This is a genomic window from Pseudoalteromonas sp. J2K-J979, from assembly GCF_058169715.2.
The window spans coordinates 1263529-1321199 of sequence record NZ_CM200281.1; the positions used below are offsets into that span (position 1 = coordinate 1263529).

A 57671-nucleotide genomic window follows, 5' to 3' on the forward strand; every position below is an offset into this window, starting at 1 on the left:
TTGATTGAGGCGGTTCCGTGATTGGTGAAATGGACAGTGTTGATGGCCGCTTAACTGACGTTGACACGAGTGTTTATCACTGGCTATGAGGTGCCAAACCGCATCAGGGATGGTGTCGGCCCAACTATCGCGATCACCAGCCCATTGGTTTTTTTGGTAAGCCGTTTGTAATTGCAGTAGGCATTTTTTTTCCATATCTGATAGCGGGGTTGAACTAAGGGGAATGAACTCAAGCTGTTGCGGTGACTCCTCGAGTGCCATAGCCAGTTTTTGCGCGCATATATACCGGTTGCGACCTTTTACTAAATCAAATTTAAAGTCGAGGCCTGAGTGTTTGGCAAAAAAAGGTAATTCTTTTTCAATTAATTGTTCTTGCAGTGCTACTGTTGCGGTGGAGATGACTAATTTCTTGTTTTTACTAAATGTATAGGGAAGTGCCCCTAAACAGTATGCAAGCGATTTACCGGTTCCAGTTCCAGCTTCCATAACGCAAATTCGCTGAGTTTTGTGGTATTCGCCACTCAGGGTTTTAGCAATTTCAGCAACCAGGTAATTTTGACCTTTTCGTGGTTTGTAGTCACAGAGGTTGTCGGCCACTTGTTGATGTATGTGACGTATGGTTTTTTTTAGCGCATCAGAAAGCATCAAACAAGCCTAAAATAAGGAAAAGAAATGAGTCAAACACTCTGTTTGACCACAGATTAAAAAACGCATTTTAGAGTGTCAGGAAAGTGCGTACAATAAAAAACATTCACAAACTTATATTCGTGTAGCCAATTGAGCGTGAGCGTGTCAACTTCTAACTATGAATACTTCAGTGGGTTTGTTCTCACTAAGCAACAATTTAAAACTCGAGAAGGGTTTGCTCTGTGTTATTGGCTTGCGACCGAGCACGGGCCTGTCCGCGCCATTGTTGATCAACAAGAAGCGGTGTTTTTTATTTTAGCGTCGGACTTACCTCAGGTGATAAATGTTTTGTCTGAGCGGGGCATCAGGCCAAGAACACAGATCTTGTCATTAAAAACATTCCAACAGCAGGTTGTGGCTGCGTTGTATTTTCGTTCATTAACTGACTTTTATGATACAAAAAAATATTTAACGGCGAATCATATTCGTATTTTGGAAGGAGATATTCGCCACAGTGAACGTTTTTTAATGGAACGCTTTATTCGTGGTTCAGTAAAGGCGGGAGGGGAACTAAAACGAGGTCAATTCTTTTCGACTTTAACGCATACTAAAATGAAGTCTTGTGATTATCTTCCTGTGCTGAAAATGGTATCTCTTGATATTGAATGCAGTGGTAAAGGAATTTTATATTCTGTAGGCCTTTTTGGTAAAGACATTGCCAAAGTGATTATGGTTGGGGAGTCACAAACTGATACTCAAGAAATTATTTGGGTCAAAGATGAAACTCAGCTTTTATCTGAACTTGAACTTTGTATTAGTGAGTACGATCCGGACGTCATTATTGGTTGGAATGTGATTGATTTTGATTTTACTTTATTGGTTCGTCGCGCTGAGCAATTAGGGTTGGAGCTACGACTTGGCCGTGGTGCACAAAAAGTTCAACTAAAAGACTCGAAAGTAGCCAAGTTATTGGTACCGGGTCGCGTTGTACTGGATGGGATTGACACCCTAAAAAATGCCACTTACCAATTTTCGACTTTTAGTTTAGCGAATGTTGCTCACCAATTGCTTGGTGAAAAAAAACTAATTGATTCTGATGACCAATTATCTGAGATTGAGTGGCAATTTAAACATGATAAGTTGGCACTAGCCGCATACAACTTAAAAGACTGTCAACTTGTTTGGAACATTTTTGAACAAGAAAAACTGCTCGAATTTGCATTACTACGCACACAGTTAACAGGTTTAGATATCGAGCGACAAGGAGGCTCAGTTGCGGCTTTTGTAAATTTGTATTTACCTTTGATGCACCGCAGTGGTTATGTAGCGCCCAATCTTGGCGATCAAGATGTGAATTTTTCAAGTCCAGGGGGGTATGTGATGAACTCCGAGCCAGGTTTATATAAAAATGTGATTGTTTTAGACTTTAAAAGTTTGTATCCCTCGATTATCCGTACCTTTTTGATCGATCCTATTGGCTTGATTGAAGGCTTGAACGATCCTAATGAAGCGGTACCAGGTTATCACGATGCATTATTTTCGCGTACAAAACATCATTTACCTCAGTTGATCGACCACTTATGGCAAGCGCGCGATGAAGCTAAAGCGGAAAAAAATCAAATGCGCTCTCAAGCGATAAAAATCATCATGAATAGCTTTTACGGTGTGTTGGGCTCATCAGGATGCCGTTTTTATGATCCAAGGCTTGCGAGCTCGATTACAATGAGAGGCCATGACATTATGCTTAAAACGCGCGCAGAAATAGAGCGGCTTGGGTTTCGTGTGATCTATGGCGATACTGACTCTACTTTCGTTGCATTGCAGGATGACTATGATGCTCAAACTTGTCAACAAACAGGCAGCAAAATTGAGAAACATATCAATAATTTTTGGCAAAATTATTGTGAAAAACAATATGGTTTAACCAGCTATTTAGAGATTGAATTTGAAACTCTTTACAGTCCATTCTTTATGCCCACCATCCGGGGCAGTATAACAGGGTCAAAAAAGCGTTATGTTGGACAAGTAAAAGGGAGGGGCGGCAATCATTTGGTGTTCAAAGGCATGGAAACCGTTCGCAGTGATTGGACTGAGTTGGCCCGTGTATTTCAGTCAGAACTTTTTGAACGGATATTTGCGAGTGAATCGGTAGAAGAGTATATAAAACAGATAATTACTTCCTTAATGGCGGGGAAGTTGAATCATCTTTTGGTGTACCGAAAGCGCCTTGGCCAAAATTTAAGTGAATATGTTAAAAATATCCCACCACACGCACAAGCGGCACAAAAATTTCAGCTCGATAATCCGGATAAACGCTTCCAACGTGGCCAGTGGATACAATACATAATATCGAAAAATGGCCCTGTTATGGTGTCTGAAAAGCCGGTTATCCCTGATCTAGAACATTACCTTGAAAAGCAGCTTAGGCCGATTGCTGAATCAATATTACCAACCATAAACTTAACTTTTGAGCGTTTTTTAAGCGGTCAAGAGGAAATGTTCTAAAAATAATAAATATTTTTTGTAATAGATTGGTTACAGAGGTTGTTAGAAGTGAAATTCAACTGAAAGTTTTTCTTATTCAATTAGTTAAGGTTTTTTTTAATGGTCGGTGATGATGTATATATATGTGTCATTGTGTGTCTGTTTTGAAATATGTGCTGCTAAACTGTTAATTCTTTATAAACATTTGTTGACCGATGTTTCCCCTTATGTTTAATATTTGCCTCGGATAATGAGCTTGACTCGAAAATCGTTAATTAGTTCACATTAATTAACAAAAAAAATTAAATCGCACCAAAGAGTGTGGTCCAGGGAGAAATCTAAATGTTAAATAATAAAATCTCAAAAGCTGTTCGCCTAGCGATTGCTTTTGGTGCTGCGTCAACAGCAGCATTCACATCGAACGTTTTTGCAGCTGAAGAAGGTGCAGAAGCAGTAGAGCGAATTGAAGTAACAGGTTCACGTATTAAACGTACAGATATGGAATCAGCTTCTCCTGTTACAGTGATTACTGCAGAGCAAATGAAAGCTCAAGGTATCCAAGATGTTGGTCAATTCTTACAAAGCAGTGCTGTAATGTCTGGTTCTCCAGCAATGACTACAACAAATAATGGTGGTTCTGGTGCAACTTCAGTTGAACTTCGTGGTTTAGGTTCTGCTCGTACTCTAGTACTTGTTAATGGTCGTCGTCCAGTAAGCAGTGATTTCCAAACAATTCCTAGCTCAATGGTTAAACGTATCGAAGTACTTAAAGATGGTGCTTCTGCTACATACGGTGCTGATGCGGTAGCGGGTGTTGTTAACATCATTACTCGTAAAGATTTCGAAGGTGTTGAATTAACACTTCAGACTAAAGGTTCATTTGATGTAAGCACAAATGACGAAACTGGTTTCAGCCTTGTTTTAGGTAAAGCGTTTGATAAAGGCCACTTAGTAGTCGGTCTTGATTATGTTGATCAATCAGCTGTTTACCAAGGTGATACACCGATCGACTTCATGAACTACCCTTGGCAGGTTTGGGGTTCAGATGCTGAAGAGTCTTTCTGGAAGAATGGTTTAATTGGTACAGGTGATAATGCGAATGTTATTGAAGTAGGTTCAGGTTCAGTTCCTTGTGGTAACTTCTATTTGCAACACGGTCCAAGCCAAACAAATGGTAAGTGTGATGGTGGCATTGCAGCACCTGGCGACATGCGCGATTTCGTAGGTGGCGGTCCAAACAATGATACTTATAACTACGCACCAGTTAACTATCTTCAAACACCTTATGAAAAATTAAACATTTTCATTGAAGGTTCAATGGAAATTAATGATTCAACTCGTGCTTACACTGAAACACGCATCAATAAGCGTACTTCTCGTCAAGAGCTAGCAGCTGTTCCTTATGATACACGTTTTGATCCGGGTTACTCTGGTACTTATGGCAAAACAAATGCAGACGGCACACCAGTATTAGATGATGAAGGTAACCAGGTAATGGTTGCTTTTAACGGTGTATCAAAAGATAACTTCTATAACCCGTTTGGTGAAGATGTGCTCCGTTCACGTCGTCGTATGTTAGAAGGTGGTCGTAGCTTTGAGCAAGACATTGTTGGTTTCCAACAAGTTATCGGTTTCGAAGGCGAAATCAATGATAATTGGTACTACGATGTAAACTACAACTACGGTTATACTCAAAATACATCGACAGACTTCGGTCAATTGTTTGGTCCTAACCTTGCTAAAGCAATGGGTCCATCTTTCAAAGATGCAAATGGTAACATCGTATGTGGTACTGCAGCAGCACCAATTGCTGACTGTGTATCTATGAACGTATTCGGCGGACCGGGCTCTGTTACTCAAGAGATGCTTGACTATGTAACTGCACCGCTTGTAGATGCAAGTAACTATACAGTTCAAACGTTAACTGCTTTTGTTGGTGGTGATGTGTTTGAATTACCAGCAGGTATCGTATCTGGTGGTTTTGGTTTCGAATATCGTAAAGAAGAAGCTGAAGCGCAAGTTGACTCTGGTAAATTCATGAGCGCGGTTACAGGTAATAAATCGAAAGGCACTAATGGTGACTTTGATGTAACAAGTTTATTCACTGAGTTCCGTATTCCTTTACTTGCTGATGCTCCAATGGCTGAGTCCTTAGACCTTAAAGTTGGTTTACGATACGACGATTTCAGCGCATTCGGTGATTCAACAACTTATCAATTAGGTGCAGAGTGGAAAGTTATTGATGAATTACTAGTGCGTAGTACTTACGGTACTGTATTCCGTGCACCAGGTATTGGTTCTTTATATGGTCCAGAGTCTGATTCATTCCCTTCAGCAACAGATCCATGTAGCACAGCAAACTGGGGTAGTTTAACTTCTGCACAACAAGGTTACTGCCAAGCTGACGGTGTACCTGCAGGTGGTTCTAACAACTTAGACGGTCAGCAGTTAGCACGTGTAGGTGGTAACCCAGACCTTAAACCTGAAGAAGGTGATACATTCACAGTAGGTTTTGCTTATTCTCCAGAGTTTGCTGAAGGCCTAGGTATTACTGTTGATTACTGGGCAATTGAGATCGAAAAAGTAATCGATGGTGTAGGTGCATTTGATTCACTTAAAGGGTGTTACTTAGGCGGAATCGAGTCTCTTTGTGATAACGTTGAGCGTACAAATGGTGAAATCTCACGTTTAAGTGCTAAAGCCAGCAACTTAAGTCGCATGACAGCTAAAGGTATTGACTTTGAAGCTAACTACTCAATGGAAGCATTAGGTGGTGATTGGAGATTCAACCTTTCTTGGACTCACTTCTTAGAGCGCGAGAATCAAATCTATAACTCTGAGTCGTTTGAATTCGAAATGAAAGATCTTAACGGTTTATTCGAAAACGATACAAACTACGCTACAGATAAAGCAAACTTTAATGCTAGTTACTCTATGGATGATTTAACAATTTCATACGGTGCTAACTATATTGGTGCGCTTGAGTACACTGAGTTATTATACTGGGGTACTACTGATGGTCACGTGTACAATGTTGATTCATTCATGTACCACGATGTTACAGCAACTTATAACTTTGATACAGGTACTGTAGTTTCTGCCGGTATTACTAACGTACTAGACGAACAGCCTCCGTACATCGAGCCTGCATTCAACGGTAATACAGATGAAAGTAACTATCGTTTATTTGGTCGTAGCTGGTTCATCCGTTTAACTCAAACTTTCTAATTGTTAGTTTGTAGATAAAAATATCTAATAAGGCTGCTTTTGCAGCCTTTTTTTATGGCAATTGAGGACTAAGATAATGAAGCGTGATTTATTATTTAACCCTGATTACTTACTACATGATTTAACATTAGTTTCACATGAGTACACCTTTATAAAGGTGAATAAATATTCATACTCCAATTCAAGTTTTTTGGATACGAGAATACAGGGAGCAACAGGGGAAACATGGCAGGTTAATATGCCATTACTAAATCAGATCATAGCAGAGGAAAAGAAGGGGGTTATACCGACAAACTATCTTTTCCATATTTCATTTGTTGCCTCAACTCTGATTTCTCGGTGTCTAAATGTTGATGGTAAGGTCTTTTCGTTACGTGAACCCTGGATATTACGCAAGTTAGCAGATACAAAAAGAGGGCTCATACATACAGGTAATTTTGACCTTAATTTATGGCAAGACCTTGTTACTAATTGTGTAAATTTATTGGGTAAAACCTACTCTGAATCAGAGTCAATATTAATAAAACCAACCAATGTGGCGAATAACCTTATAGAAGATATTTTTAGCCGCTGTCGGCATGCTAAAGGGTTGTTTATCTATACAGATTTAGATCAATTCATACTTTCAAATTTAAACAAGTCACAAGAAACAAAGAATAAAATGCCATTGCTCGTTAAAATTCTCCGTAGAGAAGCTAGACAAGAAAAGTGGCTAGAGAAACTCGAGATTGATCAGTTATCACATATAGAAGCGTGTATTTTGATTTGGTACTTTCATTTAGATCAATTTATTCATTTACCTGTCACTATTAAAAGCAGACTTCTGTTAACCAATATCGAAACATTCTTTGAAAACCCCAAACAGTCATTGAGTGATTTCAACCAGTTTTTAGATTTAAAATTAACTGAGTTGGATATGAGTTCAATATTAAATTCTGAAGTCTTAAAAAAGAATGCTAAAGCTCCAAATGAGGCTTTCAATTCAAAAATAAGAGAAGGTAGATATTATGCGATTAGGAAAGAGTTTGAAGAAGAAATAGTAAAGGCTAAGCGCCATCTTAACAATGTTATAAATTTTGATATTGAGAAGTCTATTTTACAAAAGCTAAATATTGATAAACTACGTTAATAAGAATCACTACAATTAAATCTTTCCTTATTTTTAAAAATATATTTCAAATCTAATGAATAATTATCAAGTTTTCTGATAAAAATAAAAGTACTTTTAATTAACAAAAAATTAAATACTGATAGCTTAGACCCGAAAATATATGCTAGGTGAATATTTTTATATGTAAATGTAATGTAATGATTTTTATGTTAGCAGATAAATATGGCAGATAGGGCAAACATCGAGTTGACAGAGCTTGCAGCATTTAGCATTATTGGTGAGTTGACGCTTTTATAAAAAGCGTTGGTTCTGGTTGAGTTTTAATCAGCTTTAAATTCTAAAAAGTAACATTACTTAATTGGTTGGGAACTATGTCTGTTAAAATCAGAAAAAGTCTTGTAGCAACAGCGTTGGTTGGCGCATTTGCATTTGCAAGCAGTAACGTGATGGCAGATCCTTTGAATGAACTTCACAAAGCTGAAGCGCAAATTCACAAGGCTGCTGTAAAATCACAAGCGAAAGTAGATAATGCTTTTGAGCAAACTCAAGAATTACTAGCTGAATACCGTTCAGTAGTAGATGAAAAAGAGATCTTAAAAGTTTATAACGATCATGTTGCAAATTTGGTTGCAGACCAAAATGCTGGTATTGAATCGTTTAATCGTCAAATCGCGACTATCGACAAAACGAAACAAAACGTTGTGCCTTTGATGTATCGCATGATCGATACGCTTGAGCAATTCATCAAAGCGGACGTTCCTTTTGAGACAGAAAAACGTTTAGCGCGTGTAGAAAGACTTCGTGAAACAATGGTTAATTCTTCAGTTACGACTTCTGAAAAATACCGTCAAGTTTTAGAAGCTTACTTAGTTGAAAAAGACTACAGCTCTATCGTTGCATCTAGTCAAGGTACGTTGAAGTTAGATGGCCGTGAAATTACAGTTGACTTCGGTCGTGTAGGCCGTGTTGCTTACGTAGCTCAGTCTTTAGATATGAAACATGCTTGGGTATGGAATAATACTTCTAAGTCATGGGATGAATTAGGTGAAGAGTACCTTAAGCCTGTGAAAGAGATGATCCGTATGTCACGTAAACAAGCGTCATACGATCTTGTTAAACTACCAATCTTTGGCGCGGAGTAATATTAATGAAGAAACTTTTTAAAGGTTTTGCTGTCGCTGCAGCGTTATCTGTTTCTGCAGGCGCTGCGTTAAATGCTCACGCTAATACAGCTGAACTAGATAAAATCTTAGATCAAGTTAAAAAAGAGCGTATTTCTGAAGGCAAAATTAATCAGCAACGTGAGCAAGAGTTTTTATCTGCACGTTCTGATAAACAAGCTTTATTAAATAAAGGTAAACGTGAACTTGCAGCTGAAAAAGCACGCGGTGAGCAGCTTAAAAAGCAATATGCGCAAAATGAGCTAACTCTAGCAGCTAAAGAAACTGAGCTTGAAACAGCGAAAGGAACGTTAGGTGAGATGTTTGGTGTTGTACGTCGTGCAGCAGCTGAAACAATTGGTTCAATTGAAGCATCTGTAGTAAGTGCTCAATTCCCTAACCGTGATGAAGTACTTCGTTCATTAGCTGCAGCTAAAGAACTTCCAACAACTCGTGAACTAGAAGAGTTATGGATTGGTCTTCAAACTGAAATGACTGAGTCAGCAAAAGTGTCTACTTTTGATGTTGAAGTTGCACAGCTTGACGGTGCTACTAGTGTTAAATCTGTAACACGTATCGGTACTTTTAACTTGATTAGTGAAGATGGTTATTTAATTTATCACCCTGAAACAAAACAGGTTCAGCCGCTAGGTCGTCAACCTGATGCGTTCATTACCGATGCAGCAAACGAATTACGTTCTGCTTCAGCTGGTAGCTACGTTGGTTTCTTCGTAGATCCAACTCGTGGTTCAATCTTGCGTCTCAACACGCAAAAAGCAACTCCTGAAGATCGCTTCCATCAAGGTGGTGAAGTGGGTTACATCATTGCTGTTTTACTAGTAATTGGTTTCATTATCGCGTTAGTGCGTTTAATTGACCTTTCTTTAGTATCAAGCAAAATGAAAGCTCAACTTAAAAACCCAGGTGCTGCTAACGAAAACAATCCGCTTGGCCGTATCTTAAAAGTTTACCATGACAATAAACACCAAGATGTTGAAAATCTAGAGCTTAAATTAGATGAAGCGATTCTACGTGAAACACCACGTATTGAAGCGGGTATTAACATCATCAAGATTTTCGCTGCAATTGCACCGTTACTAGGTCTACTAGGTACAGTTGTTGGTATGATCGATACGTTCCAACAAATTACGTTATTTGGTACTGGTGATCCTAAGATCATGGCTGGTTCAATCTCTATGGCACTTGTAACAACTGCATTAGGTTTGATCGCCGCATTACCATTAATTTTATTCCACGCTGTTGTTCACGGTCGTAGCAAGTCAATTGTTCACGTTCTTGAAGAACAAAGTGCAGGCATCATCGCTGCTCACGCGGAGAAGGAGAAAGCCTAATGCTATTCCTGATAGAGCTTTGGGAATCTGTCAGGGATTTTGTGGCAACAGGCGGCCAAGTTCTTTATGTGGTCGCAATAGCACTCTTTCTTATGTGGGTATTAATGATTGAGCGTTATTGGTTCTTAACTGCAGAATTTCCTCGTATGAGAAAATCGATTATTGCAAGTTGGGACGCCCGCCAGGATACAACTTCCTGGTATGCACACAGAATCCGTGATGCATGGATTTCTGACGCGGCTGAAAAATTAAATCAGCGTATGTTGTTGATAAAAACCTTAGTTGCTATCTGTCCTTTAATTGGTCTGCTTGGCACTGTAACCGGTATGATTGCTGTTTTCGAAACGATGGCTAATCAAGGTACAGGTAACGCACGATTAATGGCAGCTGGTATTTCAATGGCTACTATCCCGACAATGGCTGGAATGGTTGCGGCATTATCTGGTGTTTTCTTTAGTACTCGTCTTGAAGCCAAGGCTAAAGTCGCTAAAGCAAAACTTGTAGATAGTTTGCCTCATCACTAGAGAGAGAGTTTAATATGGCACGTAAACAACGTTTCCGTGAAGACGAAGACGCAGCAGTAGATATGACACCGATGCTAGACATCGTATTTATCATGCTGATTTTCTTTATCGTGACGACATCATTCGTGAAAGAAGCGGGTATTGAAGTCAATAAACCTAAGGCAGCTCAGGCTAGCAAGCAAAAAAATGCAAATATCTTCGTTGCCATTCGTGACAACGGTGAGATTTGGATTGACAAGCAACAAGTCGATGTTGAGCGTGTAGCAGCTAAAATTGAAAGTTTACTTGCAGAGCAACCTACTGATGTTGTTATTATCCAAGCGGATAAAGAAGCAAAACATGGTGTTGTTGTAAAAGTAATGGATGCAATTAAAGCTACTGGTGACTTAAGAATATCAATAGCTGGAGACCAGTGATGATTCGTTTTCTGTTTTCACTTTTAGCAGGTGGGGCAGTTACTTTCGGCTTGTTCTTTTTCATGGCGTATCTTATCTCCGGTGGAGCAGATCGCGCACAAAATGAACAAGAGCAGATTATAGTCGAAATTATGACGAATCCGCCTGAATCCAAGGTGCAGCAGCGAAAGCGCGTTCCGCCGCCGCCGCCACCACCGCCGAAGCAGCCGCCTAAACCGCAGCCGCCTCAGCCGGAAAATAGTAATCCAAATGCTGGCTTAACATTTAATATGCCATCAATTAACTTGGGTGGTCCATCTACAGGTTTATCTGGCCCTGGTGCCTTTGGCCGTGATGGAGATGCGACTCCGATAGTTCGTATCGAACCTAAGTACCCACCACAAGCAGCGCGTGATGGTAAAGAAGGTTGGGTTCAACTTTCATTTACAATCAACGAGCTAGGCGGTGTTGATGACATTGAAGTTATTGCAGCAGAACCGAAACGTCTATTCGACCGTGAAGCGAGACGCGCACTGTCGAAGTGGAAGTACAAACCTAAGATTGTTGATGGTAAACCTATCAAACAGCCTGGTTTACAAGTACAGCTTGACTTTAAACTTAACCAAGATTAATTAAGGAGGAATGGAATGAAAAACTTATCTAAAGTAACAGCTCTTGCACTGCTTATTTCTCTTGGTGGTGGCTTAACAACAACTTCTGTATTAGCCAAGCCTAATTACGAAGAAATTGAAAAGCGCAAAAAAGCAAAGACTCAAGTGATGGGTGAGCGAGTAGGTAAAAAAGTGATGAAAGCTTTTGAACTATTCCAAGCCGAGCCACAAGATATTCCAGGTGCAATTGCTATTCTTGCTGAGCTAGATCCTTCTGATAAATTTGATGCCGCTACGGTAAACAATTATCTTGGTCAGATGTACGCTCAGATCGAGAAGTATGATTTAGCTTCTAAACATTTAAAATTGGCCATTGATGCAGATGCTTTGAACTTTAAAGATCATGCACAGTCAATGCGTACTTTAGGTGATATTTATCTTAGTAATAAAAGGTATAAAGAAGCTAAAGCATTATACTTAGGTTGGATCGACTTCACTGGTGAAGAAGATCCACAAGTTTATCTTCGTATTGCCAATGTGCATTATGAGTTAAAAGAGTATAAGCAAGTTATTGCTCCTGCTGATCGCACTATTGATCTTCTTAGAAATAAAGAGCCAAATAAACAGGCTTTTGATATGAAGATTGGTGCATACAGTGAGTTAAAAGACTTTAAAAGTGCTGTCAAAGTAGCCGAAGAAGTTTTAAAAACTTGGCCAGATAAGCCAAAGTCTTGGACTTTATTAGGTCGTTTCTATATGCAAGTAGAAGATTATAAAAAAGGTCTTTCTACTATGGAAATCGCTTATAAAAATGATTACTTTGACTCAGAAACTGACTATCGTATTTTAGCGAGCCTTTATTCACTTAACGATATTCCTTGGAAAGCGGGTTTAACGCTTGAAAAGGCATTGAAAGATGACAAAGTTAAGCGTAATAAAGACAATATTAATGCAATGGCTAGTTACTTCCATCAAGCAAAAGAAATTTCTAAAGCTGCTAAGTATTATCAAGAAGCGGGGGCGTTTGAAAATGACGCTGAACTTTATCGCAAAGCAGGTTCAATTCTTCTTAGAACTGAGAAGTATGCGCAATCTGTATCAGCGTTAAACAAAGCTCTTGAGCTAGGCACTAAGAAAGAAGGGACAACTTATACTGATTTGGCTGAAGCCTATTATCACCAAGAAAAGTATAAGCAAGCTTACGCTGCAATTAAAAAAGCAATGGAAGACCCTTCAACACGTAAATTTGCGCAAGGCTGGTCTGTATTTATTAAAGACAAAGCAGCTCGTAAAGGTGTGAAGATTTAATTTTGTTTTAAAAAAGCCCCGGAAGGGGCTTTTTTTTACCTAAAATCTAATGTTCTGTGTAGGTAGTAATTTTATAGCTATTGACACCATTGAGCTCGGCAGCATGAAGCACTTCGACAGTTTCTTTAAAAAACTCCTCTATGTTAACAGTATCATTAGGATGTACATTAACTGCACCATAACAAATATTGACTGCCCCAAAGCTTTCATCTAAAGCCAATTTAATAGCCCCTTGAATCCTTTCAATTATTACATTAGTCCCATCTTGATCTAATCCAAATAACCCTAAAGCAAAATAGCTATCATTAAAGCGACAAACCAAATCAGTGCTCCGGTATGTTTGAAGTTTAAGAATTTTTGCAAGTTCAATGAATAGAATTTTTTGTTGTTCATCTATTAGATTTACATGAGGATTAACTAACATCACAGTAAGCGAATCTTGATCGCGAATTAATCGATGCCATTCTCGGTTAAATACTTCCATAAAATATGCTTGATTGTATAATCCTGTGTCATGATCTCGAAATGATGCATTTTGAAACGAAAAAATCATTTTGCTACCTCTCATGCTGTTTTCACACTTTAAGGTTAGATGAACTTGTCTAAAATTACTCTGTTATTATCAATATTAATCATATTTAATTTAGTAGGCTGTTCTGAGCCTGTGTCAAACACCACCGATTCTAAAGCACAGGTAATCGAACGTTTAAAACTCAATAATAACTGGTTGTTAGAAGTTGAAAAGAAGCAGCTTGTTAATACTCCCTTGCCATTTAACGAGCAATACCTTGAAACACGCCACCAATTGTATAAACAATTACAACAATTTGCTCATAGCCCTTTAATTCAAAAGCAATTGGAATACTTGATAATTGAAGAACGTTTTGCAGAAAGGTTTTATCCTTGGCCGCCAATAGTAAATGTTTTACTACCGCTATTAAAGAATCAACGAGGAAGTGAATTTGAGTTACTGAACTCTAAAGCTCAACATTGGCTAGAGTTCGTCGAAAATACATTGATGCAGAATCGAAACGATAGACTCACCTTGAATCGTATTGAGCTTAGTCAACTCAATGATTTTGCTGCGACCATCTTACAACAGCTTGAAATAACTAATGACGTTCAACAGTCAACTTCACAACTAAAAGAGCAGTTAGTACATTTTAATGCATTTTTATCTAATTATAGGCCAAGATCAGCACTGAGTATCTCCCAACAGCCAAATGGCTCGAGTTGGTATCAAGCAAAACTAAATTATTATTCCGGTTATTCTAAGAGCCCTAACCACTGGTTAAATAGTATAGTCTCAGCATTAAATGAAGGGCCTGAGAGCCAATTAATCAAATGGTCTCAGTTTTTTTCTCATCAAAAAAATGGGTTAAGTATTAATGAATTACTCCACTTCTTCAATGCTCCCATTACACACGAAGGGCTAGATTGGCGCACCAATTATGTTGATGTCGTTGCTGCATTTAAAGAAATAAACATTACAAGTTTGACGCCTGCCCACCGAAAAGTCGCACTTGTATTGGCTAATGTTGATCTAGGGATTCATTACCAATCTTGGTCTTATCAACACGCAGAACAATTTTTGATGAGTGAACTGGAATTTGATCAGCAACATGCGAAGTCAGTAATACAGTTTATTGTGCTGCAACCAGCTGTTTTGATGGCACCTGCAGCTCACTTATATCTTTAACGTTCGCAGTGTCGACAACGTTGCTTTGTTGGATTTTTCTTTAGATCTTTAATTGGGATGGGTTCTTCACAATCGGCACAGTAGCCATATTGACCAATATCAAATTGGCATAATGCAGCTTCAACTTGTGTTAATTCACTGACGAGATCACTATGATCGGGTGAGACATTATACTCTAATAATTCTACCCAGCTTGTTTGTGGGTGGGTTCGCAGCATCTGCGCCAAGTTTCTCTCAGCTGAAATGGTTGAATTGGCAAGACACTCAAGTAAGTCTTGCTGGATGCGATTTAATTGTACTATTAAATGTGCTTTTAATGAGTTTAACGCATGAGCCATGTGGCACCTCCTATATTATAAAATGGAGTATAGGAGGTGAAGATTTAATTCAGCATGATTTGAATCAACTTAGCCGATATTAGCATGACCTTTTACTATCTCAAGAACAGTCGTGTTATCGTGATGACGCTTAATCGCTTCAAATAAGCTCACAGCTCCAGGGTATGTCAATTTTAGATAGGCTAACCATTGTTTTGTTCGCGATGCAAAATATTGACTATTTTTATCACCGCAACTATGCATACCTGATTCTATAATTTGTGTCAGTAAGCTTTTCCATTCGAGAGCTTGATATGGCTGAGCCGCATTGCTCATAGCGATTTCTTTGGCCAAATCGGGTTGCGCTAGTGCACCTCGACCAAGCATTACATCGCTACAGCCGCTGCGCTGCTTACATCTATGGTAGTCGTCAACAGACCAAACTTCACCATTTGCGACAACATGTAAATTTGTTCGTGCTTTCAGGGGCTTGATTTTTTCCCAATAGGCTGGGGGGCGGTAGCCATCTTTCTTAGTACGAGCATGGATGGCGATACTTGTAGCATTTGCGCTGGCCACAGCATCAAAAATTTCTTGGCTTAAACTGTCATCATCAAATCCTAGACGAACTTTTGCCGTTACTTCATGGGCAGGATCAACGGCTTCTCTAACAGATTTGACGATCGCATGGATGATTTCAGGATCTTTGAGTAACACAGCACCGCCACGGCTTTTGTTTACCGCTTTAGCAGGGCATCCGAAGTTTAAGTCTACCCCATGAGATCCGAGCTCAATTGCTCTTACTGCGTTTTCGGCGAGCCAGTGTGGTTCTTGTCCTAAAAGCTGAATACGTACAGGTGTACCAGAGTGAGTTTTTCCCTCTTGATGGAGCTCAGGACAATAACGGAAAAAAACCCGAGAAGGCAGCAATTGGTCGACGATACGAATAAATTCAGTGACACATAGATCAAATCCACCTAAACCAGTTAGAAATTGGCGCATCTGAAAATCCACGACACCTTCCATCGGGGCTAAAATTAACTTCATAGTTTCTATGTGCTATCAATAAAAAAGAGGGCGCATTATACCTAAGCCGTTTAGAGATAGCAGTATGTCGCGTTTTTATTTTTAGTAGATTGAATATTAATAAGTTTAATCACTAATTTATCAATTCACTTGAAAAAAATAGTATTTAATATCATAGTTTTATGCTTGTTTATAAATAAAATAAAAAACTATGAAATAAAATAAAAACCTTGCTGGTCTTATTTAGTAAGTCAGCTTAATTATGCAGTATTAACAACAAGAGAGTCCGTTATGAAAAACTTGAAAAAAAATTCAGTCGCTTTAACTTTAGGTGCAGTTGTTATTGGTTCATCAGCATTAACTTCTGTTAATGCTGAAGCGAATCCATTCGTAATGTCAGCAATGGTTAGTGGTTATCAACTTGATGCTGAAGAAGGTAAATGCGGCGAAGGCAAATGTGGTGAAGCCAAAAAGTCTGAAAAAGAAGGCAAGTGCGGTGAAGGTAAATGTGGCGAAGCTAAAAAAGCCCACAAAGAAGGCAAGTGCGGTGAAGGCAAATGTGGCGAAGCTAAAAAAGCCCACAAAGAAGGCAAGTGCGGTGAAGGCAAATGTGGCGAAGCTAAAAAAGCCCACAAAGAAGGTAAGTGCGGTGAAGGTAAATGTGGCGAAGCTAAAAAAGCCCACAAAGAAGGAAAATGCGGTGAAGGCAAATGTGGCGAAGCTAAAAAAGCCCACAAAGAAGGCAAGTGCGGTGAAGGCAAATGTGGCGAAGCTAAAAAAGCCCACAAAGAAGGAAAGTGTGGTGAAGGTAAATGTGGCGAAGCTAAAAAAGCTCACAAAGAAGGTAAGTGCGGTGAAGGTAAATGTGGTGGTATGAAATAAGCCCATAATTTTCACGCTCAATTTGGCCAGTTTAACTGGCCATATATTTTTTGTTTGTGCTAGGTGTTGATGTGAGTAAAGTAAATTCGATTGGTCATGCAGGGCTAGGTTTGAGACGAGAAATGCTCGATGACATGTTGGCGTTAGTCGATAATGGTCCTGATTTTTTAGAGGTCGCCCCTGAAAACTGGCTCGTATTGGGGGGGAAATTCGGAAAACAGTTCAGAGCGCTCACAGAGCAAAATTCGTTCGTTTGTCACGGATTATCTTTATCACTCGGATCACCTGATCCTATAGATATCAACTTTGTAAAACAGCTAAAAGTGTTTTTTAAGCAACATGATATTAAAATCTACAGCGAGCATTTGAGTTACTGTTCAGGCAATGGCCATATGTATGATTTGATGCCGATCCCATTCTCTGAGGAATCTGCTCACTACGTCGCTGATCGAATAAAGTTAGTACAGGACATTTTAGAACAGCGCATTGCTGTGGAAAATGTTTCGTATTATGCAGCTCCAGATCAAAAAATGTCCGAAATTGATTTTACAAATCTAGTGCTTGAGTTGTCTGACTGTGATTTATTACTAGATGTGAATAATATTTATGTAAATTCTATTAATCATGGCTACGATGCGACGACGTTTTTAAAAGCATTACCAAGTCAGCGTATTGCGTATGGGCATATCGCTGGTCATTATAATGAAGCAGAAGACTTGATTATTGATACACATGGTGATGATGTGATTGAGCCTGTCTGGCAATTATTAACTCAAGCGTATCAGCATCATGGTATATTCCCGACTTTGTTGGAAAGGGACTTTAATTTACCGACAATCAATGAACTTTTAGAAGAAGTGAATAAAATAAGAAAAACTCAATCAGCCGCCAGTCAGTTAGAGCAAGTGTAATGAGCAATTTCCAACATACTCAACAACAATTTATGGCACATATTCGTGATCCCCAAAATCATTCAGTACCTGATGGTATCGAAGATCGCCGTATGGCTATTTACCGAGATTTGTTTTTTAATAATATCGAAGGGTTTATTAGCTCAGGTTTCCCGGTTTTGAAATCATTGTATTCTCACGATCAGTGGCTCGAAATAGTGCGCCAGTTTTTTAAGCTGCATCAATGTGAGTCCCCATACTTTTTACATATCGCCCAAGAGTTTTTAGATTTCCTTTCACAAAGCTATCAGCAGACAGAAAACGATCCAGTTTATTTACTCGAACTAGCCCATTACGAGTGGGTTGAATTAGCACTGTCAATCGAAGAAGAGGATGTCACTGAGAAATTACTCCACGAAAGCAATTTGCACAAAACACCTTTGTTTTTAAGTCATTTAGCGTGGAACTTGAGTTATCAATATCCCGTGCAGTTTATCAGTGAAAGTAATTCTAGCCCTGATATAGTTGAGCAAGGTAATTATATTGTGGTTTATCGCGATGATCAGGATGACATCCAATTTATTGCTATTAATGTTATGACGGCATTGTTACTACAAATTATTGAGCAGCACCCGGGGTTGGCGTTAGATCAAGTGGTTAGCCAGATCCACCATCAAGCGACCCATCTGAGTATTGAGGTGATATTACAAGGTGCTAAGGCCATAATCACTGACTTAGGAGCAAGACAAATTATCGTCACCCGCTAGAAAAAATGAGTTATCGTCTTTATTAACCTCGTCGCTTGCTCTATTATTGCGCCCGCGTAGTCGTGTTTAATCTAGAGGTAGTCGTAATGGCACATAAAGGTGAATTTAAAGACCCATTTAATGTTAAATACTTTTTAGCATTTTTGATTGTTTTTGCAGTCATTGGTTGTTTGAATGGGATACTAGGATGGGTTAAGGTATTATCTGCATAATATCATCGCATCCATAGGCTGCTTAGGCGGCCTTTTTTAATGCCAAAAATTATTCAAAGCTGCCTATTTGGCAGAAAATTTGTATAATTGCCCTTTAGTAAAGAATGAGAAAATTAACATGTCACAGTCTACCTTAGACTATATTAAAAACAGCATCGCCACTGTTCCTGATTATCCTAAAGCGGGCATCATGTTTCGTGATGTTACGAGCTTAATTGCAGATCCTAAAGCTTTCCAAGCAGTTACAAATTTATTTATTGCAGCCTATAAAGATCAAGGTTTTACCAAAATCATAGGTACAGAGTCGCGTGGTTTTATCTTTGGCGCACCTTTGGCTGTTGCGTTAGGGATCCCATTTATTCCAGTGCGTAAGCCAGGGAAATTGCCCAGAGAAGTGATTAGTCAAGCGTATCAACTAGAATACGGTGAAGATGTTCTCGAGATCCACACTGATGCCATTGTTGCTGGTGACAAAGTGTTATTAGTGGATGACTTATTAGCTACGGGTGGTACGATAGAAGCGACCTATAAATTAGTTGAGCGTTTAGGTGGTCATGCCTCTGATGCAGCATTTGTTGTGTCTTTGCCTGAGTTAGGTGGAGAGCAACGTATTGAAAAATTAGGCATCAATATTTTGAAATTAGTTGAGTTTGAAGGCGAATAAGCCATGAGTTATCAGGTCCTTGCACGTAAATGGCGACCACAAAATTTCCACCAGTTAGTGGGGCAAACGCATGTTAAACAAGCATTAATCAATGCGCTAACCCAACAACGCTTGCACCATGCATATTTGTTTACTGGTACACGTGGCGTGGGGAAAACCACCATCGCAAGGATCTTTGCTAAAAGTCTCAATTGTGAACTCGGCATTACTGCCACGCCTTGCGGAGTGTGTAGTGCCTGCCAAGATATTGAAGCGGGGCGTTATATCGATTTATTAGAGATTGATGCGGCATCACGTACTAAAGTCGAAGATACCCGAGAAATACTCGATAACGTGCAATATGCACCGACTCGTGGTCGTTATAAAGTGTATTTAATCGATGAGGTGCATATGCTCTCAAAGCATAGCTTTAATGCCTTGCTTAAAACACTTGAGGAGCCGCCTGAACACGTTAAGTTTTTGCTCGCCACCACCGATCCACAAAAGTTACCTGTCACGATTTTATCGCGTTGTTTACAATTTAATTTAAGTGCATTATCGCGCACTGAAATTGGCGCCCAGCTCAAGCACGTGCTTGAGCAAGAGCAGATTGCATTTGATGAGCAAGCTTTGGCTTTGTTAGCAAAAGCTGCGGACGGGAGTATGCGTGATGCACTTAGTTTAACCGATCAAGCTATTGCACAGACAAATGGTCAAGTCATGTCCGGTCAAGTTAAAGCGATGCTTGGCTTGATGGATGGCAGCTGGGCAAAACGTCTATTGCTGAGTATAGTCGCGAACGAAGGCGCGCAGCTTTTAGAATTAGTCGCTGATTTAGCAAAACAAAATGCAAATAGTAAGTCTGTACTCGATGATTTATTGAGTTTGACACATTTGTTGCTATTGTCGAAATTGGTGCCAGAAGCCGCATCCTTGAGTGATGAAGATAGCCCATTTATTCACGAAATGAGTCAACTTATTTCATCGCAACAGCTTCAAATTTACTATCAACTCCTGTTAGGCGGTAAAAAAGACTTACAGTGGGCACCCGATGAGCGTTTAGGTTTGGAAATGGTGTTGCTAAGACTATTAGCTTTTCAACCATCTCCAACAGAGAATCATGTCGCTGCAGCTTCCGAAGCCCCATCGGGTTCATCTGGCGCAATGAGTAATATTCGACAACTTTTAGCGAAATCATCCAGTGCAGATAGCCCGAAACTTCCTCCTGAATCAGCATTAGATAAGAGTTCACCCGCAAGTACACCAGTATTTGAAATGCCTTCTACAGAACTGACCCGTTCACACATTACGCCCAGCGATCCCTTAACAAGCGAGGTGGATAATTCGGAGCTCGCAAGTCAGTTTACTGATGTCATGGGTCAAGCAGATGCGATACGAGCTGCGTCAGAGCAACAGTTTGTTCAGCAACGGCCCTTTTTAGAAGAACAAGAAGCTACTGTGATAAAACCGCAATCGGAGCTGGTGCCTCAAGCTGATGACTTAGTACTCGAGCCGTTAATGCAAGGTGATTCTTGTAGTGTTGACAATACTGCGGATGGTTCAGCTGAAACCGCGACTGATACAGAGTCCACAGATAGTTTACTTGCAACAGGTAAAAATTCAGCTGAACAGCTTGAAAGTCAAATGTCAGGTGCACAGTCGGCGATAGCGGCTATTTTACGCAACCGAAATGTGTCAGGTACAGGGCAGCTCCACAGCATGCAGCCTGAAAGTATTGAAACTCCTCAACGACAGGTGACACCAGAGGTAAAAAAGACTGAGCCCCATCAAGGGGGCCAAGAGCAAATAGAGCGAGTTGTAGTAACCCAGCAACCTGTAGTGAAAAAAAGAGCTGACTTAAAATCTCGCCATGTAATGGATCCGGCTAATTTAGCGCCAGAGTTACTTGTTCAAATTAGTGAACAAAAACCCGAGCCAGAAGAAGATGAACCAGAAGTGATCGAGACCCCAGAGGGATTTATTAGCCCTTTGACGTCCATTCGATTTGCACATCAGCAAGATCATTGGGCACAATTGATCGAAAATATGGCTTTAGGTGGGCGGATACGTCAATTTGCTCTGCATGGCACTTACCAACGGAATGAAAATCAGGTTTATTTACATATTGACGTCATTCAGCAGCACTTAGATAGCCAAATAATGCGTGAGCAATTAACGCAGTCTTTAAGTCACGTCCTTGAAAGTCCGATCGCATTGCAGGTAGACTTTATCGACAATGTTGAAAACACACCATACCGTATTCAGCAAGACTTAGATGAAAAGCGTTGGCATCATGCAAAGCAAGTGATTGAGGAAGACCCTATCACGGTCGAATTTCAGCAGCGTTTTACAGCGAGTATTGATGAAAATAGTATCCGGGCATTGTAATCCACAGACGAAGTGATTATCTTGGCCAGATCAAACTTAGATAAAGAGAGAACAAATTATGATGAAAGGTGGAATGGGTAACCTAATGAAGCAGGCGCAGCAAATGCAAGATCGCATGCAAAAGGCCCAAGATGAAATCGCTAATATGGAAGTCGTTGGAGAGTCTGGTGCAGGCCTTGTTAAAGTCACCATGTTAGGTAATCACAATGTACGCCGTGTTGAGCTGGATGAAAGCTTAATGGAAGACGACAAAGACATGATTGAAGATTTACTCGCTGCAGCGGTAAATGATGCCGTGCGCCGAGTGGAAGAACAAAGCAAAGAGCGTATGGCGAAAGTGACCGGTGGAATGCAAATGCCACCAGGCTTCAAAATGCCGTTCTAAGAGCATTTTATGAAACTTTCAGCAAACTTGACTCAATTAATCAGTAGCCTACGCTGTTTACCCGGCATAGGCCCTAAATCTGCGCAACGTATCGCTTTTCACCTTTTAGAAAGGGATCGCGAGGGAGGAACTCAGCTTGGTCATGCATTGACCCATGCCATGGAGAAAGTAGGACATTGCCAAACATGTCGGACTTTTTGTGAAGAGCCGATCTGCGAACTTTGTCAAAACCCGAAACGGATTGATTCTGGTTTACTGTGTGTTGTTGAATCGCCCTCTGATGTGTTGGCGATAGAACAAACTGCGCAGTTTTCAGGCCGGTATTTTGTTCTAATGGGGCATTTGTCTCCGCTTGATGGTATTGGCCCAAATGAAATAGGCCTTGATGAGCTCGAACGCCAGTTTGTAAAAGGCGATATCCAAGAAGTGATATTAGCCACGAACCCGACTGTCGAGGGTGAAACTACGGCGCATTTTATTGCAGAGTTGTGTCAAAAGTATCAAATCTCAGCCTCTCGGATTGCCCACGGGGTCCCGGTAGGTGGTGAGCTTGATTTGGTCGATGGTAAAACACTAGCTCATGCCTTCAATGGTAGAAAAGTGGTCGCTGTGGACTAAGCGAACATGCTGAAAGTAAATTAAATAGCCAGCTTTCCAGCTGGCTTTTTATATTTTCTGTGTACAGAATTTTAAAATCCCCTTGAAGTCTGTTTCGCAACCCCCATATACAGTGCATATCCACTTGGTTATCGCATTTAAATGGAGAACGCAATGACAGCAACTCAAAAAGAAACATTAGGCTTTCAAACCGAAGTAAAGCAACTTTTGAACCTAATGATCCACTCACTTTATTCAAACAAAGAAATCTTTCTACGTGAATTAGTGTCAAACGCTTCAGATGCTGCAGATAAACTACGCTTTTTAGCTTTATCAAATGGTGATTTATATCAAGGTGATGCTGACTTAAAAGTACGTGTTAGCGCTGACAAAGATAAAAAGACAGTGACTATTTCTGATAATGGCATTGGTATGACCCGTGATGAGGTCATTAGCTCGTTAGGCACTATCGCCAAATCAGGCACTGCTGAATTTTTCAAAAATTTAACCGGTGATCAGGCAAAAGATTCACAGTTAATAGGCCAATTTGGTGTGGGTTTTTATTCGGCATTTATCGTGGCAGAGTCAGTAACAGTTCGCACGCGTAAAGCGGGTGAAGATAAAGCGATTGAATGGCACTCACAAGGTGAAGGTGAATACACCCTCGAAGAAGTAGAAAAAGAAACTCGCGGTACAGAAATTATTTTACATCTTCGCGAAGAAGAAACCGAGTTTGCTGATAATTTCCGTTTGAAAAGCATCATAACTAAATATTCTGATCATATCTCAATTCCTGTTGAAATGTGGCAAGACGAAACACCTGAGTCAGACGGTCCTGATGGAGAAAAAATTCCAGCAGTACCAGGTGAATGGCAAGCAATCAACAAAGCAACGGCGCTGTGGACGCGTGATAAATCAGAAGTCTCCGATGAAGAATACAAAGAGTTTTATAAGCATGTGAGCCATGATTGGGAAGAGCCTTTATCTTGGGCACACAACAAAGTTGAAGGTAAAACAGAATACACCAGCTTATTGTATATCCCTAAAAAAGCGCCATTCGATTTATGGAATCGTGAACGTCAAAGTGGCTTAAAACTGTATGTACAACGTGTTTTCATTATGGATGATGCCGAACAATTTATGCCAAGCTACTTACGTTTTGTAAAAGGCTTATTAGATTCGAATGACTTACCACTTAACGTGTCGCGTGAAATTTTACAAGATAACAAAGTCACCCAAGCGATCCGTAAAGGCTGTACGTCGCGTGTATTAAAAATGCTTGAGCGTATGGGTAAAAACCGCCCAGAAGAGTATCAAACATTTTGGGATGAATTTGGTCAAGTGATCAAAGAAGGCCCAGCCGAAGATATGGCGAATAAAGAAGCCATTGCCAAGTTATTACGTTTTGCTTCAACTGATTCAAATGAAAGTACGCAAACTGTTTCGCTTGAAAGCTATATCTCTCGTATGAAAGAGGGCCAAGAAAAAATTTACTACGTGGTAGCTGATAGCTTTGGCGCTGCGAAAAACTCACCGCATTTAGAGATCTTCCGCAAGAAAGGTATTGAAGTCTTGTTGCTTTCAGATCGGGTTGATGAGTGGATGATGAGCCACTTAACTGAGTTTGATGGTAAGCAACTAAGCTCAGTAACCCGTGGTGATCTTGACTTAGGTAAGCTTGATGATGAACAAGACAAGCAAGAGCAAGAAAAATCAGAAAAAGCGGTCGAAGGTTTAATTGAGCGTGTTAAAACAGTATTAGCTGATAAAGTCAAAGAAGTACGTTTTACTCATCGACTCACTGATTCACCTGCATGTGTAGTGACAGATGAAAACGATATGAGTTCTCAGATGGCGAAATTAATGGCATCAGTAGGCCAAGCCATGCCCGAATCTCAGCCAATCTTTGAATTAAACCCTGAGCATCAACTTGTTACTCATCTAAATGAGTTACAAGATGAAGAAAAGTTTGCCCAGTGGTCAGAAGTACTCCTTGATCAAGCGTTGCTTGCCGAGCGCGGTAGCTTAAAAGATCCTGCCGGTTTTGTGAGTCGTTTAAACAAACTAATGCTAGATTTAAGCAAATAATACGCTGTTTTTTAGTTGCAAAAGGAGAGCCTAAGCTCTCCTTTTTACGTTTTAGTGTGGTGATGTAAAATTAAAAACGACTAAAATAAGGAGGTAGGTCGGGGGGAATTTCGGAATAATTAAATTGACTAAACTATTCAATGTGGTGGTTGTTATCTAAAAATAAACCCCATCGATTGATGGGGTAACGTGTCTAAATAAGAGTATTTAAAAATCGCTTTAGCAACCGAGTGCTGTGAGCGCCCGCGTTAAATATTGACCCGTTTGTAAGTCGGCTTTGACTTTCAGTACATTGGCTTTCATTAGCATTATTTGTTCAGGCGCTAATTCACTTAAGCGTGATTGAATCTCGTTGAGTGAGCTTATTTTGATACCAATCCCGGCAGCTTCGACAAAATCAGCCATTGCGGCTTTATCCCAAATAATAATAGGCATTTCACAAAGTAAATATAAAGAGAGCTTATGAGGGTTATTGAATTGCAAATATTGACCTGTCTCACCATCACAAGAATCGAGAGAATTTCCGTACCACACCAAGCCAAAATCCCCATCAATGAAGTCAATGACTTTATCCGCAGGAAAACACCCTTTGTAGTCTAAGCGCGTATTTTTGCTATCGTGCACTTTATTTACATCGAAGCCAACACCATAAAGATCGAATTTAAAATTCCCGCGTTCTAAATGATCAAGCTCATAAATGAAGGGACCCATGTTACCAGCAAATACCACTCTGATTTGTTTAAAATCGATAGGCGTCCGTTTAGCATCTGGCTGATCGGTATGTAAATAATCAAATGCTTCGATATTAGCGATCTGCGCTTGGATGTTTTGCTGGTCAAACCATGCTCGCATTTTATCATTGTGGACAATTAATTTATCCGATTGATTGAGGATCGCGATTTCTTTTTCCGAGAAACCGTACTTACCTTTGAGGCTGCGCACATCATGTACAACGGTCAGTACTTTACATTGCTTTAATTTTGCACCCCAAAGACAGTAACCATAGAATTTATGAAAGGGGTATTGTAAACAAAGTGTACTGCTTTTTTTGAGGCGGATTATTCCCCAAGTAACACTGAGCGCGCTGATTAAAGTACCTAAGATTGAATTGGAAATCCATGTTTGTTTAAAACCGATATTCTTCCAACCATTGTTTTGCAAAATGGTTTCGCAGTCCATTTTTGCTTTGCCAGCAGCATCAAATTTAGAACGGTAATTGCGTGCAATATAGACTTTATTCATCGTATTATTTTAGTTCCTGTGCTGTGAGAGCTAATGCGGCTTCAATGGTGTCATCCATATCATAATATTTATAATTTGCTAGGCGCCCACCAAAGAGAAATTTATCCGCGTAAGGAGCCGTTTTTGCGAGAGCTTGATAACGAGCCAAGAGTTGGTTGTTGGTTTCATCATTGATGGGGTAATAGGGCTCGTTATCTTGACTAAACTCATGTGGGTATTCTTTGGTGATCACTGTTTTATTGTGTGTACCAAATTCGAAATGTTTGTGCTCCAGAATACGGGTAAAAGGCACGTCTTTTTCGGTATAGTTAACAACCGCATTTCCTTGGTAGTTTTCTTCATCAAGGACCTGTGTGTCGAAGTGCAAACTTCGGTATTCTAACGCGCCAAATTGACAATCGAAGAACTCATCAATTTTTCCAGTATACAGGACTTTATCGGCTAGTTGATTATAGGTGTGTGTGTTGTCAAAATAATTTACGCCAGTTTTTACTTCAATACCATCAAGCAAAGCATCGGTTAGCCTGTTGTACCCACCAATCGGGATCCCCTGATATAAATCATTAAAATAGTTGTTATCGAATGTAAATCTAAACGGTAATCGTTGAATTATAAACGCCGGAATTTCGGTCGCAGGACGGCCCCATTGCTTTTCCGTGTAACCTTTAATGAGTTTTTCATACAGATCACGACCCCCTAAGAACAACGCTTGTTCTTCTAAGTTTTTAGGGTTTAAGTCTGCATAAGGAGCACGTTCTTTAGCGATTCGCTCTTTGGCTTGCTGCGGGGTGGTGACTCCCCATAACTGATAAAAGGTGTTCATATTGAATGGCAAATTGTAAAGCTTGTCCTCAAATCGCGCGACGGGTGAGTTGACATAATGATTGAACGAGACAAATTGGTTCACATAGTCCCATACTTCTTGATTACTGGTATGGAAAATATGCGCACCATACTTATGCACATTGATGCCTTCGATATTTTCACAGAAAATGTTACCGCCAGTATGCGAACGTTTATCAATCACTAGTACTTTCTTTCCTTTATCCGTCGCTTCACGTGCGAACACGGCACCAAATAAACCGGCACCGACAATTAAGTAATCATATTGACTCGTTATCATCATAAAGTTCTCATTTTATTTTTTTGTATTAAGCGTAATTTGCAAAAAAAACTATACCAGAATTATGTATTTTAAAAATCAGTTGTTTGTTAAGTTCTGTTAATGCGTCACCCACTAGCTTAAAGAACAATAGTGAAAGTTTATTTAATCAGTTTACATGATGCAATTGGGCGAAAATCAGATATAAATGTTGTTAAATACCTGCTTTGTTTATTTAACTTCTCAATAGTCTAAAACTTTTGGCTATAGGCTATTGAGTATCCACAGCGCTTGTGGAAGAATTCCCACTCTTAAATAATCATGACACATGAGGACAGTGATATGCGCATTATTCTTTTAGGCGCGCCAGGTGCGGGTAAAGGTACACAAGCTCAATTTCTGATGGAGAAGTTTTCTATTCCACAGATTTCTACGGGTGATATGTTACGTGCTGCAATTAAAGAAGGCACGCCGCTTGGCTTAGAAGCAAAAAAAGTGATGGATGCAGGTCAATTGATCTCTGACGATATCATTATTGGTTTAGTTAAAGAGCGTATAACTAAAGCTGATTGCGAAAAAGGTTTTTTACTTGATGGTTTCCCTCGTACGATTCCACAAGCTGATGCAATGAAAGAAAATGGTGTAGTCGTGGATTATGTCTTAGAGTTTGACGTTGCTGATGAAGTGATTGTTGAGCGCATGGGTGGTCGTCGTGTTCATCCTGGCTCTGGGCGTGTTTACCATGTGGTTTATAATCCACCAAAAGAAGAAGGTAAAGATGACGTTACTGGTGAAGAGTTAATTATTCGTGCTGATGATGTGGAAGAAACAGTGCGTAAGCGTCTAGGGATTTACCATGAGCAAACTAAGCCATTAGTTGATTATTATCAAGCAGAAGCACAAGCTGGCAATACTCAATACCATAAATTAGACGGTACACAAGCTGTTGAAGCTGTGAGCGCGCAATTAGGTGCGTTGTTAGGTTAAGTGCTAAAGTACAAAAAAGCTCTCAGAATTTGAAGTGACCCCCAATAGTTGGACATTCCAATTACTGGGGGTCTTTTTATGTCGATTTATAGAGTTTTAAGGGCTGCTTCCACACTAGTATATTCAGGCTCTTTCGATAAAACAGGCACTAACTGCTTATAGATTATTTTATGCTCTTTATTGAGTATAAAAACTGCGCGGCTGAGTAATCCCATATCTTGTATAATTAGCCCGTATTTCTCCCCAAAGTCGTGCCAAACAGAATCTGATAACGTGGTCACTTTATCTATATTTTCGGCCTTACAAAAACGTTTTTGAGCAAAAGGTAAGTCCGCACTTATCGTTAACATTTCTACATCAGGGTATTGTGCCGCAACGGTTTCATTAAAATGTTTCGTTTGTAAACTACAAATCCCTGTATCTAAACTTGGCACAACACTAATCAACACTGGTTTATTTTTAAATTGAGATAGCTCAATAGGCATAAACTTATCATCAACGACTTTAAAGTTAGGTGCTGTATCACCTTGCTTAACGCCGTTACCAAGCAATACCACGGGTTTCTCTCCGGCAATAACATGACCGGCATCGAGCTGATTAATAGGCGATGAAGAGGCAAAAGCCGCAGAAGTGATACAACAAGAAAGAGAAAAAAGGGCGATACGTAACATGGTTTTGCTCCAAAAAATGAATATTTTATTAGCATCTTATGGAATCAAATATTTGTAAAGAAAAACCCTACTTCTATAAATAATCGATGAAAAATGAGAATAAATAGCTCTGAATATTAGTTTTAGTGGCAAAGCGCTTACAAAGTTTGCTATGTTTTAACCTTGAAGTGAAGAATGTGTGAATTTCATTAAGTTCTGCTCTAAACTAGTAATTATAAAATATAAAGAGATTGTTTATGGCTACCCCGATTCTTATATGTGATGATTCTCGACTCGCTCGTCGTCAACTTGCACGCTCTTTACCAGAGGATTGGGATATCCAAATAGAATATGCCGAAAACGGCCTGCAGTGTATTGAGCAAATTCGTAAAATTAATCCTGAAATTCTTTTCTTAGATTTAAACATGCCACAAATGGATGGCTATGAGGTTTTGCAAGCTATCCAAGAGCAAGACTTAAATGTATTGACCGTCGTCGTATCTGGGGATATACAGCCAACTGCGCACCAACGAGTAATAGAGCTAGGTGCGATTGATTTCATAAAAAAACCTTGTGATGTTAATAAATTAGCAGAAATCATCGAAAAGCACGGTATTAAAGACCGCGCAATACGCGAGCGCTTAGCCAACTCATTGGGTGAGCAACTCGATCCTGATATTCGAGATATTTACCAAGAGTTAACTAATGTTGCGATGGGTCAAGCAGGAGACCTACTAGCTCGTTTACTGAATGTGTTTGTCAAATTACCTATTCCTAATGTTAACGTACTTGAAGTCAGTGAACTGGATATGGCGTTACAATCGATTGATAGTAACGCAAGTACCTCGGGTGTCTGCCAGGGTTTTATTGGAGGAGGAGTGTCAGGCGAAGCATTGTTGCTTTTAAATGACTCGAGTTTTAAAGAAGTGGCTTCTTTAATGAATTTTGAAGGAGAGCTCAATAGTAAAAATGAATTAGAACTGTTGATGGATATCAGCAATATCCTTATCGGAGCTGTATTAACGGGGTTATCTCGACAACTTGATATGCCATTTAGCCAAGGACACCCTGTGGTAATGGGACAGCACTGTGACGTTCATGATTTAGTTCGCACTAATAAATCTAGATGGCAAAGAACACTGGCTATTGAGATTAGTTATGGAATTGAAAATCATGATATCAACTGTGATTTAATGTTGTTATTTACTGAAGACTCATTAAAAACGCTGAAGTATAAAGTTCAGTATTTACTAGAAGATTAAGCCTATGCCTGCTGCTGATTTTGAGATGAATGAAATCCATTGGATGATGGATATGTTTAACACTATAGATGTTGGTCTTGTGGTATTGGACAGAGACTATCGTGTGTGTGTGTGGAATGGATTTATGGAAAACCATTCTGGTTTATTACCTAGTGCAGTAAAAGATAAAAATGTCTGTGATATTTACCCAAGTATCGATGAAAAATGGTTCCGTAGTAAAGCTGAATCAGTGTTTGTTTTGAAAAATCGCTCCTTCACTATTTGGGAGCAACAGCCCTATATTTTTAAATTTAAAAACTATCGTCCGATTACAGGCAAAGCGGATCATATGTATCAAAACTCGACGTTTATTCCATTGAGTAATGTACGGGGCGAAGTTTCTCATATTTGTATCATTATTTACGATGTCACAGATGAAGCAATTAATAAAAAAGAACTGGAAGATGCTAATGCTAAGCTGGAAAGCTTGAGTAGAACGGATCGTTTAACAGGTTTATATAATCGCGGATTTTGGGAAGAAAACTTAAAAAAAGAATTCAAACGTATGCAGCGCAGTGCAGGTTGTAGTTGCTTGTTAATGCTGGATGTCGACCATTTTAAACGCATAAATGATAAATTTGGGCATAGTGGCGGTGATGTTGCGCTTCGTCACATCGCAGATGTACTTAAGAAAACACTTCGCGAATCCGATGTAATAGGCCGTTTTGGTGGCGAAGAGTTTGCGGTTACTTTAGTCGATACTGATATAGAAGGCGGAAAAATATTTGCCGAACGAGTCAGAAAAATCATGTCAGAATCAACAATTTTATTTGATGAGAATGAGATTAAACTCACCATTAGCCTTGGCTTAGCGGCTTATAAACCGAGTTATACCAAGCACGAATTATGGATTGCTGATGCAGATAAGGCTTTATATTTTTCTAAAGAAAATGGCCGCAATCGTGTTACGGTTTTAGATGAGGTCTCATAGAGATAACCTGAAATAGATAAGCGAGTTCAACCTCGCTTATCTATTTCACATTAAAATAGCTAAGTACTCAACTCATTTACTTTTTTCAACTCCTGTTTTGGACAGCACGCAATCATATCAATGTCTCCCGAGTCTGATACTTGTTCTAACTTTACCTGAAACCCCCATAGTCGATGAAGGTGCTTGATTACTTCATCTTTAGAATCAGCTAACGGTACATTTTTGTTAGGTACAAAGCGTAATGTTAGTGAGCGGTCACCTTTTATATCTACGTTGTATACTTGAATATTAGGCTCTAAATTGCTGAGGTTATATTGCTCCGAAAGAGCTTGCCTAATAGCTCGATATCCTTGTTCATTATGGATTGCACTGACTTCTAAGTGATTTTGCATTTCATCATCCAAAATCGAAAATAACTTGAAATCACGCATCAATTTTGGTGATAAGAACTGGCTAATAAAGCTTTCATCTTTAAAATTTTGCATGGCAAAATGTAAAGTCTCTAACCAATCTTTGCCAGCAATATCAGGAAACCAATATTTATCTTCGTCTGTTGGTTCTTCACAAATTCGCTTTATGTCGACCATCATATTAAAACCTAATGCATAGGGGTTTATGCCAGAATAATAAGGGCTGTTATAAGGGGGTTGATAGACTACACCTGTATGGCTTTGGAGCACTTCGAGCATAAAAGCATCACCGACTTTTCCCTCATCATAGAGATGATTTAAAATAGTGTAATGCCAAAATGTCGCCCAGCCTTCATTCATGACTTGTGTTTGTTTTTGCGGATAAAAATACTGCGATACCTTTCTTACTATACGGATTATTTCACGTTGCCATGGTTCAAGTAATGGCGCGCGCTTTTCAATAAAATACAAAATGTTTTCTTGGGGTTCCTCAGGAAAGCGAACTTTTTTTTGCTTAGCTTCTTGCTGTTGAAGGGGAATGGTTCGCCATAATTCATTAACTTGAGATTGTAAGTAATCGGCTCGCTCTTCTTGGCGTCTTTGTTCTTCAAATAATGATATTTCATGGGGGCGTTTGTACCGATCAACACCATAGTTCATTAATGCATGGCAAGAGTCTAATAAACTTTCGACTTGATCAATACCATATTTTTGTTCGCACTTAGCAACATAGTTTTTAGCAAAAACTAAATAATCAATTATAGAACTGGCATCTGTCCATGTTTTGAAAAGATAATTGTTTTTGAAGAAAGAGTTATGCCCATAACATGCATGCGCCATTACAAGTGCTTGCATGGTCATGGTATTTTCTTCCATTAAATAAGCAATACATGGGTCAGAGTTAATAACAATTTCATAAGCCAGTCCCATTTGACCACGTTTATAATTTTGTTCTGTTTGTATAAATTTTTTACCGAAGGACCAATGGTTATAACCAATCGGCATCCCAACACTTGAATAGGCATCCATCATTTGCTCAGCTGCAATTACCTCTATTTGGTTTGGGTAGGTGTCTAATTTGTAGTGTTTTGCAACGCGTGCAATTTCTGTGTGATATTGCTCGAGTAATTCAAATGTCCAATCAGGGCCATCTGGCAATCTTTTTGTTGTCATATCCTTACCTCGCAGATTTGTTATGCGACTGTTTTATTTTGCAGCTTATTTTTTTGGAATAGCTCTCTAAAAATTGGATAGATATCTTCGACTGAGCGAATGTGCTGCAGTGCAAAGTTCCCATGCACCTTGGCAATTTTTTCATACTCTCGCCATAAGCTTTGATGAGCCCGAGTTGTTATTTCTATATAGGCGTAATACCGTACAACTGGAAGGAGCTTTTTCATTAGAAGCTCAGTACAGTTAGGGGAATCATCAGCCCAATTATCACCATCGGAGGCTTGTGCTGCATAAATATTCCATTGAGAGCTGTCATAACGTTGTTTAATAATTTCATCCATCAGCTTTAGCGCACTAGATACGATAGTTCCGCCAGTTTCTTGAGAATAAAAAAACTCTTGCTCGTCGACTTCTTTTGCTTGGGTATGATGCCGAATATATACCACTTCAATGTCTTTATAACTTCGAGTTAAAAACATATAGAGTAAAATATAAAAGCGCTTAGCCATTTCTTTCGTTGCTTGGTCCATTGAGCCTGATACATCCATCAGACAAAACATCACCGCTTTACTGGTGGGTTCTGGGCGTTTCTCGTAGTTTCGAAAGCGTAAATCAAACGTATCAATAAAAGGTGTGGCTGCAATTTTATTTTTAAGCGTTTCTATTTCATCACTCAATTGTGCGATGAGTGTAGGATCTGACTTTTGATCGCTTTTCAATTGGGCAAGCTCTATTTCAGCCTCGGCTAATCGACGTTTTTTACCTGCGTTCATTGCAACCCTTCGAGCTAATGAACCTTGTAAAGAGCGAACTATGTCTATATTGGACGCGACACCATCATGGCAAAATCCAGCTCGGTGAGTTTTCATTTGTACTAAGCGATCAAGTTGAGTTTGTTGCAAGTTCGGCAATTCTAAATCTTCGAACAATAAATCGAGATATTCATCTTTAGAAATTGAAAAAACAAAATCATCGGATCCTTCTCCTTTATCGCTCGCTTCGCCTTCGCCAGCACCACCACCTTGCCCAGATTGAGGGCGTTTAATTTTATCACCTGTCGAAAACTGATCATTGCCAGGGTGAACAGTATTACGTTTACCTCCTTTTCCTTGATGAAACATAGGTTCGCCGATGTCTTTATGAGGAATAGAGACGCTTTCTCCTGAATCGATATCGGTTACACTTCGCTTACTAATGGCATCAGAGACAGCTTCTTTAATTTGCTGTTTGTAACGGCGAATAAACTTTTGTCTATTCACCGTACTTTTCTTCTTACCATTTAAGCGGCGGTCAATAAAATGAGCCATAGACTACCTCCGCTGATACAGGAAATTATTGCGATTTACGAACACGTAAATACCATTCGGACAGTAACCTAACTTGTTTTTGGGTGTATCCTTTTTCAACCATCCGGTTAACGAAATCTTCATGTTTCTGCTGATCGTCAGTGGATGTTTTTGTATTGAATGAAATGACGGGGAGCAAATCCTCAGTATTCGAGAACATTTTTTTCTCGATGACTGTTCTGAGTTTTTCATAACTCGTCCAGGTTGGATTATTTCCGTTATTATGCGCCTTAGCACGTAGTACGAAGTTGACGATTTCGTTTCGGAAATCTTTTGGGTTAGAAATACCGGCTGGTTTTTCGATTTTTTCTAATTCAGCATTGAGTGCTGCACGGTCGAATAACTGACCAGTATCAGGATCACGGTATTCTTGATCTTGAATCCAAAAGTCAGCATAGGTGACATACCGATCAAAAATATTCTGACCGTATTCAGAATAAGACTCGAGGTATGCGGTTTGAATCTCTTTGCCAATAAACTCTACGTACTTCGGGATTAAATACCCTTTGAGGTGCTCTAGATACTTATCTTGTACATCTTGAGAAAATTGTTCTCGTTCAATTTGTTGCTCAAGAACATAAAACAAATGCACAGGATTAGCGGCTACCTCTGAATGATCGAAATTGAACACTCGAGAGAGGATTTTGAACGCAAATCGAGTAGATAAGCCATTCATGCCTTCATCAACTCCTCCATAATCTTTGTACTCTTGATAAGATTTAGCTTTTGGATCAGTGTCTTTTAAACTTTCACCGTCATAAACGCGCATTTTTGAATAGATGCTTGAGTTTTCAGGTTCTTTCATTCGCGATAAGACAGAAAATTGGGCTAGAGTTTCTAATGTGCCAGGTGCACAAGGTGAATGGCTTAATTGCGAGTTTTCTAATAGTTTATCGTAAATTTTTATTTCTTCAGATACGCGTAGGCAATAGGGCACTTTTACAATGTAAACTCGATCTAAAAAAGCTTCATTGTTTTTGTTATTTCTAAATGTTTGCCATTCAGATTCATTTGAGTGAGCCAAAATAATCCCATCAAAAGGCAATGCTGAAAGGCCTTCAGTGCCGTTATAGTTTCCTTCTTGCGTAGCTGTGAGTAATGGATGGAGGACTTTAATGGGGGCTTTGAACATTTCCACAAATTCCATTAATCCTTGATTGGCATTACATAAAGCGCCAGAGTAGGCATAGGCGTCGGGATCATTTTGTGCAAAGTGTTCAAGCTTTCTAATATCAACTTTACCAACAAGGGCACTGATATCTTGGTTGTTTTCGTCACCAGGTTCTGTTTTAGCGATAGCAATTTGGTCAAGGATTGAAGGGTAGCGTTTGACCACTTTAAATTGGGTAATATCGCCGTTGTATTCATGAAGTCGCTTTGAAGCCCAAGGAGACATAATCGTTTTGATATAACGTTGATCGATACCGTACTCTTTTTCAAGCAACTCGCCATCTTCAATAGGGTCAAATAACGCCAGAGGATGGTCATTAACAGGTGAACCTTTAACGCAATAAATGGGCATTTTTTGCATTAAATATTTTAGCTTTTCAGCTAATGAAGATTTACCACCGCCAACTGGGCCTAATAAATATAAAACTTGTTTTCGTTCTTCGAGCCCTTGCGCTGCATGTTTAAGGTAGGCCACGATTTGTTCAATAGCTTCTTCCATGCCATAAAATTCATTAAAAGCAGGGTAGCGGCTAACAACGCGGTTGCTAAAGATTCGACTTAATTGCGGATCTTTAGCTGTATCGATTAATTCAGGTTCGCCAATTGCAGCTAAGAGCCTCTCTGCTGAACTTGCATATGCGGTTTTATCATTGCGACAAATTTCTAAAAATTCAGCAATGGTATATTCTTCTTCTTTGGCTGCTTCATATCGTGCTTGGTAATGATCGAATATTGTCATAATGACCTCCAATGGACCGAGAAAATGCATACCTAACCCCAATTAAACGGTGTGAGGTATATTGTTAAGCTTAGCCTCAATTATGGAATATGCTTGTTTAAAGCAACGATTTTTAAAGAAAAAAAAACGATTATTGCAATTAGATAAATAAAGGTTGGGGTAGTTAAATTAAAAGCAATCCTACACCTAAAGGTGTATTGCTGGACGGGGTGTTTTTGGCAGCAGAAGTTGAGAATAGAAGTAAACTATATGAAGATAAAAATAAAAAAGGCGCCGTAGCGCCTTAGTCAATAATGACAGATTAAGCTAGGTTTGCGTTCGCAAATTCCCAGTTAACAAGCGCCCAAAAACCATTTAAGTAATTTGGACGAACATTACGATAATCAATGTAATAGGCATGTTCCCATAAATCAACAGTGATGAGTGGTGTTACGCCAGCTTCTGTTAATGGTGTTGCTGCATTAGAAGTGTTAACGATATCTAAAGAGCCATCAGCAAGTTGAACTAACCAAGTCCAGCTTGAACCAAAGTTATTCACTGCTTTGTCATTGAATGCTTCTTGGAAAGCAGCAAAAGAGCCCCATTTTGCGTTGATTGCGTCAGCAATTGCGCCCGTTGGTTCACCGCCACCATTTGGTGAAAGGCTGTGCCAGTAGAAAGTGTGGTTCCAAATTTGCGCTGCATTGTTAAAGACGCCACCTTCAGATGAACATACAATCTCTTCTAAAGTTTTGTTTTCGAAATCAGTACCTGCAATTAAACCATTTAGTTTAACTACATAGGTATTGTGGTGTTTACCGTGGTGAAACTCTAGCGTTTCTTGTGAAATATGTGGTGCTAATGCATCTATTGCATACGGTAAAGACGGTAGTTCAAATGCCATTTTTATATCTCCATCGACTTTTGTTAAATGGGATTATAGTGTTACTATAATCCCGAGTATTTTACTCAAGTTTTGCCAAACAGCAATGCCAAGCTTATCAGATTATTGAAAGCGTACTATTTTATTCAATTATTTTTACAACGTTTTGGTTATAAACAGATTCGAATAGACGAGGTGTTTGTGCCAAAAGTGGTGCATTTTGAGGTTGACCATGGAAACCATAGACAAGATTAAACAGCAGATATCAGAAAATTCAATTTTACTTTACATGAAAGGTTCGCCTAAGTTACCAAACTGTGGTTTTTCATCTCAAGCTGCACAAGCTTTGATGTCATGTGGCGAACCATTTGCTTATGTAGATATTTTATTAAATCCAGATATTCGCGCAGAATTACCCCATTATGCTAATTGGCCTACTTTCCCACAGCTATGGATTGAAGGTGAGCTAATTGGTGGTTGCGATATAATTATTGAAATGTTTCAGCGAGGTGAACTACAGCCATTAATCGCTGAGGCAGCGGCTCGTAATAAAGAAGCAAGCGATGAGCAAAATGCAGAATAATTAAAAAGCGAGCTTAGCTTAATGCCGATCAGTTAAGTAACAGATCGGTTGACCGATCAAAATGATCATGCAAAATCCGTAATCAGGTAACTGATTACGGATTTTTTTGTGAATATAGAACAAGCTCTGCATACAACTTTTGAAGAAAGCACTCGCTACCATACATTTGAAAAACTAAATGAAATACTATCGCCAGAAATAATCGAGCAAGGCTTCCAACAAGCAGGCATAGCTACACTTAGAAAGCGTCGGTTGCCATTAGAAGCTGTGCTGTGGTCAGTCATTGGTATGGCATTGTTTCGTAAAGAATCTGTCTGGAATATAGCAACTAAATTAGACATTATGCTACCAGGAAAAAATCAGTTAGTTGCACCTAGCGCGATGGTTCAGGCGCGTCAGCGGTTAGGTGAAGAATCGGTTAAACAAGTATTTAATAAAGCTGCCAAAGCTATGTACCATGAGGAAGAGTTTGAAACGTGGTGTGGCTTGAATTTATTGGCTGTTGATGGCGTTGTTTGGCGAACACATGACTCACCAGAAAACCGAGAGGCTTTTTCATCAGCCAACAATCAATATGGTGACACGGGCTTTCCACAAATTCGAATGGTTTGTCATATGGAACTTACCAGCCATCAGCTTATTACGAGTGAATTTGATAATTATAAAACCAATGAAATGAAGCTTGCAGAGCGCCTAATCGATAGAACGCCAAACCACTCAGTAACGATGTTCGATAAGGGGTATTATTCGCTTGGCCTGTTAAACCGATGGCACCAGGCTGGTGAAGAAAGACACTGGTTGATTCCCGCACGGTCAGATTTACAATATGAGGTTATCTCAACTGTTGGTAAAAACGACCAACTTATTTCGCTTCAAACCACTAAGCATGCCCAAAAGAATTTCTCGGATGTGCCAGAGGTTATTGAAGCGAGACTAGTGAGTAAAACTATCAAGGGTAAGACCTATCGAATATTAACCTCTATGACAGATAGGTTGCGTTTCCCAAATAATGAAATCGTAGATTTATATTGCCATAGATGGGAAATCGAACTTGGTTATCGAGAAATAAAACAAACGATGCTAGATAGTTCATACCACTTGAGAAGTAAACGCCCTGACATGGTTAGACAAGAAATATGGGGCGTACTTTTAGCGTACAATTTAATTCGACGGCTGATGACGATGGCTGCAACGCCTCAAGGGTTATGGCCTAACCAGCTGAGTTTTTCGAGCTGCTCTATGGCAGTAATCCAATACTTCTCCTCAATATCAATTATGAGCCCTGGGAATATTCCCATGCATTGGGAACATTTACTTAAAACTCTCGCCCTATTCAGATTGCCCGCAAGGAGGGAAGATAGGCGATACCCACGGTGCATAAAACCGAAGCCATCGAAGTATCCTAATAAAAAGAAAAATGCCAGTCAGCTTAACTGACTGGCATTAGAGCTTAGCTCGCTTTTTTGTATTGCGGAGAAGCGCTGTAAATGCGGCTCTCCTTTTTTCTTCTCACTCTTTTCCGTTGAACATTCCTTCATACCCACAATTTTTATTATAAAGATGTCATCTAATGGTCATCTTCTTCAGTAATTCTAGGTGATCTAACCGTTACCAGCATCTAGCAATCAACTATCATGACGTATTTTTATTCGTATACTCATCACAGCTAATTTCGAGAAAATGTAGTAACAAATGCGTATTTATGCACCTGTGTAACTGGTCAGTAAGCTGAAAGCTTGATTCTATTGAGTTCGCGCTAAGTAAAGTAAGGCTTGCGGTGAACTTTGGATGAATAAATATTCACTTTAGTGTGGCGTTTACGTTTACGTAAACGTTGTTTGAGAATGGCTTTTATTTACAACTTTGCAAATTGTCACCGGTGTCATTGTGTTTAATTGTGTCTAAAATCTAATTTTTAACCGTGATTGTTAAGATTTATGATTGGTGCGCTAACGTGAAATATATTCACATTATTGAATATGTATTCATTATTTGTTGACTCTCTGCTTTTTTATGGGTAGCTTCTATGCTCAGCTAGAGTTCTTATTTCCACTAACGGTTAATCTGCACTTTAACTCTGGCGCAGTAGCAAGGGAGAGGAGTTCATTCATGTTATATGACTCAAAACTAGAAAAAGACAATTGTGGTTTTGGTTTAATTGCCCATATTAATGGTGTTGCCAGCCACAAATTAGTGCGTACGGCTATTACTGGGTTAGACCGTATGCAGCATCGTGGTGGAATTGCCGCTGATGGTAAAACCGGCGATGGCTGTGGTTTATTATTACAAAAACCAGATAACTTCTTTCGCAGCATTGCTCAAGAACACAGTTGGCATTTAGGTAAAAACTACGCAGTAGGGATGATATTTTTAAACCCTGATCCAGATATTGCTAAAAAGACCCGTCAGATTATTAATCAAGAGCTCGAAAAAGAAACGCTCACTATTGTTGGATGGCGTGATGTGCCAACCGATCCTGCATCATTAGGCCCGATTGCAATTGAGCAGTTGCCCCAGTTTCAACAAATTTTTGTATCTGCACCAGAAGGTTGGCGTCCTAAAGATTTAGAGCGTCGTTTATATATTGCACGTCGCCGGATTGAGCAGCGCGTTGCTGATGACGATTATTTTTATATTTGTAGTTTATCTGGTTTGGTTACCGTCTATAAAGGACTGGTTATGCCGGCAGATTTACCGAATTTTTATCTCGATTTAGCTGATATGCGTTTGGAGTCGGCTATTTGTGTCTTCCATCAGCGTTTTTCTACTAATACTCAGCCGCGCTGGCCATTGGCGCAGCCTTTCCGCTATTTAGCACATAATGGTGAAATCAATACCATTGAAGGAAATCGTCAATGGGCTCGAGCCCGGGCTTATAAATTCTCTTCACCTTTATTGCCTGATTTACAAACTGCAGCGCCGTTTGTTAACGAAACAGGTTCAGATAGTTCTAGTTTAGATAATATGCTTGAACTATTTTTGGCGGGTGGGATGGATATTTTTCGTGCCATGCGAATGCTGGTACCGCCTGCATGGCAAAAAAATAAAGCAATGGATCAAGACTTACGTGCTTTTTATGACTTTAATTCTATGCACATGGAACCTTGGGATGGCCCAGCGGGTATTGTAATGTCGGATGGCCGTTTTGCAGCATGTAATTTGGATCGAAACGGTCTTCGTCCTGCACGATATGTAGTCACGAAAGATGGTCTCATGACTTTGGCATCTGAGGTTGGGATTTGGGATTACGCCCCTGACGAGGTCAGAGAAAAAGGGCGTGTAGGCCCTGGCGAGTTGCTCGTGATAGATACATTGCACGGTAAAATTTGGCATTCAAATGAAATTGATAACGACCTTAAGAAACGTCACCCTTATAAATCTTGGCTTGAAGAAAATGTTCAGCGTTTGACACCGTTTGAAGAGTTAGCAACGGACTTACCAGGCCAAAGAGAGTTAGATGACGCGATGCTTGCTGTTTATCATAAGCAGTTTGCTTATAGTAACGAAGAGCTGGATCAAGTTATACGAGTGATGGGGGCAATTGGACAAGAAGCAACGGGTTCAATGGGTGATGATACGCCTTTTGCTGTACTTTCCTCGAAAGAGCGTCCAATTTATGATTATTTCAGACAAAAATTTGCGCAGGTAACGAACCCGCCCATTGACCCATTACGCGAAAATCACGTTATGTCATTAGCGACGTGTATTGGCCGCGAGCAAAATGTTTTCAATGAGACGACGGGTCATGCTAAGCGCTTACAGTTCTCTTCACCTATCTTAATGTATTCAGATATGGTGCAGTTATTACAAGCTGATCAAGAGCACTATTCGTCGCAGATTATCTCGCTTAATTATGATATTGCAGAAGGGTTAAAAGCGGCGCTGGATCGCATTTGTGACCAAGCAGAACGTGCCGCTGCCGATGGTGTTGTTTTATTAGTTTTATCAGACAAAGGTTTAACTCCAGCTCAGCTTCCTATTCCGGCTGCGATGGCTCTGGGAGCAGTTCAACAACGATTGGTCGTCAATAATTTACGTTGTGACACTAATATAATCGTTGAAACAGCGAGTTGTCGTGATCCTCATCAATTTGCTGTATTAATTGGCTTTGGCGCAACGGCTATTTATCCTTACTTAGCTTACGAAACTCTGACACAGATGTGTGATAAAGGCAGCATTAAGAAATCGCACAGTGACGTTACTGTGTCCTATCGAAATGCTATTAATAAAGGCCTGTACAAAATCATGTCGAAGATGGGGATTAGCACGGTAGCGAGCTATCGCTGCTCAATGTTGTTTGAGGCTGTCGGTTTAGCTGATGAAGTCGTTGAGCTATGTTTCAAAGGAGTCGTTAACCGAATTAAAGGTGCTGACTTTACAGATTTCCACCAAGATCTGGTCAATCTATCACGTAAGGCATGGATCAAACGTAAACCCCTAGATCATGGTGGGTTATTGAAGTATGTCCATGATGGCGAATACCATGCGTACAACCCTGATGTTATTCAAACATTACAAGTCGCTGTTCGCTCTGGTGAATATAACGATTACTTAAGATACGCTGATTTAGTTAATAACCGACCGATCACTAACTTACGGGATTTACTGAAACTACAAATCGGTGATGCAGGCATTGCACTTGATGAAGTCGAACCTGCTGAAGCGCTATTTAAACGCTTTGACTCAGCAGCGATGAGTATTGGTGCATTATCTCCTGAAGCCCACGAAGCATTAGCGATTGCGATGAACCGTTTGGGCGGGTGCTCAAATTCGGGTGAAGGTGGTGAAGATGTTCTGCGTTACGGAACCGAGAAAAACTCACGTATAAAGCAAGTGGCATCAGGTCGCTTTGGGGTTACACCTCATTATCTAGTTAACGCAGATGTCATACAAATTAAAGTCGCTCAGGGGGCAAAACCGGGCGAAGGTGGTCAGCTGCCTGGTGAAAAGGTCACACCTTATATTGCAAAGTTACGTTACTCTGTTCCGGGTGTGACCTTAATTTCACCACCACCGCACCATGATATTTATTCAATCGAAGATTTAGCTCAGCTGATTTTTGATTTAAAGCAAGTTAATCCAAATGCGATGATTTCGGTTAAGCTCGTTTCTGAACCCGGTGTGGGGACGATCGCTACTGGTGTGGCAAAAGCGTATGCCGATTTAATTACTATAGCGGGTTATGACGGCGGAACGGGTGCAAGCCCTCTGACCTCAGTGAAATATGCAGGTTCTCCGTGGGAGCTCGGTCTTGTTGAGACTCAACAAGCTTTGGTTGAAAATGGTTTACGTCATCGTATCCGTTTACAAACTGACGGAGGCTTAAAAACAGGCCTCGACATTATTAAAGCCGCCATTTTAGGCGCAGAAAGTTTTGGTTTTGGCACCGGTCCTATGGTTGCGCTCGGGTGTAAATACTTACGTATATGTCACTTAAACAATTGTGCTACTGGTGTCGCAACTCAAGATGAGAAGTTGCGTCAAAATCATTATCACGGACTGCCTGAAATGGCGATGAACTACTTTAAGTTTATTGCCCATGAAGCTCGTGAAATTATGGCGAGCTTAGGGGTAACTCGTCTGGTTGATTTAATTGGCCGAACTGACTTACTGGTTGCGATTGAAGGCAATACGGCTAAGCAAAGTAAACTTGATTTGTCAGGTTTATTGTATCAGCCGAATAATAAGTCAGGAGAAACCTTGTATTGTTCAGCTCCTAATACCTCGCACTATCAAGGTCAATTAAATGATCAGCTATTAGCCCAAGCTAAAGAAGCGATTGATAGTAAATCGGGCAAAGTCTTGCGCGCAAAAATCAATAACACAGATCGTTCAGTTGGCGCTCAGCTTTCTGGATACATTGCTGAACGTCATGGCAATCAAGGAATGGCTGCGGATCCGATCCGAATAGAGTTATCTGGCACTGCAGGGCAATCTTTTGGTGTGTGGAATGCTGGTGGTCTTGAAATGGCGCTCGTTGGCGATGCGAATGATTACGTAGGGAAAGGCATGGCAGGTGGTAAAATTAGTATCACACCACCAATGGGCTCATCTTTTGCAAGTCATGAAGCCAGTATAATTGGTAATACTTGTCTTTATGGTGCAACAGGTGGACGACTGTTTGCTGCTGGTAAGGCGGGTGAACGTTTTGCTGTTAGGAATTCGGGCACCATTGCGGTCATTGAAGGAGCGGGCGATAACGCTTGTGAATATATGACTGGTGGTGTGGTGTGTATTTTAGGCCGTACCGGAATTAATTTTGGAGCCGGAATGACGGGTGGATTTGCTTATGTGCTAGATGAAGCAAATGACTTTGAAAAACGCATCAACTCAGAATTAGTTGAATTGGTAGAAATGGATGACTTAGTGATTCACCATGAACACCTTCGAGGCTTGATAGCTGAACATTTAGAAGCAACGAAATCCTGCCGAGCAGAAATGATTCTTGCTGATTTTGAACACTATTTAACTCAGTTTAGATTGATCAAACCTAAATCGAGTGATGTAAAAAGTTTACTTGGTCATCGTGCTCGCAGTAGTGCTGAGCTTAGAGTGCAGGCTCAGTAAAGGAGAAGTAGAATGGCACAGAATGTATATCAATTTATCGATGTCCAACGAGTAGATCCTCGTAAAAAGCCGATATCGACACGTAAAAAACAATTTGTAGAAATCTACGAACCTTTTTCAGCCAAGCAAGTTGACTCTCAAGCTGACCGCTGTTTGGATTGTGGTAATCCATATTGTGAGTGGAAATGTCCGGTTCATAATTATATTCCACAGTGGCTGAAACTGATTAAAGACGGCAAAATTATTGAAGCGGCTGAATTATCGCATCGAACAAATTCGTTGCCAGAGGTATGCGGTCGTGTTTGTCCGCAAGATAGACTTTGTGAAGGCTCTTGCACACTCAATGATGAATTCGGTGCGGTTACCATAGGTAATATTGAAAAGTATATTACGGATACTGCTTTTGAGATGGGATGGAAACCTGACACTTCTTACGTAGTTTGGACAGATAAAAAAGTGGCTATTATTGGCGCAGGTCCCGCTGGATTGGGGTGTGCTGATATTTTGGCGAGAAACGGTGTTAAGCCAGTAGTTTTTGATCGTCACCCAGAGATTGGTGGTCTGCTTACTTTTGGTATTCCGTCATTTAAGCTAGAAAAGTCAGTCATGGAAAAGCGCCGTGAAATTTTTACTGATATGGGTGTTGAATTTCGCTTAAATACTGAAGTTGGAAAAGACATTGAACTCGAGCAATTACTTTCAGAATATGACGCTGTTTTTGTTGGGGTAGGTACGTATAAAAACATGCGTGGTGGCCTAGAAAATGAAGAGGCGCATGGTGTGTTTGACGCACTTCCTTTCTTAATTGCTAACACAAATAAAGTAATGGGATTTGATAACGAAGCGTACCCTTATCAAGATATGGCGAACAAACGTGTCGTGGTATTGGGTGGGGGTGATACAGCAATGGATTGCGTGAGAACGTCAATTCGACAAGGTGCCAGTGATGTTGTCTGTGCATATCGACGCGATGAAGCAAACATGCCTGGCTCAGCCCGTGAAGTAAAAAATGCTAAAGAAGAAGGGGTACGTTTTGAGTTTAATGTACAACCTAAAGGGATGATCTTAAATTCTGAAGGTCAAGTCACCGGTGTGCAAATGGTTAAAACACAATTAGGTGAACCGGATGCTAAAGGGCGTCGCCGAGCCGAAGAAGTGAGTGGTTCGGAACATGTATTAGCTGCAGATGCAGTGATTATGGCATTTGGCTTTCAAGCACATTCAATGCCTTGGCTTGAACCATTTGGTGTCGAATGCGATCAATGGGGCCGAATTGTTGCACCAGAACAAGGTTCGGGACACACTCATCAAACGACCAACCCGAAAATCTTTGCTGGTGGTGATGCTGTACGAGGTTCAGATTTGGTGGTTACAGCTATTTTTGAAGGCCGAAATGCAGCTGAAGGAATTTTGGACTATCTAGAAGTTCAATAACAAGCATGAACGAATAAAAAAGGTAAGCACTTTGCTTACCTTTTTTATTTATATGAGGTAAAAACTGTTCGATATCGCACTCAAACTAGGCACACGCTTCGAGTAGTTCTTGGGCGTTAGACAGAGTGGTCTGACTAATATTATTGCCCCCGAGTAAACGGGCAATTTCATTAACACGACCTTGTTGGTCAAGGTGGCGCATTTGAGTATGCGTTTGCTTGCCATCGCTGAATTTTGCAACAAAGAATTGATGGTGCCCACTGCAAGCTACTTGCGGTAAATGGGTTACACAGATCACTTGTGTTGACTGACCTAATTGGCGTAACAGTAAGCCAACCGCAGATGCTGTCGGGCCAGAAATACCCACGTCCACTTCATCAAAAATAAGGGTGGGCGTTGTCACTTTAGCCGCGATGATAACCTGAATCGCTAAACTAATACGTGAAAGTTCACCGCCAGATGCCACTTTTGCTAAAGGCTGCATGGGTTGACCAGGGTTGGTGCAAACCATAAATTCAATTTTATCAGCGCCATGCGCACTAGGCGTCGCATTCGCTTCAAAATTTAGAACGATTTCAAAAATGCCATTTTCCATTGACAGTGTGTGCATACTGTTAGAAATTAATGTGTTTAGCTCTGTGGCTGCGGTCTTGCGGCTATCACTTAATTGTTTAGCATTGCAATAGTATGCTTCTCTTGTATGCTCAATCTCAGCATCGAGTTGGTGTAATCGCTTCGAATCATGGCTAATTTTAGTCAACGAATTGACTAACTGAGTATGAAACTCTGGCAATTCTTCTGGTCGAATATGATGTTTTCGCGCTAATTCTAAAGCTTTGGCCATACGCTCTTCGACTTCGTTTAATGTGTTTGGGTCACACTCTGTTTTCTCTTGGTAACGTCTAATTTGAGCCGATGCATCTTCAATTTGCACAGCTGCTTCAAACAATAAGTCGGCCACTGAACTGAGCTGAGGATCGATTTGAGCAAGTTCAGCAAACTTATTGGCACTATGTTGTACCATACTGTATGCGTTGCCGTTATCTTCATCATAGAGATGCTGAAGTTCACGCTGACTTGACTCAAGTAATGTTTGAGTATGGCTTAATAAACTATGTTGAGATTCGACATCTTCGTATTCACCTGGCTCCAAAGCAAAATCGTCTAATTCAGCGACCTGATACTCTAAAAGCTGCTGTTGGGCTTGCTGTTGCTGTTGAAGCTGCAGTAATTGCGTATGCTCTTTTTTAAGGTTTTGATATTGTTTAAACAAGTCTTTGGTGGCGAGCAGTAAGTCAAAATGACCGGCATATTCATCAAGAAGTTGGAGTTGATGATCATTTTTGCTCAACAATTGATGGGCATGCTGCCCGTGAATAGCAATCAATAATTGACTGAGGGATTTAAGTTGGCTTGCAGTGACTGCTGAGCCATTAATGTAGGCTTTGCTGCGTCCAGTATGGCTAATCACCCGACGCAAAATACATTCATCATCACTTAGCAAATCATGTTGAGCTAAAAATGCTTTAGCTTTGGGTAAATGACGAATATCAAATTGAGCGGTGACTTCTGCTTTATCAGCGCCTGGGCGTACCATTGCAGCTTCTGAGCGTTCACCTAAACATAAAGAAAGCGCGTCGATAGCAATAGACTTTCCAGCACCGGTTTCACCTGTAATGGTAGTCATACCTGCTGACCACTCAGTGCTGAGTTGGCTGACAATAGCAAAATTTGAAACTTCTAACGCAATTAACATACTGTTTATCCATCCAGTTCATTAACTGTTAATTTATACAGTATTTGTAAATTGCGCAAATATTTTTTTAATTATTTAATGTTGCTTTTAAGCCAATAATGCATGACTCAATCTGATTAAATAACAGCTTCTTTATCATCATTGTGTATTTCTGATGATGCTTGGTCGGGCGTTTCATCTTCGGTTGAAGGTAAAATGTCAGGGCTTTTCAGAGTGAATACCAGAGCAGGTAATTGCTCTTCATAGAATAGTTTATTAAAACCGCGCCCTGAAGGCAGCTCAGTCGCGAAGTTTAATATCCGTTCAGCAAGCTCATCTTTGTGACCTGTGACGTGGGTTTTAGCCATTTCACTGGCTAACACGTTTGAGAGATTATCTAGGCATGCTTCCATTAATATTAGGTTATTATCATTATGAGCTTGCACAACAAAAAAATTGTTCGCAATGGCTTGCATTGCTGGTAAGTGCTTTGGTCTGAGTAATTTGGCTTCACTAAAATAACTGAGTTGTTTTTTATAGTTATCAGTGACGATTTTGACCCGCTCATTGAATAATTGTTTCTTGAGGGCTTCTGCTTTTTTTCGGTTTTTTTCTATCACTGTATAAGTTGAGAAAAGCGCGATCAATAAAATTACAGATAAAAGTACTACATAAGTCATAATTATTATTATTTTCCTAATAAATTGGCACTGAAAACAGCTGCAGCATACTGAAACTACAACAAAATTAAAACACTCTTTTTATGCAAATTTATAAATCAATATAATTGGCTGCCCCATTTTAATTTTTGCCTTAACACGTTGTAATAAGAATACTCTTTAGGGTGAATTAAGCGCAGTGGTTTATCGCCTTTTTTGATCACAACTTCATCACCTGGCATCACAGCCATCACGATGTGACTATCGCAGCTAATCTGCAGATTATCATCATTTTTTAGGCTGAGTTTTAAGCGAATCTCATTGTCTGCATCGACAACAAGCGGCCGACTAGATAATGTATGGGGAAACATCGGGACTAAGGCCATCGCGTTAAGTTCAGGGGTTAAAATAGGCCCGCCACCAGAAAGGGAATAGGCCGTTGACCCCGTTGGCGTGCAAACAATTAGCCCATCTGATTTTTGTGAATATACGAAATCGTCATTGATAAAGGCCTCAAATTCAATCATATGTGCGACTTTATCTGCGTGCAAAACGGCTTCATTGACCGCTGAGTTAGTGCTTTTGAGCTTTTCGTGGCGATACACTTCGACTTCCAACAAAAAGCGTTTTTCTTGAATATAATGGCCACTGAGAACTTGCTCGAGATCGGCTTCAAAATTATCAGGGTCTAAATCAGTTAAAAAACCTAAATTGCCCCGGTTTACTCCAATCACGGCCACATCGAAGCGAGACAATACTCGCGCAGCCCCTAGCATATTTCCATCACCACCGACGACAATGGCTAAATCACATTGGCGGCCCAGATCAACTAGCTCTACCGTTCGTGAGGCATCAACCTTCATTTCTAGACCAACTTGTTGTTCGATCAATACTGTGTAACCCAAAGCATCCAGAAAACTGTCCAATTTTTTTAAGGTTAAGTTTGCGCCAGCATGGTTGGGTTTGCCAATCAGGCCGATGGTGGAGAAAGTCTTATTCATGGTTATTGACTGAAAGTTAATATAATTTCAGTATATCCAAAAGCTCTGCTACTTGAAAATAAATAAGCGCGCCCACATAAACTCGTTATGAAACTAAATCCTCGTGATCTCAAAGTATTTACCTCACTGATGGACTTGCATTGCAATGGTTCAGGACTCGCTGTGCCTTCGGCATTAATTGCAAAACAAAAGGGGATGGCGGTTTGCTCTGCGACTGTCCGCAATGCAATGGTTAGACTTGAAAAGTTGGGGTTAATTTACTCGCCGCATACCTCTGCAGGACGAGTGCCGACTAAAGAAGGGTATCAATTTTGGTTGAATGAATTATTTGATCTTTCATCAATTGCCGCTTTTTGGCAGCCCAGCCAAGAGGCGTTAATTCAGTTTACTCATTCAATTAGCCAACGCTATAAGTTATGCGCTTGTGTTGGTTTACCAACGGTGACATCACAGGCTATTTTTCGCGTTGAAGTACTGGATTTTGATCAGCAAAGTTGGCTGATTTTATTATTTGACCGCCAGGGGCAAAGCCAAAATGTAGTGATTACTAAACCACTCGAAGCCAATGAAGCAATCCGGTTACAGTTTAATGCTTGGTTGAATACGGTTTTTTCTGCGCAGCCTTTGTTAGAAGGGTTAAAGAGAATGCGAGCCATGGCGAAGACAGCGCCGATGTTTTGTCATGGTTCACTGACACAATGGACGCGCCTTTTATTTGATAAATTAGGGTCAGATAATTCTATCGTCGTAGGCGAAAGTTACCTGTATGAATCATTACAAGGTTCTGAACAGCCTTGTATTGGCACGCCCTTACTGAGTTTTGTTGAGGAGAAGTTAGCATTTACTCAGGGGGTGTCAGTTATCTTCGGTGATGACATTCCCTTTCATGGTTTTGAGCAATTGATGATAGTGAGTGTGCCTTACTTTTCAAACGGTGGCTACCAAGGTCGTTTTTGTATTATTTGCAAAAAGTCAGCACAAATAGCTGCAATCTTAACGGAATTTACATTTCTTGATTAATTAACTCTTGAAAGCAAAAATTCCATCCCCATAATTACCGCAGTTGTAAAGAATTGGAGATCAGAAATAATGTCAGAACAAACAAATCAGGCTTCACAGGAAGCAGAATTAAATGAACAAGCCGCTGAACAAGAAGTACAGCAAGATGTTCAACCAGAGCAAGAGATGAGCCCTGAAGCTGAGATTGCATTATTATCTGCAGAATTAGAAGCAGCAAATCAAACAATTGCCGATCAAAAAGACAGTGTTGTGCGTGCAGCAGCTGAAGTTGACAATGTTCGTCGTCGTGCTGCACAGGATGTAGAAAAAGCGCACAAATTTGCATTAGAAAAATTTTCAAATGAATTACTGCCAGTAATTGATAATCTAGAGCGTGCAATTGAATTTGCAGATAAAGAAAATGAAACCTTAAAACCTTTGTTAGAAGGGATTGATATGACGGTTTCAAGTTTTGTCAGTGCCGTGAGTAAATTTGGTGTTGAAGTTGTTAATCCGCAAGGGGAAGCATTCAATCCTGAGTTCCATCAAGCCATGTCTTTACAGCCAAGTGCTGATGTAGAGCCCAATACAGTGCTAGCTGTTATGCAAAAAGGCTATACCTTGAATGGCCGTTTACTGCGCCCTGCCATGGTGATGGTCTCTAAAGCCGCCGAGTAATCATTACGAAGCACGCCGTTTAATAATGCCTTTATTTTGTAAGAAATAAGGGCATTATCGTTTTTAAAGCTTAATGTCGTTTTTTATCTGTAACCATTTGCAAGTTTGGCACACAAAAATAGCTACGATAGCAACTGCCATTAATGCAGAAAAACCAACCGCATTTTCAGTATGTAAAAAAGCCAATAATGGCCCCGCTAACGCACCACTACCAAATCGCAGTGTGCCAATAACGGCTGTTGCTGTGCCTGACTTTCTTTCAAACTCAATTAAAATCAATGCATCTGCATTACTAGCCATAATACCTAAGCTCATCATTAGGGGGGCCATACACACCACAAAGCCAACTAAATTAGGGGAAAACACGGTTAATGAAACAAGCGCAGTGGCACTTATCAGCGCTAAAGCAAGGCCAAAATAGAGCATTTTGCGCGAGCCTATTTTTGTCACAAGGCGGGTATTAAGAAAATTACCACACATCAATGCCACAACATTACAGGCAAATAACACACCAAACAGCTGTTCATTGACTGAAAAATAATCGAGGTAGATAAAAGGGACTGACGTTAAAAAGCAGAAAAATGCAAATGAAGCAAACATTGAGGTTAAGATATCAAAACGTGCAGGCCGATAACTTAAAACGGTACGATAGCTATCAATAAATAAAGCCAGCCCACGGTGATCTGATTGAAAGATTGGGATATTGAATAAATAGCGCCACACGAGTAATAAAATCGTAAAGCTGTAAATGCACAAAACGATAAATATACTTTGCCAATGCCAGAACATCATTAAGGCACTGCCAATACTTGGCGCTAACAAAGGAGCTATCATCATTATCATCGACACATATGACATGCCTTTTGCAGTGTCTTTTTGATAGATGTGTCGAATAATACCCGGTACAACCACTGTTGCAGCTGCGCCAAAAAAAGCTTGGCATGCGCGAAATACTAAAAACCACTGAATGTCTTGGCAAAAAACAAGCAATAGAGAAAAAAATCCAAACCCAGATAAGCCAATTAATGCTAGTAGCCGACGGCCTAATTGGTCTGCTAATGGGCCAAAAAAGAGCATACCTAATGAATACCCAGCTAAATAGGTACTTAAAGAAAGTTGAACCAAACTGATACTCGTGTCCATATCTGTCGCCATTTGCAGCATCGCGGGTAGATACAAATCAACCGCTAGCGGCGTGATAGCGACAATACTGGCTAATAAGGGTAACAGAAGGCGTCTATTAATTGACAGGGACATTAAGTACGCTCAATGAGAAAGGGGAGGTATAGTCTATGTCTTTAGTGATTTTTAACAAGTTAATTAGGCCAAATTCCTTGCGTGAATTTGCGCCTAGCTATTTGAGGCTATTAAATCTCCAGGGGCTAGATTAGAATACTGATAATTGTGGATTTTAATCAAGGAACAACATGAAACACGTACTTCTTGCTTTATCTGTCGCCACGGTTTTAGTGGGCTGCAAGACCTCGCCAACGGGCCGGACTCAATTAGCGTTATATTCAGATGGACAGATGAATACGATGGGGAAACAAAGTTTTGAGCAATTGAAGCAACAGTTGCCGATTAATAAAGATCCGAAAGTGAATCGTTATATCCAATGTATTGCTGATAATGTCATTGCAGTGTTGCCCGGTAAATATGCGCAACAGCAATGGGAAGTGGTTGTTTTTGAGGAGGCTTCAGCCAATGCATTCGCATTACCTGGCGGTAAAATTGGTGTTCATACCGGCTTATTGAAAGTCGCTATTAATCAGCATCAAGTCGCCACAGTGATGGGACATGAGGTCGGGCATGTGATCGCAGAGCATTCAAATGAGCGGGCTTCACAAAACTCAGCCATTCAATTAGGTATGCAAGCAGCCGACACGAGCTTAAGAAGTATTCAAAATGAATACCAAGGTGCAATAATGATGGCACTGGGTGTGGGGGCTCAATATGGTGTGACGTTACCATTTAGCCGCACACATGAGTCTGAAGCTGATGAAATAGGCTTGGAGCTGATGTCAAAAGCAGGGTTTAACCCAAAAGAGTCGATTACATTGTGGCAAAATATGAGTGCTGCTGGCAGCGGAGGCACACCTGAATTTTTATCTACTCATCCTTCGCCAACCACAAGGATCAGCGAATTACGAAACCAGATGCCAGCAGTGATGAAATTACATCATGCAGCAGTCGGGGCGGGTAAAACTCCAGGCTGTGAGATATAAAATAAGCCCCCATAATTAAGTAACTTTAATATGGCTTAAAATGTCCATGCGACATGGATTTGTGGGGCTGATTCATTGTTGTCAGTCCCTAACTTATTACGCCATACTTGCCATTTAACACCCATTAATAGCGTGTTTTCTTCAAACTCAAGTGCGTGGCCTAAATCCCATTGTAAAATAGGTTGTGCCAAAATCCAGCTATTTACTTCTTTGCCTAACTCATTTTTTCGGCCATCAATGTATTCAATGTGGCCGGTAAAATTAAAGCGTTGATTGCCGATAGTAAAAGGTAGCCCCCAAGCAGCATCAATCATCCAACTATCTGTTTCTGAAGGTGCACCACCTGAGACAAGTCCGCCATTATCATCTAGATACCCAGTGATAAGGGTATTAAAAAATGCAAACCCAGGTACATCCCAGTAAAGTTTTAACCCAGGCAGATATTTGACTACATTTGCATCTCCTGCAGCATTGACACCGATTACTGCACCAATATCTTTAATTGCGCCAAATGAGTAAGTGTTCGCGGATGCTTTTGAAAAGCTAATGGTTGAATAAAACTCACCATAATAATCATTATCTTGATAGCCATCACTGCGATTATCTCTGATAAAGTCAACGAAAAAAAAGTTATCGCCTAAGTCATAAGATGAACTGTGCTGTAAGGTCGCTACATTGGTTTTTGCATCGTGATGGGTAAAGGGATTAAGGAAATCACCTTGATTAAAATGAAATTGGGTTTGGCTCCAAGTGGCTGCGTACGTATTAGCAGAGATTAACAGCAGCAGGGTTAGCAGTTTTTTCATAGAGTTACGCTATTGAACAAAGGTAGTGTTCAGTGTAGAACAAAATGAGAGGGAAAGTGGATATAGATAAAAAATGCAGCATATCAGCTGCATTTTTTATATGAGGCACTTAGGCTTTATGTCGATTGAGGCAAATGACGCCGACCGCAGTAAAGGCTAAAATGAAACAATAATAGGAAGATGTTGATACTTGCCAAGGTGAAATTTGAAAAGTGGCGCCGAGTAAAAGCGCTTGTGCACCGTAGGGCAATGAGCCTTGCATGACACAGGCGAAAATATCGAGCAAACTGGCTGAACGTTTGGCGGAAATTTGCCCATCCTCAGCGAGTTTTTTCGCGATTGGGCCTGCGACAATAATGGAGACGGTGTTATTAGCGATACATAAGTTTGATGTTAATACTAATGCCGCGATCCCGAGTTGATCAGCCACTTTTCGATTCCATTTAGCAATGACTAGTGTCAACGTTTGGATTTTGTGTGCAATATAATCAAGCCCACCATTGATGCGAATAAATTCAGATAAACCGCCAATCAGCATTGAAAGTAAAAATATTTCTTGCATGCCACTAAAGCCTTCATAAATATCTTTTATAAAGGCACTGCCTTGATAGTCTGCGGTAAAACCCATTAAGCCAGCAAATACAATACCGCTGAATAGCACCACAAACACATTAAAGCCCATTACAGCTAAAATTAAGATAAATGCGTACGGTAATACCAATAATAAATCGTACTCTTTCACCTCAATGACTTCAGGCTCTGGAGTGAGCACAAATAATAAAATTACCGTTAAAATCGCGGCAGGAACGGCAATTTTAAAGTTCTCACGAAATTTATCTTTCATTTCACAGCCTTGGGTACGGGTAGCAGCAATAGTGGTATCTGAAATGATGGATAAGTTATCACCAAACATCGCACCAGAAACTACTGCACCAGCAACTAAAGCGGGATCCATTCCTGTTTTTAGCGATAGCGCATAGGCGATGGGACCAATTGCCCCGATGGTTCCCATTGATGTGCCCATGGCTGTAGCCACAATTGCAGAAATTAAAAATAACCCTGGTAAAAGAAAACTAGGTGGAACTAGATCAAGCCCTGCGTTAACGACGGCATCGACACCACCTGTTGCACCCGCGACAGTAGAGAAAGCACCTGCAAGGAGGTAAATCAAGCACATAGTGATGATATTGCTATGGCCAGCACCTTTGATGAAGGTATCAACAGACTGATTAATTGATGCTTTATTTAAGAAAAAAGCGAGTAATATCGCGGGCAAAATCGCAACTGGAGCAGGCAGCTGATAAAACGCGTAATCGACCCCTTGTGATTGGAGGTATAGACCTGCGCCTAAAAAAATAGCGACAAAGCTGAGTAATGGAAGCAAAGATAACTTGGCGTTTAATTTGCTGTAGGTAGACTGCATATTAACCTCTTAATAAATAACGACGCAGCCCACGAGTTCCTTTTTTAGCTGCATTTTTCAAGCGCCCGCAAGCCAAAGACCAAATCGGCGCCTTAAATCTAAGGAAGTGCGAATGTATAGATGGCTAGATGTTTTGTCAAATTTTTATTGTTACACTGTGCCCATCAATTGATGTTTATTAACCTCAAGAAATCCCTTTGGTGCATCTGTGATAAATAAACATTAAACTTAACATATCGTAATAATCGCTGGTTAAAAAGTCTTTATCTGCTTTTTTATTAAACAAATAAGATTAAGCAGACTTAATTTAACCACTTATTAATAAAGAGAATAATATGAATAAAATTGGTGTTTTTGGTGCTAATGGCCGCATGGGACAAGCTTTATTACAAGCAACAGAAAAATCGACCGAGAGTCAAATAGCTGGCGCATTTGTACGACCAAGCTCGACCTTTTATCAAATTTCCGTAGGGCCAATAATTGGCGCTACGGCGTGTGATTTAGCCTTTAGTGATTACCATTGCGCAGAGCCCAGCTCAATCGATGTATTGATTGATTTTACCTTACCACAAGGAATGTTGACGCACTTAGCTTTTGCTGTCACTCATAAACTCCCAATGGTTATTGGCACAACAGGGTTAACAGTTGCGGAGTTTGCTAAATTAGAGCAAGCTGCTAAAACTATTCCCATCGTGTTTTCTCGTAACTTTAGTGTCGGGATTAATTTACTCCTTAACTTAGTGCAAACCGCCGCAAGAACGTTATCAGATGATATCGATATCGAAGTGTTTGAAGCGCATCACCGTCATAAGATAGATGCCCCATCAGGCACTGCATTAGCGATTGGAGAGGCGATTGCAGATGCGAAAGGTTGGCAGCATGACGAGGTGGCACGTTATGAACGTCACCATGATCATGTTGAAAAATCTCAAAACGAAATCGGTTATTCAGTGTTGCGAGCTGGGGATATAGTCGGTGAACATACGGCTTATTTCGCATCTATGGGCGAAAGGCTCGAAATTACGCACAAAGCGAGTTCAAGAATGACCTTTGCGCAAGGTGCAGTAAGGGCTGCAGCTTGGTTGAAAAATAAACCTGCGGGACTTTATGATATGCAAGATGTGCTAGGTTTTAAGTAGAAAAGGTTTTTTTTTAGCGGTTTGGCTTAATTTTTATATGAAAGGCGCTATTTTTATATTTTTTATAATTAGGGTTAGACCTGCGACGCTTTTTATTCTAGAATAAGCACAATTTGCCAAAATTTATTTTGCGTGTTTCCAAACGCCTTGAGCGGGTCGTAAATCGTCAGTTTTTACACCCGTTTTTTACTGTTAGGAGGTTAACTTGACTATATCCGCTTTGTTAGTCCTAGAAGACGGCACAGTGTTCCGCGGTACTGCTATTGGGGCTGAAGGTATTTCAGTCGGTGAAGTAGTGTTTAATACATCAATGACAGGCTATCAGGAGATTTTAACTGATCCCTCATATGCGGAACAAATCGTAACCCTGACTTATCCGCATGTGGGTAATACGGGCACTAACAGCGAAGACGAAGAAGCGAATAAGATCTGGGCTAAAGGCTTAGTAATTCGTGATTTGCCTCTGCTAGCGAGTAATTTCCGTAATGAGCAATCATTAGATGAATATTTAAAAGCTCGTAATATCTTAGGAATTGCAGACATCGATACACGCAAGCTTACACGTATTTTACGTGATAAAGGTGCGCAGAATGGCTGTATTATTGCCGGTGAGATAAACGAAGAAAAAGCATTGGAAGCAGCAAAAGCGTTCCCTGGCTTAAAAGGGATGGATCTTGCGAAAGTTGTTACGACAACTGAACAGTATCAGTGGAACGAAGGAAGCTGGACGTTAGGCGAAGGTTTTAAAACCCTTGCTGAGGAAGAGCAAAAGTTTCATGTCGTTGCCTATGATTTTGGTGTGAAACGCAATATCTTACGTATGTTAGTTGACCGCGGCTGTAAGTTAACGGTTGTACCAGCACAAACGAGTGCAAAAGACGTACTTGCTCTGAATCCTGATGGTATCTTTTTATCAAATGGACCGGGCGATCCAGCACCATGTACCTATGCAATTGACGCAATTACTGCATTCCTCGAAACAGATACCCCTATCTTTGGTATTTGCTTAGGTCACCAATTGCTGGCACTCGCCTCTGGTGCACAAACAGTTAAGATGAAGTTTGGTCATCATGGTGGTAACCACCCAGTTAAAGACCTTGATCGTGGCGTCGTCATGATCACAGCACAAAATCATGGCTTTGCAGCAGATGAAGCAACCCTTCCTGACACATTGCGTGCAACGCATAAATCATTATTTGATGGCACATTGCAAGGTATTCATCGTACTGATAAACCAGCTTTTAGCTTCCAAGGTCACCCTGAAGCAAGCCCTGGACCGCATGATGCAGCCCCGTTATTTGATCACTTCATCGATTTGATGCAAGCACGTAAACAATAATTTAGGACCGAGTAACAATGCCAAAACGTACTGATTTAAAAAGCATTCTTATCCTAGGTGCCGGCCCAATTGTGATCGGCCAAGCCTGTGAATTTGACTACTCGGGTGCACAAGCCTGTAAAGCGCTTCGCGAAGAAGGCTACCGTGTCATTCTAGTGAATTCTAACCCTGCGACTATCATGACAGACCCGGATATGGCCGATGCAACGTATGTTGAGCCAATCCATTGGGAAGTCGTTGAAAAAATTATCGAAAAAGAAAAGCCAGATGCGGTGTTACCGACTATGGGTGGCCAAACAGCGTTAAACTGTGCGCTTGATTTAGACAAGTACGGTGTACTGGCTAAGCACGGTGTTGAGCTAATTGGTGCAACAGCTGATGCAATCGATAAAGCAGAAAACCGTGAACGCTTTGATACAGCAATGAAAAATATCGGCTTAGAATGTCCTCGTGCTGAAATCGCACACTCAATGGAC

The 57671-nt window shown here is 40.2% G+C and carries 49 protein-coding genes (2 of these 49 only partly in view); 32 read left to right on the forward strand and 17 right to left on the reverse strand.

The features are described from left to right. Positions 1-645, reverse strand: partial view of an ATP-dependent DNA helicase DinG gene (gene dinG / locus AC3KVK_RS05885; RefSeq protein ID WP_490313450.1) — the 5' end (the start) only. 1428 nt of this gene lie to the left of the window's left edge; 645 of the gene's 2073 nt are visible here — the first part of the coding sequence; its start codon is at positions 643-645; its stop codon lies off the left edge, out of view. 144 nt (positions 646-789) lie between these two features. Between dinG and AC3KVK_RS05890 the strand changes: the two genes are divergently transcribed. From AC3KVK_RS05890 to AC3KVK_RS05930, 9 genes are all read left to right on the forward strand, one after another. After that, a complete protein-coding gene (locus tag AC3KVK_RS05890) occupies positions 790-3132 on the forward strand; it encodes a DNA polymerase II (RefSeq protein WP_490313449.1) in 2343 nt (780 codons plus the stop codon). A 321-nt stretch (positions 3133-3453) separates the two neighbouring features. Further along, positions 3454-6339 (forward strand): TonB-dependent receptor domain-containing protein, encoded by a 2886-nt coding sequence (locus AC3KVK_RS05895; RefSeq protein WP_490313448.1) that lies wholly within the window; start codon positions 3454-3456, stop codon positions 6337-6339. Positions 6340-6415: 76 nt separating this feature from the next. Next, complete coding sequence (locus tag AC3KVK_RS05900; protein ID WP_490313447.1) at positions 6416-7468, forward strand: hypothetical protein; 1053 nt, start codon at positions 6416-6418, stop codon at positions 7466-7468. Between the two features lie 353 nt (positions 7469-7821). Next, a complete protein-coding gene (locus AC3KVK_RS05905; RefSeq protein ID WP_490313446.1) occupies positions 7822-8592 on the forward strand; it encodes a DUF3450 domain-containing protein in 771 nt (256 codons plus the stop codon). Between the two features lie 5 nt (positions 8593-8597). Further along, the gene (locus AC3KVK_RS05910; protein ID WP_490313445.1) at positions 8598-9962 is read left to right on the forward strand and encodes a MotA/TolQ/ExbB proton channel family protein; all 1365 of its coding nucleotides are present in this window, start codon (positions 8598-8600) and stop codon (positions 9960-9962) included. Further along, entirely contained in the window at positions 9962-10486 is a 525-nt protein-coding gene (locus AC3KVK_RS05915; protein ID WP_086743669.1) for a MotA/TolQ/ExbB proton channel family protein, read from the forward strand. Before AC3KVK_RS05910 ends, AC3KVK_RS05915 begins: the two co-directional genes overlap by 1 nt. A 14-nt stretch (positions 10487-10500) precedes the next feature. Then, the gene (locus AC3KVK_RS05920) at positions 10501-10902 is read left to right on the forward strand and encodes an ExbD/TolR family protein (protein WP_086743668.1); all 402 of its coding nucleotides are present in this window, start codon (positions 10501-10503) and stop codon (positions 10900-10902) included. Further along, positions 10902-11513, forward strand: coding sequence for an energy transducer TonB (locus AC3KVK_RS05925; RefSeq protein WP_490313444.1), 612 nt, complete (start codon positions 10902-10904; stop codon positions 11511-11513). Before AC3KVK_RS05920 ends, AC3KVK_RS05925 begins: the two co-directional genes overlap by 1 nt. 15 nt (positions 11514-11528) lie before the next feature. After that, positions 11529-12800, forward strand: coding sequence for a tetratricopeptide repeat protein (locus tag AC3KVK_RS05930; RefSeq protein ID WP_490313443.1), 1272 nt, complete (start codon positions 11529-11531; stop codon positions 12798-12800). A gap of 46 nt (positions 12801-12846) precedes the next feature. Here the strand turns inward: AC3KVK_RS05930 and AC3KVK_RS05935 are convergent, their stop codons facing one another. Further along, positions 12847-13353, reverse strand: coding sequence for a diguanylate cyclase domain-containing protein (locus AC3KVK_RS05935; protein WP_490313442.1), 507 nt, complete (start codon positions 13351-13353; stop codon positions 12847-12849). A 45-nt stretch (positions 13354-13398) separates the two neighbouring features. On the opposite strand from AC3KVK_RS05935, the gene AC3KVK_RS05940 reads away from it, so the two are divergent. Further along, a complete protein-coding gene (locus tag AC3KVK_RS05940) occupies positions 13399-14499 on the forward strand; it encodes a hypothetical protein (protein WP_490313441.1) in 1101 nt (366 codons plus the stop codon). On the opposite strand, the gene AC3KVK_RS05945 is transcribed toward AC3KVK_RS05940, so the two are convergent. Both AC3KVK_RS05945 and AC3KVK_RS05950 read right to left on the reverse strand, forming a co-directional pair. Then, positions 14496-14837, reverse strand: a complete 342-nt coding sequence (locus AC3KVK_RS05945) for a TraR/DksA family transcriptional regulator (RefSeq protein ID WP_490313440.1) — start codon at positions 14835-14837, stop codon at positions 14496-14498. The genes AC3KVK_RS05940 and AC3KVK_RS05945 overlap by 4 nt on opposite strands. 69 nt (positions 14838-14906) lie before the next feature. Beyond that, on the reverse strand, positions 14907-15863 hold the full coding sequence (locus AC3KVK_RS05950) for a tRNA-dihydrouridine synthase (RefSeq protein WP_490313439.1): 957 nt from the start codon (positions 15861-15863) through the stop codon (positions 14907-14909). A gap of 270 nt (positions 15864-16133) precedes the next feature. Between AC3KVK_RS05950 and AC3KVK_RS05955 the strand changes: the two genes are divergently transcribed. From AC3KVK_RS05955 to htpG, 9 genes are all read left to right on the forward strand, one after another. Next, entirely contained in the window at positions 16134-16724 is a 591-nt protein-coding gene (locus tag AC3KVK_RS05955) for an HvfA family oxazolone/thioamide-modified RiPP metallophore (protein WP_518526930.1), read from the forward strand. Between the two features lie 71 nt (positions 16725-16795). Further along, on the forward strand, positions 16796-17635 hold the full coding sequence (locus tag AC3KVK_RS05960; protein ID WP_490313667.1) for an HvfB family MNIO-type RiPP peptide maturase: 840 nt from the start codon (positions 16796-16798) through the stop codon (positions 17633-17635). Then, positions 17635-18381, forward strand: coding sequence for an HvfC family RiPP maturation protein (locus AC3KVK_RS05965; RefSeq protein ID WP_490313665.1), 747 nt, complete (start codon positions 17635-17637; stop codon positions 18379-18381). The genes AC3KVK_RS05960 and AC3KVK_RS05965 overlap by 1 nt, the downstream gene beginning before the upstream one ends. Before the next feature lie 86 nt (positions 18382-18467). Next, positions 18468-18593 carry a hypothetical protein gene (locus AC3KVK_RS05970; RefSeq protein ID WP_490313664.1) on the forward strand — a complete coding sequence of 42 codons (126 nt, stop codon included), beginning with the start codon at positions 18468-18470 and terminating at the stop codon, positions 18591-18593. 118 nt (positions 18594-18711) lie between these two features. Then, complete coding sequence (gene apt, locus AC3KVK_RS05975; protein ID WP_490313663.1) at positions 18712-19257, forward strand: adenine phosphoribosyltransferase; 546 nt, start codon at positions 18712-18714, stop codon at positions 19255-19257. 3 nt (positions 19258-19260) lie between these two features. Next, positions 19261-21624: a DNA polymerase III subunit gamma/tau gene (dnaX, locus tag AC3KVK_RS05980; RefSeq protein ID WP_490313662.1), complete on the forward strand. Its 2364-nt coding sequence runs from the start codon at positions 19261-19263 to the stop codon at positions 21622-21624. A gap of 58 nt (positions 21625-21682) precedes the next feature. Next, a complete protein-coding gene (locus tag AC3KVK_RS05985; protein ID WP_490313661.1) occupies positions 21683-22009 on the forward strand; it encodes a YbaB/EbfC family nucleoid-associated protein in 327 nt (108 codons plus the stop codon). A gap of 9 nt (positions 22010-22018) precedes the next feature. Further along, positions 22019-22627 carry a recombination mediator RecR gene (gene recR, locus AC3KVK_RS05990; RefSeq protein WP_490313660.1) on the forward strand — a complete coding sequence of 203 codons (609 nt, stop codon included), beginning with the start codon at positions 22019-22021 and terminating at the stop codon, positions 22625-22627. A 153-nt stretch (positions 22628-22780) separates the two neighbouring features. After that, a complete protein-coding gene (gene htpG / locus AC3KVK_RS05995) occupies positions 22781-24694 on the forward strand; it encodes a molecular chaperone HtpG (protein ID WP_490313659.1) in 1914 nt (637 codons plus the stop codon). A 219-nt stretch (positions 24695-24913) separates the two neighbouring features. Here the strand turns inward: htpG and AC3KVK_RS06000 are convergent, their stop codons facing one another. Then, positions 24914-25936, reverse strand: a complete 1023-nt coding sequence (locus AC3KVK_RS06000) for a glycosyltransferase (RefSeq protein ID WP_490313658.1) — start codon at positions 25934-25936, stop codon at positions 24914-24916. 4 nt (positions 25937-25940) lie between these two features. After that, positions 25941-27062: a UDP-galactopyranose mutase gene (glf, locus tag AC3KVK_RS06005; RefSeq protein WP_490313657.1), complete on the reverse strand. Its 1122-nt coding sequence runs from the start codon at positions 27060-27062 to the stop codon at positions 25941-25943. Between the two features lie 318 nt (positions 27063-27380). Here glf and adk point away from each other — a divergent pair, with 318 nt between their 5' ends. Further along, entirely contained in the window at positions 27381-28025 is a 645-nt protein-coding gene (gene adk / locus AC3KVK_RS06010) for an adenylate kinase (protein WP_490313656.1), read from the forward strand. Between the two features lie 86 nt (positions 28026-28111). Here adk and tpx read toward each other — a convergent pair whose 3' ends face one another. Further along, the gene (tpx, locus tag AC3KVK_RS06015) at positions 28112-28696 is read right to left on the reverse strand and encodes a thiol peroxidase (RefSeq protein WP_490313655.1); all 585 of its coding nucleotides are present in this window, start codon (positions 28694-28696) and stop codon (positions 28112-28114) included. Positions 28697-28932: 236 nt separating this feature from the next. Here tpx and AC3KVK_RS06020 point away from each other — a divergent pair, with 236 nt between their 5' ends. Next, a complete protein-coding gene (locus AC3KVK_RS06020) occupies positions 28933-29937 on the forward strand; it encodes a response regulator (protein ID WP_490313654.1) in 1005 nt (334 codons plus the stop codon). 4 nt (positions 29938-29941) lie between these two features. Beyond that, positions 29942-30907, forward strand: a complete 966-nt coding sequence (locus AC3KVK_RS06025; RefSeq protein WP_490313653.1) for a sensor domain-containing diguanylate cyclase — start codon at positions 29942-29944, stop codon at positions 30905-30907. A gap of 59 nt (positions 30908-30966) precedes the next feature. Here AC3KVK_RS06025 and AC3KVK_RS06030 read toward each other — a convergent pair whose 3' ends face one another. The 4 genes from AC3KVK_RS06030 to AC3KVK_RS06045 form a co-directional block, all read right to left on the reverse strand. Beyond that, positions 30967-32490: a SpoVR family protein gene (locus AC3KVK_RS06030; RefSeq protein ID WP_490313652.1), complete on the reverse strand. Its 1524-nt coding sequence runs from the start codon at positions 32488-32490 to the stop codon at positions 30967-30969. A 20-nt stretch (positions 32491-32510) separates the two neighbouring features. Continuing rightward, on the reverse strand, positions 32511-33797 hold the full coding sequence (locus tag AC3KVK_RS06035) for a YeaH/YhbH family protein (RefSeq protein ID WP_490313651.1): 1287 nt from the start codon (positions 33795-33797) through the stop codon (positions 32511-32513). A gap of 25 nt (positions 33798-33822) precedes the next feature. Further along, positions 33823-35745, reverse strand: coding sequence for a PrkA family serine protein kinase (locus AC3KVK_RS06040; protein WP_490313650.1), 1923 nt, complete (start codon positions 35743-35745; stop codon positions 33823-33825). A gap of 301 nt (positions 35746-36046) precedes the next feature. Beyond that, on the reverse strand, positions 36047-36628 hold the full coding sequence (locus AC3KVK_RS06045) for a Fe-Mn family superoxide dismutase (RefSeq protein ID WP_490313649.1): 582 nt from the start codon (positions 36626-36628) through the stop codon (positions 36047-36049). A 211-nt stretch (positions 36629-36839) separates the two neighbouring features. On the opposite strand from AC3KVK_RS06045, the gene AC3KVK_RS06050 reads away from it, so the two are divergent. The 4 genes from AC3KVK_RS06050 to AC3KVK_RS06065 all read left to right on the forward strand — a co-directional run bounded on the left by AC3KVK_RS06050 (position 36840) and on the right by AC3KVK_RS06065 (position 45191). Further along, on the forward strand, positions 36840-37190 hold the full coding sequence (locus AC3KVK_RS06050; protein ID WP_490313648.1) for a Grx4 family monothiol glutaredoxin: 351 nt from the start codon (positions 36840-36842) through the stop codon (positions 37188-37190). 108 nt (positions 37191-37298) lie between these two features. Then, a complete protein-coding gene (locus tag AC3KVK_RS06055) occupies positions 37299-38627 on the forward strand; it encodes an IS4 family transposase (protein WP_518526929.1) in 1329 nt (442 codons plus the stop codon). Positions 38628-39299: 672 nt separating this feature from the next. After that, the gene (gene gltB / locus AC3KVK_RS06060; protein ID WP_490313733.1) at positions 39300-43757 is read left to right on the forward strand and encodes a glutamate synthase large subunit; all 4458 of its coding nucleotides are present in this window, start codon (positions 39300-39302) and stop codon (positions 43755-43757) included. A gap of 12 nt (positions 43758-43769) precedes the next feature. Next, positions 43770-45191 carry a glutamate synthase small subunit GltD family protein gene (locus tag AC3KVK_RS06065; RefSeq protein ID WP_490313732.1) on the forward strand — a complete coding sequence of 474 codons (1422 nt, stop codon included), beginning with the start codon at positions 43770-43772 and terminating at the stop codon, positions 45189-45191. Between the two features lie 85 nt (positions 45192-45276). Here the strand turns inward: AC3KVK_RS06065 and recN are convergent, their stop codons facing one another. The 3 genes from recN to nadK form a co-directional block, all read right to left on the reverse strand. After that, positions 45277-46947 carry a DNA repair protein RecN gene (recN, locus tag AC3KVK_RS06070; protein WP_490313731.1) on the reverse strand — a complete coding sequence of 557 codons (1671 nt, stop codon included), beginning with the start codon at positions 46945-46947 and terminating at the stop codon, positions 45277-45279. Between the two features lie 116 nt (positions 46948-47063). Then, positions 47064-47606, reverse strand: a complete 543-nt coding sequence (locus tag AC3KVK_RS06075) for a hypothetical protein (protein ID WP_490313730.1) — start codon at positions 47604-47606, stop codon at positions 47064-47066. Between the two features lie 98 nt (positions 47607-47704). After that, the gene (gene nadK / locus AC3KVK_RS06080; protein ID WP_490313729.1) at positions 47705-48586 is read right to left on the reverse strand and encodes an NAD(+) kinase; all 882 of its coding nucleotides are present in this window, start codon (positions 48584-48586) and stop codon (positions 47705-47707) included. 87 nt (positions 48587-48673) lie between these two features. Here nadK and AC3KVK_RS06085 point away from each other — a divergent pair, with 87 nt between their 5' ends. Then, a complete protein-coding gene (locus tag AC3KVK_RS06085; protein ID WP_518526931.1) occupies positions 48674-49606 on the forward strand; it encodes an HrcA family transcriptional regulator in 933 nt (310 codons plus the stop codon). A 69-nt stretch (positions 49607-49675) separates the two neighbouring features. Further along, entirely contained in the window at positions 49676-50263 is a 588-nt protein-coding gene (gene grpE / locus AC3KVK_RS06090) for a nucleotide exchange factor GrpE (RefSeq protein ID WP_490313411.1), read from the forward strand. A gap of 63 nt (positions 50264-50326) precedes the next feature. On the opposite strand, the gene AC3KVK_RS06095 is transcribed toward grpE, so the two are convergent. Continuing rightward, a complete protein-coding gene (locus AC3KVK_RS06095; RefSeq protein ID WP_490313410.1) occupies positions 50327-51520 on the reverse strand; it encodes a multidrug effflux MFS transporter in 1194 nt (397 codons plus the stop codon). A 170-nt stretch (positions 51521-51690) separates the two neighbouring features. On the opposite strand from AC3KVK_RS06095, the gene AC3KVK_RS06100 reads away from it, so the two are divergent. Further along, positions 51691-52488 carry a M48 family metallopeptidase gene (locus AC3KVK_RS06100; protein ID WP_490313409.1) on the forward strand — a complete coding sequence of 266 codons (798 nt, stop codon included), beginning with the start codon at positions 51691-51693 and terminating at the stop codon, positions 52486-52488. A gap of 35 nt (positions 52489-52523) precedes the next feature. On the opposite strand, the gene AC3KVK_RS06105 is transcribed toward AC3KVK_RS06100, so the two are convergent. Further along, complete coding sequence (locus tag AC3KVK_RS06105; protein WP_490313408.1) at positions 52524-53294, reverse strand: nucleoside-binding protein; 771 nt, start codon at positions 53292-53294, stop codon at positions 52524-52526. Positions 53295-53403: 109 nt separating this feature from the next. Beyond that, positions 53404-54717, reverse strand: coding sequence for a Na+/H+ antiporter NhaC family protein (locus AC3KVK_RS06110; protein ID WP_490313407.1), 1314 nt, complete (start codon positions 54715-54717; stop codon positions 53404-53406). Positions 54718-55052: 335 nt separating this feature from the next. On the opposite strand from AC3KVK_RS06110, the gene dapB reads away from it, so the two are divergent. From dapB to carB, 3 genes are all read left to right on the forward strand, one after another. Then, positions 55053-55856, forward strand: a complete 804-nt coding sequence (dapB, locus tag AC3KVK_RS06115; protein WP_490313406.1) for a 4-hydroxy-tetrahydrodipicolinate reductase — start codon at positions 55053-55055, stop codon at positions 55854-55856. A 205-nt stretch (positions 55857-56061) separates the two neighbouring features. Continuing rightward, the gene (carA, locus tag AC3KVK_RS06120) at positions 56062-57195 is read left to right on the forward strand and encodes a glutamine-hydrolyzing carbamoyl-phosphate synthase small subunit (protein ID WP_490313405.1); all 1134 of its coding nucleotides are present in this window, start codon (positions 56062-56064) and stop codon (positions 57193-57195) included. A gap of 17 nt (positions 57196-57212) precedes the next feature. Next, positions 57213-57671 carry the start of a carbamoyl-phosphate synthase large subunit gene (carB, locus tag AC3KVK_RS06125; RefSeq protein ID WP_490313404.1) on the forward strand. Its footprint extends 2760 nt past the window's final position, so only the first 459 of its 3219 coding nucleotides appear in the window; it begins with the start codon at positions 57213-57215; its stop codon lies beyond the right edge, outside the window.

Excerpts from the sequence above, each read along its gene's own strand:
- AC3KVK_RS05895 (WP_490313448.1), top strand. The coding sequence starts at position 3,454 with ATGTTAAATAATAAAATCTCAAAAGCTGTTCGCCTAGCGATTGCTTTT.
- AC3KVK_RS05900 (WP_490313447.1), top strand. The coding sequence starts at position 6,416 with ATGAAGCGTGATTTATTATTTAACCCTGATTACTTACTACATGATTTA.
- AC3KVK_RS05905 (WP_490313446.1), top strand. The coding sequence starts at position 7,822 with ATGTCTGTTAAAATCAGAAAAAGTCTTGTAGCAACAGCGTTGGTTGGC.
- AC3KVK_RS05910 (WP_490313445.1), top strand. The coding sequence starts at position 8,598 with ATGAAGAAACTTTTTAAAGGTTTTGCTGTCGCTGCAGCGTTATCTGTT.
- AC3KVK_RS05915 (WP_086743669.1), top strand. The coding sequence starts at position 9,962 with ATGCTATTCCTGATAGAGCTTTGGGAATCTGTCAGGGATTTTGTGGCA.
- AC3KVK_RS05920 (WP_086743668.1), top strand. The coding sequence starts at position 10,501 with ATGGCACGTAAACAACGTTTCCGTGAAGACGAAGACGCAGCAGTAGAT.
- AC3KVK_RS05925 (WP_490313444.1), top strand. The coding sequence starts at position 10,902 with ATGATTCGTTTTCTGTTTTCACTTTTAGCAGGTGGGGCAGTTACTTTC.
- AC3KVK_RS05930 (WP_490313443.1), top strand. The coding sequence starts at position 11,529 with ATGAAAAACTTATCTAAAGTAACAGCTCTTGCACTGCTTATTTCTCTT.
- AC3KVK_RS05935 (WP_490313442.1), bottom strand. The coding sequence starts at position 13,353 with ATGATTTTTTCGTTTCAAAATGCATCATTTCGAGATCATGACACAGGA.
- AC3KVK_RS05945 (WP_490313440.1), bottom strand. The coding sequence starts at position 14,837 with ATGGCTCATGCGTTAAACTCATTAAAAGCACATTTAATAGTACAATTA.
- AC3KVK_RS05950 (WP_490313439.1), bottom strand. The coding sequence starts at position 15,863 with ATGAAGTTAATTTTAGCCCCGATGGAAGGTGTCGTGGATTTTCAGATG.
- AC3KVK_RS05955 (WP_518526930.1), top strand. The coding sequence starts at position 16,134 with ATGAAAAACTTGAAAAAAAATTCAGTCGCTTTAACTTTAGGTGCAGTT.
- AC3KVK_RS05965 (WP_490313665.1), top strand. The coding sequence starts at position 17,635 with ATGAGCAATTTCCAACATACTCAACAACAATTTATGGCACATATTCGT.
- AC3KVK_RS05970 (WP_490313664.1), top strand. The coding sequence starts at position 18,468 with ATGGCACATAAAGGTGAATTTAAAGACCCATTTAATGTTAAATACTTT.
- apt (WP_490313663.1), top strand. The coding sequence starts at position 18,712 with ATGTCACAGTCTACCTTAGACTATATTAAAAACAGCATCGCCACTGTT.
- dnaX (WP_490313662.1), top strand. The coding sequence starts at position 19,261 with ATGAGTTATCAGGTCCTTGCACGTAAATGGCGACCACAAAATTTCCAC.
- AC3KVK_RS05985 (WP_490313661.1), top strand. The coding sequence starts at position 21,683 with ATGATGAAAGGTGGAATGGGTAACCTAATGAAGCAGGCGCAGCAAATG.
- recR (WP_490313660.1), top strand. The coding sequence starts at position 22,019 with ATGAAACTTTCAGCAAACTTGACTCAATTAATCAGTAGCCTACGCTGT.
- htpG (WP_490313659.1), top strand. The coding sequence starts at position 22,781 with ATGACAGCAACTCAAAAAGAAACATTAGGCTTTCAAACCGAAGTAAAG.
- AC3KVK_RS06000 (WP_490313658.1), bottom strand. The coding sequence starts at position 25,936 with ATGAATAAAGTCTATATTGCACGCAATTACCGTTCTAAATTTGATGCT.
- glf (WP_490313657.1), bottom strand. The coding sequence starts at position 27,062 with ATGATGATAACGAGTCAATATGATTACTTAATTGTCGGTGCCGGTTTA.
- adk (WP_490313656.1), top strand. The coding sequence starts at position 27,381 with ATGCGCATTATTCTTTTAGGCGCGCCAGGTGCGGGTAAAGGTACACAA.
- tpx (WP_490313655.1), bottom strand. The coding sequence starts at position 28,696 with ATGTTACGTATCGCCCTTTTTTCTCTTTCTTGTTGTATCACTTCTGCG.
- AC3KVK_RS06020 (WP_490313654.1), top strand. The coding sequence starts at position 28,933 with ATGGCTACCCCGATTCTTATATGTGATGATTCTCGACTCGCTCGTCGT.
- AC3KVK_RS06025 (WP_490313653.1), top strand. The coding sequence starts at position 29,942 with ATGCCTGCTGCTGATTTTGAGATGAATGAAATCCATTGGATGATGGAT.
- AC3KVK_RS06030 (WP_490313652.1), bottom strand. The coding sequence starts at position 32,490 with ATGACAACAAAAAGATTGCCAGATGGCCCTGATTGGACATTTGAATTA.
- AC3KVK_RS06035 (WP_490313651.1), bottom strand. The coding sequence starts at position 33,797 with ATGGCTCATTTTATTGACCGCCGCTTAAATGGTAAGAAGAAAAGTACG.
- AC3KVK_RS06040 (WP_490313650.1), bottom strand. The coding sequence starts at position 35,745 with ATGACAATATTCGATCATTACCAAGCACGATATGAAGCAGCCAAAGAA.
- AC3KVK_RS06045 (WP_490313649.1), bottom strand. The coding sequence starts at position 36,628 with ATGGCATTTGAACTACCGTCTTTACCGTATGCAATAGATGCATTAGCA.
- AC3KVK_RS06050 (WP_490313648.1), top strand. The coding sequence starts at position 36,840 with ATGGAAACCATAGACAAGATTAAACAGCAGATATCAGAAAATTCAATT.
- gltB (WP_490313733.1), top strand. The coding sequence starts at position 39,300 with ATGTTATATGACTCAAAACTAGAAAAAGACAATTGTGGTTTTGGTTTA.
- AC3KVK_RS06065 (WP_490313732.1), top strand. The coding sequence starts at position 43,770 with ATGGCACAGAATGTATATCAATTTATCGATGTCCAACGAGTAGATCCT.
- recN (WP_490313731.1), bottom strand. The coding sequence starts at position 46,947 with ATGTTAATTGCGTTAGAAGTTTCAAATTTTGCTATTGTCAGCCAACTC.
- AC3KVK_RS06075 (WP_490313730.1), bottom strand. The coding sequence starts at position 47,606 with ATGACTTATGTAGTACTTTTATCTGTAATTTTATTGATCGCGCTTTTC.
- nadK (WP_490313729.1), bottom strand. The coding sequence starts at position 48,586 with ATGAATAAGACTTTCTCCACCATCGGCCTGATTGGCAAACCCAACCAT.
- AC3KVK_RS06085 (WP_518526931.1), top strand. The coding sequence starts at position 48,674 with ATGAAACTAAATCCTCGTGATCTCAAAGTATTTACCTCACTGATGGAC.
- grpE (WP_490313411.1), top strand. The coding sequence starts at position 49,676 with ATGTCAGAACAAACAAATCAGGCTTCACAGGAAGCAGAATTAAATGAA.
- AC3KVK_RS06095 (WP_490313410.1), bottom strand. The coding sequence starts at position 51,520 with ATGTCCCTGTCAATTAATAGACGCCTTCTGTTACCCTTATTAGCCAGT.
- AC3KVK_RS06100 (WP_490313409.1), top strand. The coding sequence starts at position 51,691 with ATGAAACACGTACTTCTTGCTTTATCTGTCGCCACGGTTTTAGTGGGC.
- AC3KVK_RS06105 (WP_490313408.1), bottom strand. The coding sequence starts at position 53,294 with ATGAAAAAACTGCTAACCCTGCTGCTGTTAATCTCTGCTAATACGTAC.
- AC3KVK_RS06110 (WP_490313407.1), bottom strand. The coding sequence starts at position 54,717 with ATGCAGTCTACCTACAGCAAATTAAACGCCAAGTTATCTTTGCTTCCA.
- dapB (WP_490313406.1), top strand. The coding sequence starts at position 55,053 with ATGAATAAAATTGGTGTTTTTGGTGCTAATGGCCGCATGGGACAAGCT.